This is a genomic window from Nonomuraea sp. NPDC051191 (genome assembly GCF_044455665.1).
GTDB lineage: Bacteria > Actinomycetota > Actinomycetes > Streptosporangiales > Streptosporangiaceae > Nonomuraea.
Genome location: NZ_JBITEZ010000027.1, coordinates 1 through 54,525, shown reverse-complemented (window position 1 = coordinate 54,525; position 54,525 = coordinate 1). Strand labels below are relative to the sequence as shown.

Sequence of the window (54,525 nt, the reverse complement as noted above, 5' to 3'; positions counted from 1 at the left end):
CCTGCGAACCGATCTCCGACTTTCCGGCGAGAACTCGGTGGTCATTATCCTGACCCGCATTCTCGATAAGCCTTCGGTTATCATCTGCAACCCCATCTCACCTGCCTGAACAAACCAAAGCGGTCATTCTTCCGCTAAATACGATCTTTCACTGTGGCCCTGCCGGACCTTGATCGAAAGGCTAAGGTGGACGGGCGGGAGTTCTCCCCCTTATGCGGTAACCCGCGTACTCGCCTTTTCATCTGCAAACCGGACCTATCCCACCGCTGCGCGGCAGACCGTCGGCGAGCGAAGGAGCCTTTCGGTGGACCATTCCAACCACACCACCCTTCTGCAGGCAGGCGGCCAGTCCGCCATCTCCGAGAGGATGCGAGACCTCCTTGCGCGCGCCGCCCAGGACCATGTCTATGAGCAGCGCACCCAGGGAGCCGTGCTCGACGAGATCCGCCAGCGGCTGGAAGGCATGGAGTGGCTGCTGCGCGAGGTGCGCGAACGCGAGCTCGGCGGTCTGAGCGGCACCCTCGAATCGGTCAGCGGGCGGCTCGACGACATCACCGCCAAGCCGCCGATGTGGGCGGAGGGCCTGGCCCAGCACGTCGAGGCCGTGCGCGACCACGTCGACGCCGTCGGGGAGAAGATCGGCCATGTCGACGCCCGGGTCGCGCCGGTGGCCGAGCTGCCGAGCCTGTGGGCGGATCTGGGCACCGTGGGCGAGGCCGTCGACGAGGCGCTCAAACGCCTGCAGACGGTGCTCGACACCACCGACGGCATCACGCAGGGCATGACCGACTTCGCCGCCAAGCTGACGCAGCTCAACTCCAGCATGGAGGCAGCGGCCAGCCGCTTCACCCGGCTCGACAAGTCGGTGGCCGACCTGTCGGGCCGTACCGAACGGGTCGAGGGCGTGGTCGGCGAGCTGGCCGAGAGCGTCGCGGCCACGTCGCAGCAGGTGGCGGTCAAGATCGACGCGGCCGAGCAGCGGCTGACCGGCCGGCTCGACGACACCGACCTGCACATCGCCGCCCGCCTCGACGAGGCCGACAAGCGCCTGGCGGGCCGGCTCGACGAGACCGACGAGCGCCTGACCCACCGCCTGAACGAGCGGCTCGACCGCGCCGACGAACGCCTGGCCGCCCAGCTCGACGAGGCCGACCAGCGGCTCACGGGCCGGCTGTCCGACGTCGAGCAGCGGCTCACCGCCCGCCTCGACGAGGCCGACCGACACCTCGCCGTCCAGCTCGGGGAGAGCGAGCTGCGGCTCAGCGGGCGGCTCGACGGCGTCGACTCCCGGCTCGACCGGGTCGAGGGCCGGCTCCTGGGGCTGGACACCCGGCTCACCGGGTTCGACGGGCGGCTGGAGTCGGCCGACGAGTGCCTGGCCGACATCGACACCAGGCTCGACGGCGTCGACGGCCGCATCAGCGGCGTCGACAAGCGCCTCACCTCGGTCGACGGCCAGCTCGGCGGCCTCGGCAAGCGCCTGGGCACCATCGACGGCCACCTGGTCCGCCACGACGACCGCTTCGACGCCCTCGACGGCCGCCTGGGCTCGCTCGACGAGCGCGCCTCGGGCACCGACCAGCGCCTCACCGAGACCGCCGTCCGCAGCGAGGGCCGCTTCAACAAGCTCGACAACCAGATGGAGTCGATCGACGAGCGGCTGGTCGAGGCCGAGGAGCACCTCATCACCCGCTTCGACACCCTCGACGGGCAGTTCAGCGGCCTCGACAGCCGGTTCAACGGCCTCGACACCCACCTCAACGGCCTGGCCGCCCGCGCCGATCAGGCCGGCGAGCACCTGGAGTCGGTCGACGACCGCATCCAGGCCATGAACCAGCAGGTCAGCCAGCTACCGGCCGCCCTGGCCATCCCCGAGCGGGTCGGCGAGCTGATCCAGTCGCAGGCCGGCGCGCAGGCCGACCGCCTGTCGGCCGCCGCCGACACGCTGACCGAGCTGGTGCGTTCCAGGCCCGACCGCGACGAGCTGAGCGAGACGGTCAGCGGCATCGTGCAGCCCGCCACCGACGACCTCACCAAGCGGCTGGCCGCGCTGGAGGAGACCATGCTGGTGCTGGCCGAGGCCCTGCTCCGGCCCACCAGGACGAAAGACTGACGCCGCCCCGGCGGTGTGGCACACCCGCGCCGCACCGCCGGCCTTCCCGGCCCGCCAGGGCTCAGACGTGGACCGTCGTGATCGGCAGCGACGAGTCCGCCGGGATCTCCAGGGTCGAGGGCGTGACCCCCGCCGCCACCAGGTCGGACCCCAGAGCGGCGACCATGGCCCCGTTGTCGGTGCACAGCCCCGGCCGGGGCACCCTCAGCCGCACGCCCGCCGCGTCGCAGCGCTCCTGGGCCAGCGCCCGCAGCCGCGAGTTGGCCGCCACGCCGCCGCCGATCAGCAGGTCGTGCACGTCGTACTTCTTGCACGCCTGCAACGCCTTGCGGGTCAGCACGTCGACCACCGCCTCCTGGAAGGACGCGGCCACGTCGGGCACGTGGATCGACTGCCCGGACGCCTCGCGCGCCTCCACCCAGCGGGCGACGGCGGTCTTGAGCCCGGAGAAGGAGAAGTCGAGCGTGCCGTCGTCGATCTTGCCTCGCGGGAAGGTCACGGCGGTGCCCGAGCCCTCGCGGGCGGCCCTGTCGATGTGCGGGCCGCCGGGGAAGGGCAGCCCGAGCACCCGGGCCACCTTGTCGAACGCCTCGCCGGCCGCGTCGTCGACGGTCGAGCCGAGCGAGATGACGTCTTCGGCCACGTCGGGCACCAGCAGCAGCGAGGAGTGACCGCCCGAGACCAGCATGGCGATGCACGGCTTGGGCAGCGGCCCGTGTTCGAGCTGGTCGACGGCCACGTGGGCGGCCAGGTGGTTGACGCCGTAGAGCGGGACGCCCAGGCCCAGCGCGTACGACTTGGCGGCGGCCACGCCCACCAGCAGCGCACCGGCCAGGCCCGGCCCGGCGGTGACGGCGATGGCGTCGATGTCGGAGAACTTGAGCCCGGCCTCGGCCAGCGCCGCCTCAACGGTCGGCGTCATGGCCTCCAGGTGCGCGCGGGAGGCGACCTCGGGCACCACGCCGCCGTACCTGGCGTGCTCGTCCATGCTGGAGGCGATGGTGTTGGCGAGGAGCGTGTGGCCTCTGACGATGCCGATGCCGGTCTCGTCGCACGACGTCTCGATGCCCAGGACCAGGGGTGCGTCAGCCATCCAGCTTCCTTCTCATCATGATCGCGTCGGTGCCGTCGTCGTAGTAGCGGCGGCGGGTGCCGATCTCCTCGAACTCGAAATGCCGGTAGACGGCCTGGGCGCGCGGGTTGTCGGCGCGCACCTCCAGGAAGATCTCGCGCGCTCCCCTGCGCCGCGCCTCGGCCAGCAGCTCGGTCAGCATCGCGCTGCCGATGCCGGTGCCCTGGTGCTTCTCCAGCACGGCGATGGTCTGCACGTCGGCCTGGTCGGCCGCGACCGCGATGCCGCTGTAGGCGACGATCTCGTCGTCGGCCAGGGCCACCAGGTAGTGGCGCGACCGCGGCATGTCGGCCAGCTCGCCGCGCATCATGCCCTCGCTCCACGCGTCGAGCGGGAACATGGCCCGCTCGATCGCCATGACCGCCGGCAGGTCGGCCTCGGTCATCGGCCGGAGTCTCACGCCGTCACCCTCTTGGGCGCGCCCGGCACCACGGCGTCGGGCCTGCGCAGGTAGATGGGCCGCGGCGGGTCGAGCGGCACGCCCGCGGCCAGCCGTTCGGCGGCCAGCGCGGCCAGCGCCCCCGCGAAGGGGTAGGGCGGGGCGTCATGGCCGCCCAGGACGTCGGGGTAGAGCGCGGCGCCGGCGCCCACCACCGGCAGGCCCTCGACGGGCACGTCGGCGGGCCGGTCGACGAACGGGCCGTCGATCCGGGTGCGCATGTCCTGGTAGCGCGCCCAGAACACCTCCTTGCGCCGGGCGTCGGTGGCGGCCAGGAACGGCTCGCCGAGCCCGCTGCCGTAGGCGACCGCGTCGAGGGTGCAGATGCCGTACGCGGGGACGGCGAGCGTCGTCGCGAGCCCCTGCGCGGTCATCAGACCGACGCGCAGGCCCGTGTAGGGCCCGGGGCCGCTGCCCGCGACGATGGCCGTCACGTCACGCAGGGCGGCGCCGGACTCGGTCAGCACGCGTTCGATGGTGGGGACGAGCAGCTCGCCGTGGCGGCGGGCGTCGATCGTCGTGGACTCGGCGAGCACCCGCTCACCGTCGTGGAGGGCGGCGGTGACGGCGGGCGTCGCGGTATCAAAGGCCAGGACCAGCACGACTGTTTAGCCTACCCGCCGGACGGGTCACACCCAGCCGGTACGCCGTTTCAGCCAGTCGAGGGCGACCACTCCCTGCGCCCGCTGGAACGCCCTGAGCGTGGGCAGCCCCGGCGGATCCGGCTGCCGGCCCTGCCGGACGAAGTAGCCGGTGATGGCCGCGATGACCGCGGTGACCGCCGGGTCGGGGTCGTCGAACAGCTCGTGCGGGGCGGGACCGCCCTGCATGCCGACCGACGGCAGCATGGCCACCTGGTCGTACCAGGGCGCGGCCAGGCAGGCCCACGGCCAGTCGACCACGTAGACGCGGTCGGGCGTGAGCAAGACGTTGTCGGCCCGCACGTCGGCGTGGACCAGGGTGTCGCCGGCCGCCGCCGTCGCCCAGCCGGACTCCAGCTCGGCCAGCTCGGCCAGGTGGCGCGCCGCCCATGGGTCGAGCCCGGCGGCGTCCTCGGCCAGGAGGGTGCGCCAGCCCCGGAAGGACTTGTCCATGACCTCCCCGATCGCGGGCGCCTCGATCGGCGACGGGGTGAGCGCGGCGGCCATCTCCTTCACGGCCGTGAGCACCCGGTCGAGCTCGTCGCGCCGCCAGGGCATCGCGGGGTGCACGGCCTCGACGTCCTCGAAGACCAGCGCCACCCAGCCCTCCAGCTCGAACGCCATCAGCAGTTTCGGCGCGGGGACGGACTCGGGCAGCGCGGCGGCGTTCCTGAGCTCGGAGCGGTAGATGCGCACGCTGTCGGGGTTGGGCTCGGGGCCGACGGCCTTGACGAACACGCGCCGTCCGTCGCTCGTCCGCAGGCGCACGGCGGCCGCCGGGGAGAAGCCGCCCTCCTGGGTGACGGCCTCCACGACCTGGTCGCCGAGGAAGCCCTCGACCGCCTCGCGCACCAGCGGGTGGACCTCTTCCCAGGGCACACGGGAGCCGGACGCCGGCGGGTTGTTGTCTGTGCTCATACCTCCATGATCAAGCCTTGGAGGCGTAGACGATGATGTTGTCGACGTATTCGCCCTTGGCGGAGTCGAACTTGCCGCCGCAGGTCACCAGCTTGAGCCCGTCGTCGACGTACACGCGGCGGGCCGGGAAGCTGTCCTTGGAGACCTGCTCGATGGCGTCCACCTTGAAGCTGACGACCTTGCCGTCGCTGCGTTCCACCTTGACGGTCTCGCCCTTGCGCAACTGCCTGAGCTTGTAGAACACGGCGGGGGCGGTCTTGGTGTCGACGTGGCCGATGATCACCGAGGCGCCCTTCTCGCCGGGCACCGCGCTGCCGCTGTACCAGCCGGCCACCTTCGGCTTCTCGTACGGCGGCAGCTCGACCTCGCCGTCCTTGCTCAGCCCGAGCTTCATCAGCGGGGCCTCAAGGTCGAGCGAGGGGATGTCGATGCTCTTGGGCACCACGCTCGCCGCGGGAGTGGAGGAGTTCTGCATGCTCTTGCCGAAGGCGACCAGCAGCAGGCCCGTGACGGCGCCCGCGAGCACCACCCGACCCGGACGTGCCATCCGTCACGCCCGGCTGCGCCGCTTGGCCACCACGACCGCGCCTCCGACGAGGACCAGGGCGACCAGCGCGCCGGCCGGGCCCAGCGGGATCGAGGACTCGTCGTCGACGTCGCGGCCGAAGGTGCCGCCGCCGCCGGCCCTGGGTGCCTTGGTCGGCACGCCGGTCGGCTCGGCCTCGGCCCTGACCACCTTGATCGTGGCCTTGCCGACGTCGTTGGTGCCGTCGCACTTGACGTCGACGGTGTAGGAGCCGCGCTTGACCGTGCCCGAGACCGTCGCCTCACCCCGGACCCAGGGCGAGCCGTTGGCCGGGGTGCCGGTCGCGGTCGGCGAGGCCGATCCGGCCGGCACGGGGTTGAGCGGGACGCCGTTGATGAACGCCTTCGAGGTCGCGGTGCCGGTGTGGGCCGGACCGCCGGAGGGCACCGGGCAGTTGGCCAGGATCCACACCTTGGACGTCTCGCCCGCGGTGACCCGGTCGGGGTTGAGCTGGACCGCGATGCTCGGCCGTTTGGCGGCCGGCGTGGCCGTCGCCGTGGTCGTCGCCGTGGTCGTCGCCGTCGTCGTCGCCGTCGTGGTGGCGGTGGTGGACGTGGTGGCTGTGGCCGTCGGTGTGGCTGTCGGTGTGGTCTCGGCCGAGGCCGCACACCCGGTCAGCCCGACCACCATGATGGCACCCGCGTACGCGACTCGCCTGACCCTGAGCACCGCCGCACCCCACTTTGCCGTCTTGCACCCAGCATCCACCAAAAAAGTGGATGTCGCCCCTCCTGATACCCAGAAATTCTGGGCAAATCCCTGACCAACGATCATGATTTATGTCTTCGGACAGGTACGTCAAGGGTGCCAGCTTTGCCAGGAATTGACGGACGTTTTAGCCTTAGGCCGGATCAGACGGCGTGTCGGCCCACCGGTCGCCCACCCCGCGCAGGGTCACCAGGCGGGCGTCGTCGCCGGTCTCGCGGTCGATGTGGATCTCCAGCCGGTCTTCGGCCAGCCCCTCGACCAGGCCCTCGCCCCACTCGACCACGGTGACCGACTCCTCCAGCGAGGCGTCGAGGTCGAGGTCGTCGACCTCCAGGTCGCCGCCCAGCCGGTAGGCGTCGGCGTGCACCAGGGGCGGGCCCTGCCGCAGCGACGGGTGCACCCTGGCGATCACGAAGGTGGGCGAGGTGATCGGCCCGCGTACCTTGAGACCTTCGGCGATGCCCTGGACCAGCGTGGTCTTGCCCGCGCCGAGCGGGCCGGACAGCACGATCAGGTCTCCGGGCCGCAGGTGGGCCGCCAGGCGGGCGCCGTAGGCCCGCATGTCCTCCGCTGTCGCCAGTCGCACTACAACTCCACTCGCTTGATCAGGTCGCGCAGCGCGTCGTTGACGATCCCCGGGCGTTCCAGCTGGATCAGGTGGGAGGTGTCGGGGATCTCGGTGACCTGCGCCTTGGGCAGCGCCGCCGCGATGGCCCTGCTGTGGTCGGGCGGGGTCAGCCAGTCGCGCTCACCGTAGACGATGGCGGTCGGGACCGGGTCGAGGACGTGCAGCGCGGACAGCTTGTCGTGGTTCATCAGGGCCGGGTAGAAGGCGGCGAACACCTCGGTGGGGGTCTGCCTGATCATCGACTCGGCGAAGTCGACCACGGTCGGGCTCACGTTCGCGGAGTCGCCGAAGCCCATGTAGCGGGTGATCAGGAAGGCGATGTCGCTGCCCGCGTGCCGGGTCTTGTCGACCAGCGAGCCCTTCCTGCCGAGCAGCGACACCGTGGACGGCGCCACCTTGTGCACGGCCTTGGACACCATCGCCGGCAGCCCCAGCGTCAGCTCGGCCAGCTTGCCCGCCGAGGTCGCGATGAGCGCGGCCGCCCGGATCTTCCCGCCGAACAGCTCAGGGTGGCTGTCGGCCAGCGCCATGATCGTCATGCCGCCCATCGAGTGGCCGACCACCACGCACGGGCCGGGCACGAACTCCTCGATCACCTCGGCGAGGTCCTGGCCCAGCCGGTCGATCGTGCTGTCGTCGGCCGTGCCGCGCTGCGAACGGCCGTGGGAGCGGATGTCCCACAACACCAGACGGTAGTTCTCGCGCAGGTCCTTGCGCTGGTAATGCCACGATTCGAGGTTGAGGCAGTAGCCGTGGCACATCACGATCGTCAGCGGCGCGTCCTCGGGGCCGTCGATCTCGACGTGCAGCGCCACCCCGTCGGAGGTGACGAGCGTGCGCTCCCTGCCGCGCAGCTCGCCGAACGGCTCGCTGGCCTCCTCGTCGTGCCGCAGCCTGATCCGGCCGACCGCGTAGCGCTTGGCCAGCGCCGCCGCCGCGACACCGGCCGACGCCGCTCCGACGATCGCGCCGGCGATCCCGACCCTGCGCCGCCGTGTTGTCGTCGTCGTCATGTCCCCGATCCTTCTCCGCTCATGGCCGCTCCGGAGTGCTCGTCGTCACATGCTGGTGGACCCGTGGCACCCGGGAACCGATCCTGGTCACGATCTCATGCGTGATCGTGCCGAGGGTATCCGCCCATTCCTGGGCGGTCGGCTCGCCCCCGTCGCCGGGACCGAACAGCACGACCTCGTCGCCCGGCGACAAGGGGTCGTCGCCGACGTCGATCACGAACTGGTCCATGCACACCCGGCCCGCCACCGTCCGGCGGCGCCCGCCCGCCAGCACCTCGGCTCTTCCCGTCGCGTGCCGGAGTATGCCGTCGGCGTAGCCGAGCGGCACGAGGCCGAGGGTGGTCTCGCGGTCGGTGACATAGAGGTGGCCGTAGGAGACCCCCGATTCCTCCGGGACCCGCTTGACGAGCGCGATCCTGGCCGTCAGGGTCATGGCCGGACGCAGCCCGAAGTCGCCCAGCTCCGGCACGGGGCTCAGGCCGTACATGGCGATGCCCGGCCTGACCAGGTCGAAGCGGGCGGCGGGCAGGGTCAGGACGGCGGCCGAGTTGGACAGGTGCCTGATCACCGACGACCCGGCGGCCCCCGCCTGCTCGGCCAGCTTCAGCGCGCTCTCGTACGCCTCCACCTGCTGACCGACCGACGGATGGCCGGGGACGTCGGCGCAGGCGAAGTGGGACCACAGGCCGACGATCTCGACGACGCCCTCGGCCCGCAGCTCCAGCGCCCTGCTCAGCAGGCCCGGCCAGGTGGCCAGGGGCGCGCCGCCCCTGCACATGCCGGTGTCGGCCTCCAGGTGGACCTTGGCCGGGCGGCCCGCGAGGCGGGCGGCGGCGGCGATCTCGCCGAGCACGCCCTCGTGGGCCGCCGACAGCTCGATGTCCTCCGCGACGGCCCGGTCGAGGGGCTCGCCGGGGGTGATCAGCCAGGCCAGGACGGGCGCGGTGACGCCGCCTTCGCGCAGCGCCAGCGCCTCGGCGACGAACGCCGTGCCCAGCCTGGACGCGCCGCCCTCAAGGACGGCCCTGGCCGAGGGCACCAGCCCGTGGCCGTAGGCGTCGGCCTTGACGGCCCCCATCAGCTCGGCGCCGCCCGCCCGCTCCTTCAGCAGGGCCACGTTGTGCCTGATCGCGGACAGGTCGACCCGCGCCTCGGCGGGGGTGGCCATCGAGGAGTACATCTCTCCAGTGTGTCAGCTCGGACGGGTGGTCGAGCGCGGTTCGCGCCGCTCAGGGGCGGGGTTCGCCGTGGACGGAGCGGATCGCCTCCGGGACGGCCGCCGCCACCCCGGCGGCGGTGAGCGGGGCGCCGCGGGCGGCCAGCCGTCCGGCCAGCCCGTGCACGTACGCGCCGACGGAGCCCGCGTCGTAACAGCACAGCCCCTGGGCCAGCAGCGCGCCCGCCACGCCCGACAGCACGTCGCCGGTGCCCCCGGTGGCCAGCCAGGACGTGCCGGTCTCGTTGACGCGGACCGGCCTGGCCTCCTCGGCCACCACCGTGGTCGAGCCCTTGAGCAGCACGGTCACGCCCAGCTCGGCGGCGGCCCGGCGGGCGTGCTCCAGCCGGGCGGCCTCGATGTCCTCGCGGCTCACGCCGATCAGCCGCGACAGCTCGCCCGCGTGCGGCGTGATCAGCACGGGCGCCCGCCTGCGCAGCAACGACCGGTCGCGGGCCACCAGCGTGAGCCCGTCGGCGTCGATCAGCACGGGGACGTCGGAGGCCAGCACGCGGGCGGCCAGCTCGTGCGCCCAGTCGCCGGTGCCGAGCCCCGGGCCGAGCAGCCACGCCTGGACGCGGCCGACGTCCTCGATGGACGGCCGGTCGAGCGGGGTGATCACCGCTTCCGGCCAGTGCGCGCGCACCTGCTGGACCGGCTCGTGGGTGCCCGCGTAGCGGACCATGCCCGCGCCCGCCCGCAGCGCGCCACCCACGGCCAGCACGGCCGCGCCGGTGTACAGGTCGCTGCCCGCGGCCACCCCGAGCACGCCTCTGCGGTATTTGTCGGACTCGTTGCCGGGCCTGGGCAGCAGGTCCTCCACGTCCGCGCGGGTCGGCGCCGCCACGTCCGGATCGGGCAGGAAGGGGCCCAGCCCGATGTCGACCAGCTCGACCCTGCCCGTGTGCGCGGCCCCGGGATCGACCAGCAGGCCCGTCTTGTACGCCCCCATCGTCACCGTGACCCGCGCCCGCACCGCCGCGCCCGCGACCTGCCCGGTGCTCGCCTCGACGCCGCTCGGCACGTCGACCGCGACGATGGTGCCGTGGGCCGCGTTCGCCTCCTCGGCCAGCCGGGCGTACGGCTCGCGCAGCGCGCCCGTGGCGCCGATGCCGACCAGCCCGTCCACGATCAGGTCGGCGTCCGCGACGGCGTCCTGGCCGGCGACGCGGCCTCCGGCGCGCAGGAAGGCGCGCAGGCCGGCCTCGTGCGTCCTTGAGCCGGCCAGGACCGCCGCCACCCGGGCTCCCCGGCGGGCCAGGCGTTCGCCGGCGTAGAGGGCGTCGCCGCCGTTGTCGCCGCTGCCGACCAGGAGCACGACGCGGGCGCCGTACACCCGGCCCAGCAGGTCGGCGCAGGCGGCGGCCAGGCCGTGGGCGGCCCGCTGCATGAGGGCGCCCTCGGGCAGGCGCGCCATCAGCGTGCGCTCGGCGCCCCGGATCTGGTCGGCGGTGTAGGCGGTCTTCATGGCCTCACCCCGTTCGGCTGCCCGGCCGCCATGTGCCGCCTTCCCCCGCTCCGGTCGCTTCGCTCCCGCCGCTCCTCCACGGGACGGCACTGCCTCGCGCGCATGATCCGAAGTTATCCCTCCGCGATCACGTAGGCCACGGCGACGCCCCCGTCATGGCTGAGCGACAGGTGCCAGCGCTTGACCCCGAGGCCGTACGCCACGTCGGCGACCTTGCCCGACACGTGCAGCTCCGGCTTGCCCAGCTCGTCGCAGCGCACCTCGGCCTCCAGGTGACCGAGCCCCCTGGGCGCGCCGAGCGCCTTGGCCACCGCCTCCTTGGCGGCGAACCTGGCGGCCAGCGAATGCGTCGGCAGGGGCCGCTCGATGTCGGTGAACAGCCGCTCACGCAGCTGCGGTGTACGTTCGAGAGCCGCCTCGAAGCGGGCGATGTCGACGATGTCCACTCCGATACCCAGGATCATCGTCCCAGGCTACTCAGAACAGGCCGCGTTCCCACGGCCCCCAGATGGCGAACGAGCGCCCCCGCTTGGCCTGGACGTTCACGAAGAGCGTCAGCCCGCCCGGCCCGAACGTCGAGCCGGCGAACTCGGCGCCCGGATCGTCCGGGATCGGGTGGAGGCGGCAGAAGTCGAAGATCTCGCCCGTCCTGGTGAGGCCGCGCAGGTAGTTGTCGCCGTCGCCGTCCTCGCAGAGCACCAGCGTGCCGCGCCGGCTGACGGTCACGTTGTCGGGCAGGTCGAGCACCGACGAGCGCGGCGACTCGTGGACGAGCCTGAGCCGCCCGCTCCACGTCTCGTACGCCCACACCTGCCCCCGCCCGTCGCCGAACCCGGAAGGCGGCGGGTCACCCGGCGCGGTCGCCCCGCCCTGGGTGGAGACGAAGTACACGACGCCCTGGTGGAACACCGCGCCCTCCAGCCTGGCGAAGATCGCCGCGCCCTCCGCGCGCCCCTGCCGCCCCACCGCCTGGACCGCCTCCTCGTACGGCGGCCTGCCGGTGAAGCGCGGGTCGGGGTCGTCGATGTCCACCCAGCGCGTGGCGTAGGAGGCCCCCGCCCGCTGCCCGCGCGACAGGTCGGCGCGCTTCACCCCGTCGACGGCGAGCATCTGGAGCCTGCCGCCGTCGAGCAGCCGGCCCTCCCGCATCGGGTGCCTGGGCGGCAGGTAACGGTAGAAGCCGGAGGGGAAGGAGAAGTTGTCCTCGGTGAGGTAGACGGCGCCGGTGGAGGGGTCGAAGGCGGCCGACTCGTGCGGGAAGCGGCCGGCCGACCTGATCGGTCGCGCGCTCGCGACCCCGTCGACCGGCACCTCGAACAGGTAGCCGTGCCGGCGCGTGAGCCTGCTGTTGTCGCCGCCGGACGGGTCGTTGCCCACGTCGGGGCCGTTGACCGTCTCCTCGCAGCTCACCCAGGCCCGCCAGGGCATCGGGCCGCCGGAGCAGTTCATCATGGTGCCGTTGAGCGAGGGGCCGCTCCTGAGCACCTCGCCGTGGCCGGTGACATGCAGGGTCGAGGTGCCGCCGCCCGCCATGGGGTCGTAGGCGGCGTCCTTGTCGCCGAACGCGCCGACCGGGCCGGCGACCTCGTGGTTGCGTACGAGGATCGTGCCGCCCTTGGGACCGGCGAAGGCCGCCATGCCGTCGTGCCGGCCGGGGACCGTGGTCCCGTCGGAGAACGTCTCGCCCGCGGCGCTGAACGAGCGGTAGCGGAAACCGTCGGGGAGGTGCAGGCGTACCTTGCCGTCGCGCAGGTCGGCGACCGGCTTCAGCGGCCCGTAGCCGGCCGCGGGACGGACGCCGCCGCGGGCCCCGGCGCAGGCGACCCCGGCGAAGGGCCCGGCGACGGCGACCACGCCGGCGAGGAAGCGGCGACGATCCACAAGACCTCCCGGAGGATACGTCCGGAACGGTAGCCGCCTGCCGGTTCCGGCATGCCCGGATCGTCAGAACCGCTCTTCCTTCCCGGAATCATGCTTTGGTAATCCCACGTTTTTATCCACAGGCTGTGGACGACCGCCGCGCCGCACCCGCCCATGATCGCATTTGTCCCCCATCGCTACGCTGCCTAGGTGAACAACGGCTACGTGGAACTGAGCAGGGAGCAGTGGAGCGAGCTCCGCAAGAACACGCCCTTGACTCTCACCGCAGACGAGCTGGAGGACCTTCGCGGCGTCGATGACCCCATCGACCTGACCGAGGTCACCGACATCTACCTCCCCCTGACCCGGCTGCTGAACCTGCACTTCACCGGGTCCAAGCAGCGCAGCAGCGTGCTGAGCGCCTTCCTCGGGGACGCGGGGACGCGCCTCCCGTACATCCTGGGCATCGCCGGCAGCGTCGCGGTCGGCAAGTCGACCACGGCGCGGCTCCTGCACACCCTGCTGGCCCGCTGGCCCGAGCACCCGCACGTGGAGTTGATCACCACCGACAGCTTCCTCTACCCCAACGCGGTGCTGGAGGCCAAGGGCATCATGCAGCGCAAGGGCTTCCCGGAGAGCTACGACCGGCGCGCGCTGGTCAGGTTCGTGGCGGAGGTCAAGGCGGGCGCCCCCGAGGTGTACGCGCCCGTCTACAGCCATCTGGAGTACGACATCGTCCCCGGCGCCCGCCAGGTCGTGAAAAATCCAGACATCTTGATCATCGAGGGCCTGAACGTCCTCCAGCCCGCCCCGCCCACGTCCCTGGCCGTCAACGACTACTTCGACTTCTCCATCTACGTGGACGCCAAGGTCGAGGACATCCGCACCTGGTACGTCGAACGCTTCCACAAGCTGCGCCGCACCGCCTTCGAGGACCCCAAGTCCTACTTCAAGTACATCGCCGAGCTCACCTACGAGCAGGCCACGGAGTTCGCGGTCAACGTGTGGCGCGACATCAACGAGCGCAACCTGGTCGAGAACATCGCCCCCACCAGGGGCCGGGCCGATCTCGTCCTGAAGAAGGGCGCCGACCACGCGGTCAGGCGGGTACGGCTTCGCCGGACCTGAACACCTCGTCGAAGACGTAGGCGGCGAACCGGCCCGCGCACTCCTGGTCGTCAATGTCGGCGAACCAGCAGTCCTCACCATGATCGTGGCATCTGAAGCGAATCATGTGAGGCAGCCTCGCGTACGCCGGTCAACGCGACGTCAATGTCCGATGGACAACAATGGCGGAGTGCTGCATCTGCGACTGATCATCCCTCCCGACCGCACCGACGAGGCCGTCGAGCTGCTTCAGGAGTGCACGGGCGTCACCAACATCGTCGTCCTGCCGGGCGCCGCCCGCGAGCCGGCGGGCGACGTCGTCCTCTGCGACTCCGCCCGCGAGGCGGCCAACGAGGTGATCAGCCGGCTCAAGTGGCTGGAGGACGTCGGCTCGATCGCCATCGAGCAGGTGGACCTGTCGCTGTCCAGGGCGGCCACGGCGGCGGTCGAGGAGGCTCCCGGCGATCCCGACGACGCGGTGGTGTGGGAGGAGCTGGCCCACAAGGTCTCCAGCGAGTCCCGCATCACCTGGGCCTACCTGGCCTTCCTGGCCATCGCGACGCAGCTCGCGGGCATCGGCGTGCTGCAGAACTCGCCCATCCTGATCGTCGGCGCGATGGTGCTCGGCCCGGAGTTCGGCGCGATCGCCGCCATCTGCTTCGGCCTGCTGGGCCGGCGCGGACGTCTGATCACCACCGCCCTCCGGACGCTGGTCATCGGCTTCACGGCCGCCATCGCCGTCACCTTCGCCTGCGCGCTCGTCTCCAAGTGGTTCGGCTGGATCGACATCGGCAACCTGAAGGCGAACGCCGAGGTGCAGTTCATCGTCAAGCCCGACAAATGGTCGTTCATCGTGGCGCTGCTGGCGGGGGCGGCGGGCGTCCTGTCGGTGACGGCGGGCAAGTCCTCGGCGCTGATCGGCGTGTTCATCTCGGTCACCACGGTCCCGGCGGCCGGCTACCTCGCCGTCGCGCTGGGGCTCGGCGACTGGGCCGAGGTCGCGGGGTCGGTCTCGCAGCTCGCGGTGAACATCCTCGGCATGATCATCTCGGGCACGGCCACGCTCATGGTCCAGCGGAAATTCTGGCCTCAAGTAGGACAGCGTTCATCCGTGTGAACGAGGCCACGCCCACCTCGCGACGGGTAGGGTCCGCCACATGCACATCCTCGCCACCGAGGGGCTGACCAAACGCTTCCCCACCGTCACCGCGGTCGACGGGCTCACGGTGACCGTGGGATCCGGCGTCACCGGTCTGGTGGGGGCGAACGGCGCGGGCAAGTCGACACTGATCAAGATGCTGCTCGGCCTGCTGCCGCCCAGCCAGGGCGCCGCGCGGGTGCTCGACCTCGACGTGACCGCGCAGGGCGCCGAGATCCGCCGGCTCGTCGGCTACATGCCCGAGCACGAATGCCTCCCTCCCGACGTCTCCGCGACCGAGCTGGTCGTCCACCTCGCCAGGATCTCCGGGCTGCCGCGTACGGCCGCCCGCGAGCGCGCCGCCGACGTGCTGCGCCACGTGGGCCTGGCCGAAGAGCGCTACCGCCCGATCGGCGGCTATTCCACCGGCATGAAGCAACGGGTCAAACTGGCCCAGGCCCTCGTGCACGACCCCAAGCTCGTCTTCCTCGACGAGCCCACCAACGGGCTCGACCCGCGCGGCCGCGACGAGATGCTGACGCTGATCAGGCGCATCGGCACCGAGTTCGGCATCAGCGTGCTGGTCACCTCCCACCTGCTGGGCGAGCTGGAACGCGTCTGCGACCACGTCATCGTCATCGACGGCGGCCGCCTGCTGCGCTCGTCGGCGATCTCGGAGTTCACCCAGGCCACCCAGACGGTCACGGTCGAGGTCGAGGACGGCCTGGAGCCGCTGGCCCGGCGGCTGACCGAGACCGGCCAGACCGTCTCCCAGCAGGGCCGCCTGCTGGTGGTCAAGGTGCTCGGCCCCGAGACCTACGACGCCATCCGCGACGCCGCCGTCGACCTCGACCTGTGCCTCATCCGCCTCGAACAGGGACGCCACCGCATCGAGGACGTCTTCAGGGAGGAGACGGCCAGTGTCTGAGATCTACGACATCGGCTACCGGCACTACGACGGCCCCCGCATGGGCGGCGCGTACGCCACCCGCGCGCTCACCGTCCACAGCCTGCGCGGCATCTTCGGCCTCGGCCGTCCGGCGCGCAGCAAGATCGTGCCGTTCGCGCTGGTCGTCATCATGCTGCTGCCCATGGTGGTGTCGATCGCGCTCATGGCGCTGGCCCAGCAGCGCGGCATCCCCTACAGCGGATTCGCGGTCCTCCTGCAGGCCGTGGTGGCCATCTTCCTGGCCTCCCAGGCCCCCACGGTCGTCGCCCCCGATCTGCGCCACCGCGTGCTGCCCCTGTACCTGTCCCGGCCGATCTCGGTCTTCCAGTACGTCGCCGCCAAGGTGATCGCGATGACCGCCGCGCTCTTCCTGCTGGTCGGCGGGCCGCTGACGCTGCTGTGGATCGGCGAGCTGGTCGTCGACCTGCCCGGGCCGCCCGCCACCGGCGAGTACCTCGGCGCGCTGCTCATGGCGCTGGTGCTGGCGCTGCTGCTGTCGGCGTTCGGTCTGGCCCTCGCCTCGTTCACGCCGCGGCGCGGGCTGGGGGTGGCCTCGGTGATCACGGTCTACCTGCTGAGCTCGGCGTCGGTGCCGCTGCTCTACGGGACGATGATCAGCACCGGGAACGAGTCGGGGGCCGCCTGGGCCTGGTTGATGAACCCGTTCTGGCTGGTCGACTCCGTGCAGTCGTGGCTGTTCGGCACCCCGTCCCACGCCGATGGCCCCTACCCCAGCGGTCCCGCCTCGGCGGCGATCCTGGTGGTGCTGATCGGCGTCGGCCTGGCCGCTCTCGCGCTGCGCTACAGGAAGGCGGCCTCGCGATGAGGATCGAGCTCTCCCAGGTGTCCCGCTGGTACGGCAACGTGGTGGCGGTCAACGACGTGACCATGACGATCGGCCCCGGCGTCACCGGCCTGCTCGGGCCCAACGGCGCCGGCAAGTCGACGTTGCTGCACATGATGGCCGGGTTCCTGGCGCCGTCCGGCGGCTCGGTCACGCTGGACGGCACCCAGGTCTGGAAGAACCACCACATCTACCGAAATATCGGCCTGGTCCCGGAACGCGAGGGTGTGTACGGCTTCCTCACCGGCTGGCAGTTCGTCCTGTCCGCCGCCCGCCTGCACGGCCTCCCCGACCCCGTCGAGGCCGCCCGCAAGGCCCTGGCCACGGTCGAGATGGAGGAGCCGAAGGACCGCCGGGTGGAGACGTACTCCAAGGGCATGCGCCAGCGGGTCAAGGTGGCCGCCGCCCTCGTCCACGACCCGGCCGTGCTGCTGCTCGACGAGCCGTTCAACGGCATGGACCCGCGCCAGCGCCTGCACCTGATGGACCTCATCCGCGCCATGGGCACCGCGGGCAAGACAATCCTGTTCAGCTCGCACATCCTGGAGGAGGTCGAGCGGGTCGCCCAGCACATCGAGGTCCTGGTGTCCGGTCGGCACGCGGCCTCGGGCAACTTCCGCGAGATCAGGCGCCTGATGACCGACCGGCCCCACCTGTTCGTCATCCGGTCCAGCGACGACCGGAAGCTCGCCGCGGCCCTGATCCGCGACGAGTCGGCCGGCGGCATCACGCTCCGCCCGGACGGCCTGGAGGTCCAGGCGACCGAGTTGCGGCGATTCGCCCGGCTGCTCCCACGCGTCGCCCGCGACGAGGGTGTGCGCCTGCACCAGGTCTCCCCCGCCGACGAGGACCTGGAGAGCGTCTTCGCCTACCTGATCAACAGGAGCACCTGAATGAACACCGTGGTCGCGGGCATCACGTACCGCTCACTGCTCGGGCGTCGCCGCATCATCCTGCTCCTGCTGCTCCCGCTGGCCCTGATCGCCCTGGCCGTGCTGCTGCGTGTGGCGACCGGCACCGACCAGAAACTGGCCGTGGACCTGATGCAGAAGTTCGCCGTCCAGGCGATGCTGCCGCTGCTGGGAGTCATCGCGGGCACCGGCGTCATCGCGCCGGAGATCGACGACGGCACCGTCATCCACCTGATGTCCAAGCCCATCTCCAGGCCCGTGATCGCGCTGACCAAGTTCGGGGTGGCGGCCTCGCTCATGGCCGTGTTCGGGGCCCTGCCGACGTACGTGGCGGCCTGGATCCTGGTGGGCGGCGAGGACGGCATCGCGACCGGTTTCGCCCTCGGCGCCCTGGTCGCCGGCATCGCCTACGCCGCGCTCTTCCTGCTCCTCGGGGTCGTGACCAAGCACGCGGTCACGATCGGCGTCATCTACGCCCTCGTCTGGGAGGTCACCGTGGTCACCCTGATGCCAGGGGCGGGCAAGTTCTCGGTCCAGGAGTGGGCCAGGACCATCGCCGACCAGATCTCCGACTCGCCGTTCCTGCAGTCGACCGTCACGATGGGCTTCGCCGTCCCGGCGCTCGTCATCGTGACCGTGGGCGCGGTCTTCTGGGCCGGCCGCAGGCTGCGGGTGTTCGCCCTCACCGGCGACGAGTAGCGGCCCGGCGGGTACGGCGCGACGCCGTACCCGCCCAGGCGCGCGTCAGGAGGCGCAGGCCGTACGGACCACGTCGGCCAGGCGACCGGCCACCTGGTTGGCGTGCTCCTCGGAGGCGGCCTCCACCATCACCCGGATCATGGGCTCGGTGCCGCTCGGCCGGATCAGGACCCGGCCGGTCTCCCCCAGCTCCGCCTCGGCCTCGGCCACGGCGGCGATGAGCTCGGGCACCGACGCCTTGCCCTTGTCGACGTCCTTGACGTTGATCAGGATCTGCGGCAGCGGGGTCATCACCGAGGCCAGCTCCTTCAGCGGGACGCCCGACTTGGCCACCACGCCCAGCAGGTGCAGCGAGGTGAGCAGGCCGTCGCCCGTGGTGGCGTGGTCGAGCAGGATGACGTGGCCGGACTGCTCGCCGCCCAGGTTGAACCCCTCGGACTTCATGCGTTCGAGGACGTAACGGTCGCCGACCGCGGTCTCGATCACGGTGATGCCGGTCTCGCGCATCGCCAGCTTGAAGCCCAGGTTGGACATGACGGTCGCGACCACGGTGTCCTTGGCCAGCTGGCCGTCGCCGTGCATGGCGGCGGCGAGCACCGCCATGATCTGGTCGCCGTCGACGACCGTGCCCGTGTGGTCGACCGCCAGGCAGCGGTCGGCGTCGCCGTCGTAGGCCACGCCCAGGTCGGCGCCCCTGGACACGACCACCTGCTGGAGCTTGTCCAGGTGGGTGGAGCCGTGCCCGGCGTTGATGTTGAGCCCGTCGGGCCTGGCGCCGATGGCCTCGACCCGGGCGCCCGCACGCACCAGCGCCTCAGGCGCGACCATGTGGGCGGCGCCGTGCGCGCAGTCGACCACGATGTGCAGGCCGTCGAGCGCGGCGGTCATCGTGGTCAGGACGTGCGAGATGTAGCGGTCGGCCTCGCCGTACGCGTCGCGTACGCGCCCGACCCCCGAACCGACGGGGAAGGACCAGTTCTCACCGAGCCGGCGCTCGATCTCGTCCTCGACCACGTCGGACAGCTTGAAGCCGCCCCTGGCCAGGAACTTGATCCCGTTGTCCGGCGCCGCGTTGTGCGAGGCGGACAGCATGACGCCGAGGTCGGCGCCGAGAGCGGCGGTGAGATGGGCGACGGCCGGGGTGGGCAGCACGCCGAGGCGCAGCACATCCACTCCAGACGCCGCGAGGCCGGCGACCACTGCGGCCTCCAGGAACTCCCCGGAGGCTCGCGGGTCCCGGCCCACGACGGCCACGGGACGACGCCCCGTGGCCGCGAACGCGCCCGCATCACCGAGTACGTGGGCGGCCGCCACGGACAGATCCATGGCCAGCTCGGCCGTGAGGTCGCGACCAGCGACCCCACGTACCCCGTCGGTGCCGAAAAGGCGCGCCAATTTAGCGCTTGCTGTACTGCGGAGCCTTGCGGGCCTTCTTGAGGCCGTACTTCTTCCGCTCCGTGGCGCGGGCGTCACGGGTGAGGAAGCCGGCCTTCTTCAGCGGCGGCCGGTTGACGTCGACGTCCAGGATCGCCAGGGCGCGGGACAGGCCCATGCGCAGCGCGCCGGCCTGGCCGGTGACGCCGCCGCCGTCGATGCGCGCGATGACGTCGAACGCCTCTTCGGCACCGAGCACCACGAAGGGCTCGTTGACGATCTGCTGGTGGACCTTGTTGGGGAAGTAGACGTCCAGCGAACGACCGTTGATCGTCCACTTGCCGGTGCCGGGGACGATGCGCACGCGGGCGATCGCCTCCTTGCGGCGACCGGTGCCGTACGAGTTACCCGTGGTGACGGGCTTGCGCACGGGCGCGTCAGCGCTGGCAGCGGACTCGGTGGTGTACTCGGACGGGAAGTCCTCGCCGGAGAATTCCTCCAGCTCGGTCTCGACGACCGTCTCGACACCGGTGGGCTCAGCCACGGTTCTCCTCTAACTCTTTCGAACTACTACTGGGCGATCTGGGTGATCTGGAACTGCACCGGCTGCTGGGCCTGGTGCGGGTGGTCGGTACCCGCGTAGACCTTCAGCTTCTTGGCCATCTTCCGGCCGAGGGAGTTCTTCGGCAGCATGCCCTTGACGGCCTTCTCGACGGCCTTCTCCGGCCGCTTGTCCATGAGCTCGCCATAGGTGACGGAACGCAGACCGCCCGGGTAGCCCGAGTGACGGTACGCCTTCTTCTGCTCACGCTTGTTACCGCTCAGCGCGATCTTGTCGGCGTTGATGACGATGACGAAGTCACCGGTGTCGACGTGGTTCGCGAAGATCGGCTTGTGCTTGCCGCGGAGCAGGTTCGCGACGTGGCTGGCCAGCCGGCCCAGCACGACATCGGTCGCGTCGATGACGTACCACTGACGCTGGACGTCGGCGGGCTTCGGTGAGTACGTGCGCACGGTCGTAGCCTTCTTTTGCTCGCGTCTTCGGCGCTGTCGGATGCGACAGCTACATGGGTCGGTCGGTGCGGGCACACGGCAGCCCGGACCTTCCGTCTCCCGAGCCCGATGGGCTTGATGATGGGAGATGACGCCGGACGCGCCGCGCATCGGTCACGCTGGACCTATGCACACAACGAACGATTAGGTTACCCGCCTGAAGGCGCGCAGGTCAAAAGACCGGTAACCCTGCACGAGTCTACCCGACGACAGAACGGTTCCATTTCGTTTCCCTGGCATCCCTTCTTTCCCGGTACCCGACATCTCTATCGTTAGCTGCGGTATGTGGCGGAACTCTCACACCCGGCAAACCCAGCGGGGCGCGCGGCGCCGGAACAGCCTGGGCGTGCTGACCTGCCTGATGGCCGCGTTGTTCACGGGCGTGCTGCTCGGCCGGCTGTCCGACGACGTCGAGCCCACCGCGCACATCTACCTCAACGAGACCGCCCCGCCCGCCGCGGCCACCGCGCGCCCCGCCCCCACCACGGCGCAGAAGGCCCGGCCCGAGCTGGACCGCATCCCGCGGCAGGCCACCACGGTCAGGACCCCGCGCGGCAGATCCACCCCCAAGCCCACGAAGACCCCGGAAGGGCAGATCGCGGGCTTCGACGCCAAGGGCGACCCCACCCAGGTGTTCACCGGCGGCGGCGACGACCAGGCCAAGGTGATCCCCGGCATGGCCGCCCGGGTCATCACGCTCACCAACGCCGCCCGCGCCGAGCACGGCTGCGGCCCGCTGCGCGTGGACGGCAGGCTCGCACGCTCGGCGCGCCAGCACTCGCTGGAGATGGCGCGTACCGGGCAGCTCGCCCACAACTCCCCCGACGGCGCCTCCCCCTGGGACCGCATGGACCGCGCCGGCTACCACTGGGGCGCCGCCGAGAACATCGGCAACGGTTACAGCACTGCCGAGCAGGCCGTACGCGGCTGGCTGGATAGCCGCGACCACCGCAGGAACATCCTGGACTGCACTCTCAAGGCCATCGGCGTCGGCGTCGCCTCCGGACCGGACGGCCCATGGTGGACCCAGGACTTCGGGACCCGATGACGAACATCACGGTAATGTCTCCGCATGGTTTCCAACGGCAATGAGGAACGTGGCATGGACAGCGGTCCCCGCCGTTCGCGTAGAGACCGCGCCGCCGGGGCCGAGACCACTCAGCAGTCACCGCAGGCCCCGCCGTACGCGCAGTCCTCGTTCGGGCAGTCTCCGTTCACACCGGCCCAACAGCAGCAGCCGCCGACCGGGCAGCCCGGACAGCCGCCGCTGAACGGGCCGACGCCGCCGGCCGGGCAGTCCGCCCAGTCGCCGGACTCCGGGCAGCCGACGCAGGCGCAGCAGAGCAGGGTCGGCTGGAGCCCCTACGACGAGGGCCGGCGCTCACGCGCCCCGCTGTGGTTCGCGATCGGCGGCGTCCTGCTGCTGGGCCTGCTCGGCGGCGGCCTGGCGATGATGTGGAACGCCGGCAGCCCCAGCACGGCCGAGGCCGGCGCGCCCACCCGTACCTCCGCGCCGCTCCCGTCGGCCCCGCCCGGCAAGTACGGCTTCGCGGCCGACCGCAAGACCGACCCCGACCCGATCACGGTCAAGGAGATCTTCGGGTCGGCGAAGAAGTTCACCGTCTCGGGGCGCGGCTACGAGATGACGGTCACCAGCAAGGACAAGAAGTGCACCGACGGCGCCCTGGGCGACAAGCTCCAGAAGGCCCTCAAGTCCGGCAAGTGCACCCAGTTCCTGCGGGCCAGCTTCCGTGACAAGGCCGGCAAGGTGATCGGCACGATCGGCGTGGCCAACCTCAAGACGAGCGGCACCGCCACCAAGGTGGCCAAGGTCGGCGACGCGAGCAACTACGTCAAGCCGCTGGCCGGCAAGGACAGCGTCACCAAGATGCTCGGCTCGGGCAGCGGCGGCGCCAAGATCTCGACCCACGGCCACTACGCGATCATGGTGTGGTTCCAGAACAAGGACGGCAGCAAGCCGGACAAGAAGGGATCGAAGCGTATCTTCGAGGCCATCAAGGACCTCACCGACGCGACGGTCTTCAAGGCTCTGGACAGCCGGTCGATGACGGGGAGCGCGCTCAGCTGAACCGGCATCACGGTCGATAACCCCTCAAAGGGGACGGCGGTTCCCGTTGGGAACCCCCATACCGACATAACGATCTCGCTACTCTCGCTAGGCTCGCCCTATGCGTGGCCAGGAACCCGGGTCTGAGCACGATCGCAGGGAAGCCGACCGTACGACCGCATCACCGATGCCACCGCCGAGTTTCGGCCGCATCGGGGGCGGCGTTCCGTCGGCTATCACCCCGTCCGACGAGCCGACCGGCGACGAGACGCGGGTTCCGCGTGGCACCCCACCGGAGCCCGCCGAGTCGTCCGCCGGCGTACAACCGTGGGAGGTGGCCGGCGACGACTCGGCCCCCTACGACTGGTTCGCCGACGACGCCCCCGACCCCGCCCCCTCTTCCGCCCCCACCAAGCCCCCCTACGGAACCGGCGCCCCCTCCGGCCCCGTCACGGGCGGCCCGTCCGGCACACCGGGGCCCACCGCCTCCGGTCCCGACGAAGAGACCATCACCGCCTCCCGCCGCCCCCCACACAGAGGGGACGCCCCCACCTGGGCCCCCGGAACTCCAGCCACGCCTACCCCTGGCTCCAACGCCCCCGGCACGTTCGCCGACGCCCCCGGTACGTTCACCGGTGCGCCCACCGCGGCGTCCGGCCCCCTTGGCGCCCCCGCCGGCATCTCCGACCCCGCCGGTGCCCCCGCCGGTGCCCCTGACTGGGCCATCGACGCCCCCACGAGACCCGCCTGGGCTCCCCACATTCCCGAGGACCCCACAGGGCCGCCCCGATCGTCCGACCGACCCGGCTGGACCCCGGGCACCTCCCACGAGACCGGCTGGCCCCCCGGCGCCTCCCCTGAGTCCGGCTGGACCCCTGAGCAGCCGCCCACAGCCCCGGGGCGCGCACCTGGAGCGCCCAGCCAACCCGCGTGGGTCCCCCCCGACCAACCTGGGCGAACTCCCGCCACCCCCGGCCAGGCCGCACGGGCCCCCGGAACCCCGCACGACACCGGACGAACCGACGGAGCTCCAGGCCAACCCGCATGGGCACCCGCCCCTCCCGAGGAGACCGGCCGAGGGCCCGGAACCCCAGACCAGGCAGCATGGGGCCCCAGGGCGTCCAACGAGACCGGCCGAAGCGCCGGGCCCTCCGACACGCCCGGCCGGAACGCCGGGCCCGCCGACGCGCCCGCCTGGCCTCCCCCCGCCTCCGACGCGCCTGCGTGGCCTCCTCGCACGTCCGACACGCCCGAGTGGGCTCCCAGCGCGTCCGACGAAGCCGCCTGGACGCCCAGAAACGCCGCCGAAGCCACCTGGGGTCCCCAGCCTGAGGACGACGCCTCCTGGTCCGCCGCCCCCGCGCAGTGGGCCGCCACCCCGGAGGAGGACCCTCCCGGCTGGCCCGCCAAGCCGGTCGTGCCCGGCGCGCCGCCGTGGGAGCCGCCACCGGCGTTCACGGCCGCCGCCGCGGGCCTGCAGGTGTGGCCCGCCCCGGTCGCCGACCCGGACGTCATGCCCCCCTGGCCCGCCGCCACGGGCGAACTGGTGGCCGAGCCGGACAACGACGACCCGGCCACGGGCGAACCCACCGCCCGCTTCCCCACCACCCCGACCGGCCACCCCGCGGACCCGACGGCAGCCGACCAGCACCCCAACCGACCCCCCACCCCACCAACCGGCACGCCCGGTGGCCACACGCCACTATCCGGCACACCCAGTGGCCACACCCCGCCGACCGGTACACCGACCGCCCACCCCGTCGATGCACCGACCAGCCCGTCGGCCGCCGGGGCCGACACCATCGGCACCGCCGCCACCGGCGCGCCCGGCGACCGGCACGCCGCCGAGCCCGCGTTCCCCCGCGACCCCGACGCCACACTGCCCGGCCGCAACCCCGCGCCCCACACAAACCCGGCACCCCACAAACCCGACACCCCGCCGTACAGCCCGGACGCCACGCCGTACAGCCCGGACCCGGCGCCGTACGCGCCGGACCCCGCGTCGTACGGCGGTTCCGACGCAGAACCGTTCGGCGGCGGGGGCGCAGGGTCGTACGACCCCGATGCCACCCGCCCCGGCGGGATTCCCAAAGCGGCCCACTACTTCGACCCCGAGGCCGCCAAGCGCGAGGCCGCGGCCGCCGTCCAGCAGCACGCCGCGCCCGCCCCTCCCCACGGGGACGACCCGACGGCCCAGGACACCCCGCCGCAGGGCATGCGCGCGTCCGACCCCCGCGAGGAACCCACGGGCCCCATGCGGACGGCCCACTACGTCGAGCCCCACCCCACCAACCCGACGGGACGCCCCCCGGAGCCCGGCGACGTGCCCGTATGGCCCCCCGCGACCCCCGTGCCCCCCGCCGAGGAGAGGCTCCCGGAGGAGGTCCACACGGAGGACGGCCGCGAGGAGGCGAACCACCGCACGTCCGGCCACACCCCGACGACGCGCCCAGAAGGCGCACGCCCGGCGGACCCCCACCCCGAGCCCAGGCACCCAGCCGAATCGGCCTCAGCGGACCGGCCCGCCGACGACGAGCGTCCATCAGACCAGCGCCCGGACGAGACACCCGCCACGGACCAACTCCCCGACCTGCCCTTCAACCAGGACCTGTGGAGCAAGAGGCCCAGCACCGCCCTGGACCTCCCCACCCCGCCCGCCGGCACCCCCACCTTCCCACCCGGCGCGTTCAGGCAACCCCCGTTCCAGATCCCGCCCCCGCCGCCCCCCGCCCGGGGCAAGAGCAAGCGGGCCCTGCTCGTCACCCTCGGCGCCCTGGCCCTGGCAGGCGTCGCGACCGGCGGCTTCTTCGCCTACCGCGCCCTGAACACCGCCCCGCCGGCCGCCACGACCGCGGGTCCCCGCCCCACCCCGCCCACGTTGCCGCCCAGCACGGAGCTGTCCAGCAGCCCGCCCGCCGACGTCCCGGGCTCGTCGATGCTGAACTCGGAGGAGACGGACCCGAAGAAGATGTCCCTGACGGAGGCGTTCCCGAAGAAGAAGGTCTCGGCGGCCGGCGTGACGTTCACCAGGGTCAAGACCGACACGGAGACGAGCTGCGACAAGGCGGCGACCGGCGCGTTCGCCGACGCGCTGAGCGAGCGGAAGTGCAGCCGGATCATCCGCGCCACCTACGTCGACAGCAAGCGCCGCTGGGCCGTGACCACCGGCATCGCGGTGCTGCCGACCAAGGAGGACGCCACCCTGACCGACCAGGCCAAGAACCTCTCGCGCAACATCTGGTTCCGCGCGCTGCCCGGCGCGAAGGGAAGCGGGGGCGAGCGGGTGTCCATCGCCGGCGGCTACGCGGCCGGCCTGGTGTGGGGCAGGTACATCGTCTTCAGCTACGCCACCCACGTCGACGGCCACACCCCGGACGCCAAGGACAAGACGCTGGCCAAGGTCAGCGGGGCGTTCAGGGACCAGACCTCACTCGTCCTGGAGCGCCGCGTCACCAAGGGCTGAGAGCGTGCGGACCCGCCGCGTGGCGGCTGCCCGCGCGGCGAGTTCGTCCGCCGCCGGGTAGCCCACCTCCTCCAGGCACAGCCCGTGGGCGGGCGCGACGTGCACCCCGGAGTCCCGTACGGCCCGCGTCAGCACCTGGCCGGGCCACTCCACCGGCCGGCGCCCGTCGCCGGCGGCCAGCAGGGAGCCGACCAGCGCGCGGACCATCGAGTGGCAGAACGCGTCCGCCACGACGGCGGCCACCAGCACGCCGTCCGCCTCGCGCGTCCACTCCAGGCGTTGCAGCTCCCTGATCGTCGTGGCGCCCTCGCGCTTCTTGCAGAACGCCGCGAAGTCGTGCTCGCCCACCAGCCGCCGGGCGGCCTCGTTCATGGCGTCGAGGTCCAGCGGACGGCTGTGCCAGACCACCTCGTGCCGTCGCAGCGGATCGGCCCCGCCGGCCGTGTCGCACACCCGGTACGCGTACCGCCGGAACATTGCGGAGAACCGGGCGTCAAAGCCCTCAGGAGCCACCGAGACCCGATGAACGCGTACATCCAAGGGCAGAATCCCACCCAGCCGCCGGACGAGCGCAGAGAGCCGCTCATCGAGCTCCAGGGGCCCGCGGTTGCCGTCGAGCTCGGCCAACGATGCGACCGGCACGTCCACGTGCGCCACCTGCCCGCGCGCGTGCACGCCCGCGTCAGTGCGCCCCGCCACGGTCAGCGCGGCGGGCTCGGCCAGGCGCAGGATCCTGGTGAGCACCAGCTCGATCTCACCCTGGACGGTACGGCGACCGGGCTGCCTGGCCCATCCGGAGAAGTCGGTCCCGTCGTATGCCAGATCCAGGCGGAGCCGTAGCACGATCGTCCCTTTCACGTTCACGGAAAAGGGCCCGGACCCCCGCGAGGGGGATCCGGGCCCGATTCAACCAGCCTGAGAGATCAGGCCTCGTCCTTCTTCGCCTCGGCCTCGGCGGCCGGGGTCTCCTCAGCGGCAGCCGGGGTCTCCTCGGCGGCGGCCTCAGGAGCCTTGGGGGCCTCGGTCTCGGCGACCTCGGTCTCCTCGGCGGCCGGAGCCGGAGCGGCAGCGGCGGCCGGCGCCTCGGCGCGGCGGGTGGTGACACCGTTCAGCGGCTCGGACACCAGCTCGATGACGGCCATCGGAGCGTTGTCGCCCTTACGCGCGCCGATCTTGGTGATCCGGGTGTAACCACCCGGACGCTCGGCGAACGTCACCGCGATCTCGGTGAACAGGTGGTGAACCACGCCCTTGTCCCTGACCACGGTCAGGACCTGGCGACGGTTGTGGATGTCGCCCTTCTTCGCCTTGGTGATCAGGCGCTCCGCCAGCGGACGAAGGCGCTTGGCCTTGGTCACCGTCGTGCGGATCTTGCCGTGGCGGAACAGGTCCGTGGCGAGGTTCGCCAGGATCAGCCGCTCGTGCGCCGGGCTGCCGCCAAGACGTGCACCCTTGGTGGGCTTGGGCATTGCTTTCTCCTCTTGGGTTAACCCGCCCCGGCCGTACCAGGTACCGGAGTCGGGCCGGCCGCAATCATGGCGACTGGGCCGTTACGTTCGTCACGCGCCGAGCGGTCGGACCACTCGGCGCGTGCGGGGCACGTGCGGAGACGGGGTCTCCGCACGAAGCTCAGTACTGCTCGGTCTCGACGTACGCGCTGTCGTCGTCGTCGTAGCCGCCGCCGGCCACCGCGCTCGGGTCGAACCCGGGCGGGGAGTCCTTGAGCGCCAGCGACATCTCGTGCAGCTTCTGCTTGACCTCTTCGATCGACTTGGCCCCGAAGTTCCTTATGTCGAGAAGGTCCTGCTCGCTGCGGGCGACGAGCTCACCCACGGTGTGGATGCCCTCGCGCTTGAGGCAGTTGTAGGAGCGAACGGTCAGGTTCAGCTCCTCGATCGGCAGCGCCAGGTCGGCGGCCAGGGCGGCGTCGGTCGGCGACGGGCCGATGTCGATGCCCTCGGCCTCGACGTTGAGCTCACGGGCCAGGCCGAAGAGCTCGACGAGGGTCTTGCCGGCCGAGGCCACCGCGTCGCGGGGCTTCATGGCGGGCTTGGTCTCGACGTCGAGGATGAGACGGTCGAAGTCGGTGCGCTGCTCGACTCGGGTCGCCTCGACCTTGTAGGTGACCTTGAGCACCGGGGAGTAGATCGAGTCGATCGGGATGCGCCCGATCTCCTGGCCCGGCTGCTTGTTCTGGGCGGCGGAGACGTAGCCGCGACCGCGCTCGACGGTCAGCTCCATCTCCAGCTTCGCCTTGCCGTTGAGCGTGGCGATGCGCAGCTCGGGGTTGTGCACCTCGACACCGGCCGGCGGCGCGATGTCGGCGGCGGTGACCTCACCGGGGCCCTGCTTGCGCAGGTACATCACGACCGGCTCGTCATGCTCGGAGGAGACGACCAGCTCCTTGAGGTTCAGGATGATGTCGGTGACGTCTTCCTTGACCCCGGGAACGGTCGAGAACTCGTGCAGCACGCCCTCGATGCGGATGCTCGTCACGGCCGCGCCCGGGATGGACGACAGCAGCGTGCGGCGCAGCGAGTTGCCGATGGTGTAGCCGAAGCCCGGCTCCAGCGGCTCGATGACGAACCGGGACCGGGTCTCGTCGATCGACTCTTCGAGAAGAGTCGGACGCTGAGCGATCAGCATGGTGTGGGTTCTCCCCTTGTCGTGTGGCGCCCGCTATATGACGCCACTCCGATAAACAGTCTAGTTCGGGCACGGAAATCCGCACCCGAACTAGGACGTCAGTGACTACTTGGAGTAGTACTCGACGATGAGCTGCTCTTGGACCTGGGTGTCGATCTGCTGGCGAACCGGCAGCTGGTGGACCAGGACGCGGAGCTTCTCCGGCACGACGCCGAGCCACGCGGGAACCGTGCGCTCGCCCGCGGTCGCCCGAGCGACCTCGTACGGCAGCAGGTTGCGCTTGGTCTCGCGGACCTCGATGATGTCGTGCTCGCGAACGCGGTACGACGGGATGTCGACCTTCTTGCCGTTCACCAGGATGTGGCCGTGGCGCACCTGCTGGCGGGCGGCGTCACGCGACTGGGCGAAGCCGGCGCGGTAGACGACGTTGTCGAGACGGCTCTCCAGGATCTGGAGCAGCACCTCACCCGACTTGCCGCTCTTGCCCGCGGCCTCCTCGTAGTAGTTGCGGAACTGCTTCTCGAGGACGCCGTAGATACGACGGGTCTTCTGCTTCTCGCGAAGCTGAAGCTGGTACTCGGACTCCTTGGGGCGTCCGCGGCCGTGCTCACCCGGCGGGTAAGGACGGATCTCGATGGGGCACTTGGCGGACTCGCACTTGCTGCCCTTGAGGAAGAGCTTGGTCTTCTCGCGACGGCAGAGCTTGCAGTCCGCGCCCGTGTAACGAGCCATTTCTCAATATCTCCTGGGGAAATTCAGACGCGGCGGCGCTTCGGCGGACGGCAGCCGTTGTGCGGGACCGGCGTGACGTCCTGGATCGAACCCACCTCGAGGCCGGTGGCCTGGAGGGAGCGGATCGCGGTCTCGCGGCCGGAGCCGGGACCCTTGACGAACACGTCGACCTTGCGCATGCCGTGCTCCATGGCGCGGCGGGCGGCGTTCTCGGCGGCCATCTGGGCGGCGAACGGGGTGGACTTACGGGAGCCCTTGAAACCCACGTGGCCGGCGCTGGCCCAGGAGATCACGTTCCCGTTCGGGTCGGTGATCGAGACGATCGTGTTGTTGAACGTGCTCTTGATGTGGGCGTGCCCGTGAGCGACGTTCTTCTTTTCCTTGCGGCGCACCTTCTTCGGTGCACCCTGACGGCTCTTAGGAGGCATTGTTTGCCATTACTCCTGAGATCTTCGGTCCGCGGCTGTGGACTACTTCTTACCGGGCTTCTTCTTACCGGCGACGGTCTTCTTCTTGCCCTTACGGGTACGCGCGTTGGTCTGCGTGCGCTGACCGTGGACCGGAAGGCCCTTGCGGTGCCGGATGCCCTGGTAGCAACCGATTTCGATCTTGCGACGGATGTCGGCCTGGACCTCGCGGCGCAGGTCACCCTCGATCTTGAAGTTCGCCTCGATGTAGTCACGCATCGGGACGAGCTCGGTGTCGGAGAGCTGGTGCACGCGGAGGTCGCCGCTGACACCGGTCGCCTGGAGGATCTCCTGGGCGCGGGTGCGGCCGATTCCGTAGATGTAGGTGAGAGCGATCTCCAGCCGCTTCTCGCGGGGGAGGTCGACGCCAACCAGGCGAGCCATGGTCGGGCATTCTCCTTCTTTTGAGCGGAGGTCTTGCGCCGCACTACCCCTCCCCATGCCCGGGGTGAGGGCCCCGGCCTCCGACCGGGGGTCTCCTGAGAGGTACGGATCGCTCCGCCTGCTCAGGTGTGAGACGCGATTACTGTCGCAGGCTCCTCATGCGTCGAGCCCGCTCCCTGAAATTCGGGGCGGACTCGGAGAAACCTTGCGTACGACTAACCCTGACGCTGCTTGTGGCGCAGGTTGTCGCAGATCACCATGACGCGACCGTGCCGGCGGATCACCTTGCACTTGTCGCAGATCTTCTTGACGCTCGGCTTTACCTTCATTGTCCTTCGTGTTCCTCAGACGTCTTACTTGTATCGGTAGACGATCCGCCCGCGACTCAGGTCGTAGGGGCTCAGTTCAACGACTACCCGGTCGTCAGGAAGAATCCGGATGTAGTGCATCCGCATCCGTCCGCTGATGTGGGCCAGGACCTTATGGCCGTTGTCGAGCTGCACCCGGAACATGGCGTTCGGGAGCGACTCAACCACAGTGCCCTCGATCTCGATGGCGCCGTCTTTCTTGGCCAAAATCCCTCGCGTTTCACTGATCGGTCGTCTGAGGCTACGGTTCACTAAGCAGCCGCGACCTCACGCTTCGAAGAGAGCGGCGATCGGCAAAGACCGCCGACGCGTGATAGTCATAGTGAGCCGACTAAGGAGTGTACGACACCTGAGCCAAAAACGCGAAACGCGTGCCAGGTGTCCTGACACAACCACGTAAGAGTCTACCCCACGGCTCCTACTCCTAAGACCGTACGACGGAAGGCCCGCCGGAGAGGGCGGGCCTTCCGCGAGGCGTTCCTAATAGATGCGGTGCCGGTCACCGCAGTACCGGACCGAGCCGCCCCAGCAGGTCCAGGTGTAGATCTTCTTGATGTCCCGGCCGGACCAGGTCTCGTCGTGGTTCCCGTCCCACTTCTTGAAGAACTGGTGCCAGCTCCCGTTCGCGTAGTACCGGAACCACACGTAGCCGAACTTCGGCGTGGACTCCCTGCCGTACCAGTGGGTGTAGACCCTGCCGTGCGACCGGTACGTGCTCCCGTGGGTGGACGCCTTGTGGTTGCCGGCGTAGAACGTGCCCCACCCGCCGGACGAGGCCGCCTGCGCGGCGGGGGCGACGGCGAGACCGGTGACGGCGATCGAGCCGGCGAGGGCGGCGGCTGCGAGGACCTTGCGCATCTGATTCCTCCGTGAATCGTGTTCCTGACACGGCTCACGCTAGGAACGACCGCCCTCACGCACTGCGGAGGAATACACACAGTGCATTACGGCACAAACGGCTCCGGACTAGTCGCGCTTCTGCCCGTTCCCGAAGATCGTGCTCATCAGCAGGATCGCGCCCCACGGGCCCATCACCCACAGCGGCCACGGGTAGATCATGTGGCCGGTCGAGATGCCCACGATCAGCCAGATCACCCAGTTGACGGCGCTGGCCGCGGCCCAGGCGCCCCAGGCCGCCCGCATGCCCGGATGGAGGTTGCCACGCGTCGCGGGCACGGCCTCGGGCTTGGCGGGCCGGTGGCGCAGGTCGACATCGGGCAGGTCGGCCGTCAGCTTGGCCAGGTCGCCGTAGGTCTTGCTCTTGTAGAGCTCTTCAAGCCGCTCGTTGAACTCGTCCATCGTGATGCGGCCCTGCGCGGTGTGCTCGCGGAGGATGGCGGCGACCCGATCGCGGTCGACGTCCGAGGCACGCATCTCGGGGCTGTTCGCCATTCCCACCACTCCCGGGGTCAGAGCTGAAGGTGACGCAGGCGCTCTTCGCCGCCGTCCAGGGCGGTAAGCACCCAAGGTCCATTATGTGTCACCGCGACGCTGTGTTCGAAGTGTGCCGACGCCTTCCCGTCGATCGTCACCACCGTCCAGTCGTCGGACAGCACGCGCGTGCGCTCGGTGCCCAGGTTCACCATGGGCTCGATGGCCAGGCACATGCCTTCCTCCAGCAGCGGGCCACGGCCCGGCTTGCCCTGGTTGGCGATCCACGGGTCCATGTGCATCTCGGTGCCGATGCCGTGGCCGCCGTACTCCGGAGGGATGCCGAAGCGGCCCTGAGACTTCACGTAGCGCTCGACCTCGTAGCCTATGTCGGACAGGTGGCGGCCGATCTTCAGCGCGGCGATGCCGCGCCACATGGCCTCCTCGGTGACCCGCATCAGCTCGGTCAGCTTCGGGTCGACCTCGCCGACCGGCACCGTGACGGCGGAGTCGCCGTGCCAGCCCTCCAGGATCGCGCCGCAGTCGATGGAGATGACGTCGCCCTCGCGCAGCTTGCGGGCGTCCGTGGGGATGCCGTGCACCACCTCGTCGTTGACCGACGCGCAGATCGTCGCCGGGAAACCCTGGTAACCCTTGAACGACGGGATCGCGCCTTCGTCCCGGATCGCCTTCTCGGCGATGGAGTCGAGGTCGAGCGGCGTCATGCCCGGCTCGACGGAACGCCTCAGCAGATCGAGCGTCCGTCCGACCACCAGGCCGGCGGCCCGCATCTTCTCCAGCTGCTCGGGCGACTTGATCTGGATTCCGTGTCGGTTTCTCTTGAACATTGTTCGGCACCCCCCGGGGGTTCTAACGGGCCTCGTGGGAGCCCTAATTCCCCCACAATAGCCGCACACAAAAAAGGAAGGTGGCACGGATATCCGTGCCACCTTCGCAGGAGATCGTGTCCGGCGTCATCCCAGGAACGGGCGGATCGCCTCCATTGCCCGCTGAGTCACCTCTTCGACCGGCCCGGTCGCGTCTACGCCCACGAGGATGTCCTCGTCGACGTAGTACGAGACCAGCGGCGCGGTCTGCTCCTGGTAGACCTCCAGGCGGTGCCTGACGGTCTCTTCCTTGTCGTCGTCACGCTGGAACAGCGCGCCGCCGCAGGCGTCGCACTTGTCGTCCTTCTTGTCGTCGAACTCCACGTGCCAGATGCGGCCGCACTGACTGCACGTACGCCGCCCCGCCAGCCGCCGGACGACCTCGTCGTCGTCCACGACCAGCTCCAGCACCAGGTCGAGCTCCAGACCCCAGTCCTTGAGCATGTCGCGCAGGATCTCCGCCTGCGCGACGTTCCTCGGGAAGCCGTCGAGCAGGAACCCGTCCTGCGCGTCGTCCTCGGACAGTCGGTCGCGGACCATGGCGATGGTGACCTCGTCGGGCACGAGATCGCCACGGTCCATGTAGGTTTTGGCCAGCTTGCCAAGGTCCGTGCCGCCGGAGACGTTGGCACGGAAGATGTCACCTGTCGAGATCTTCGGGATGGACAGGTTCGATGCGATGTACTGGGCCTGAGTCCCCTTACCCGCTCCGGGGGGCCCGACGAGAACGAGACGCACTACCGCAGGAAACCTTCGTAGTTACGCTGCTGCAGCTGGCTCTCGATCTGCTTCACCGTGTCCAGGCCGACACCAACCATGATCAGAATGCTCGTCCCTCCGAACGGGAAGTTCTGGCTAGCCCCGGCCACCGCCAGCGCGACGATCGGGATCATGGAGATCAGACCCAGATAGAGCGCGCCAGGCGCGGTCAGACGGGTGAGCACGAAGTTCAGGTATTCAGCCGTCGGACGGCCGGGACGGATGCCCGGAATGAACCCACCGTACTTCTTCATGTTGTCGGCGACTTCAGCGGGGTTGAACGTAATCGACACGTAGAAGTACGTGAAGAAGACGATCAGCAGGAAGAACGTGGCCATGTAGACCGGGTGGTCGCCTCTGACCAGGTACTGGGAGATCCACTGGACGACCGCGTTGTTCGAGGTCGGGAAGAGCGAGGTCAGCAGCTGCGGCAGGTAGAGCAGCGACGAGGCGAAGATGACCGGGATGATGCCGGCCTGGTTGACCTTGAGCGGGATGTACGTCGAGGTGCCGCCGTACATCCTGCGGCCCACCATGCGCTTGGCGTACTGGACCGGGATGCGGCGCTGCGCCTGCTCGACGAAGACCACAGCCGCGATCATGAAGACACCGACGACCATGACCACCGAGAAGGTGAACTTGTTCGCGCGGAAGATGTTGGACAGCTCGGACGGGAAGACCGCGACGACCTGCGTGAAGATCAGGATGGACATGCCGTTGCCGACGCCGCGGTCGGTGATGAGCTCACCCAGCCACATGATCACCGACGTGCCGGCCGTCATGATGATGACCATCGTGACGATGCCGAAGATGTTGTCGGGGTCGAGCAGGACGTCCTGCTGGCAGTTCGGGAACAGCTGACCGGAACGCGCGAGCGCGATGAAAGCGGTCGACTGGAGGATGCCGAGGCCGATGGTCAGATAACGCGTATACTGCGTGATCTTGGCCTGACCCGCCTGGCCTTCTTTCTTGAGAGCCTCAAGACGTGGAATCACCACGACGAGCAGCTGGAGAATGATGCTCGCGGTGATATACGGCATAATGCCCAGCGCGAACACCGACAGCTTCAGGAGCGCACCACCACTGAAGAGCTGCACCATCCCATAGATGTTGCCGGTGGCTCCGTTACGGGCCTGATCGAAACAGGCCGCGAGGTTCTGGACGTGAACTCCCGGAGTCGGAAGAACCGAGCCGAGACGGAACAGCGCGATGATGCCCAGGGTGAAGAGCAACTTCTTGCGCAGGTCCGGTGTCCGGAACGCCCGGGTAAACGCGGTCAGCACGGTCCCTCCTGCGCGCCTTTATGGCGATGTGAGTATGCGGTGGTGCGGGGATCTGCCATGTCAAGTCTCAGTCAAACGAGCCGGACAGAATCCTGCCGCCTCGCCGAACTCTAACGCACTAAGGGCGTGGGGGCCCATTGTCGGAACCCCCACGCCTCGTCATAGCGGAGCTACAGCTCGGTAACGGAACCACCGGCGGCGGCGATCTTCTCCTTCGCGGCGGACGAGAAGGCGTGAGCCGTAACGTTCACAGCGACGGAGATCTCGCCGGTGCCGAGCACCTTCACGAGCTGGTTCTTGCGAACGGCGCCCTTGGCCACCAGGGCCTCGACGGTGACGTCGCCACCCTCGGGGAACAGCTCGCCGAGCTTGTCCAGGTTGACGACCTGGTAGGTCGTCTTGAACATCGCGTTGGAGAAGCCCTTGAGCTTCGGCAGACGCCTCTGCAGCGGCACCTGGCCACCCTCGAAGCCGAGGGGAACCGTGGTACGGGCGTGGCTGCCCTTGGTGCCGCGACCGGCCGTCTTGCCCTTGGACGCCTCGCCGCGACCCTTGCGGATCTTGGCCTTGTTGGCACCCGGAGCAGGACGCAGGTCGTGAATCTTGAGCGGAGCCTTGTCAGTCATGACTAGTCGACCTCTTCCACCTCGACGAGGTGCGTCACCACGGACACCATCCCGCGAATCTCGGGACGGTCCTCCTTGACGACGACATCGCCGATTCGCTTCAGGCCAAGCGAACGCAGCGAGTCACGCTGGTTCTGCTTGCCACCGATCTTCGAGCGAACCTGAGTGATCTTCAGGCGTGCCATGACTAGCTCACCGCCTTCGCGGCCGCGGCCTCGGCGATGCCCTCGCGCTGAGCCTTGAGCATGCGGGCCGGGGCGACGTCCTCGATCGGCAGACCACGGCGGGCGGCGATCTCCTCGGGACGCGAAAGGCCCTTCAGAGCCGCCACCGTGGCGTGCACGATGTTGATCGGGTTGTCCGAGCCGAGCGACTTGGACAGCACGTCATGGATGCCGGCGCACTCCAGGACCGCGCGCACCGGGCCACCGGCGATGACGCCGGTACCGGCCGAGGCCGGACGCAGGAAGACGACACCGGCCGCCTCCTCGCCCTGCACGGTGTGCGGGATGGTGCCCTGGATCCGAGGCACCTTGAAGAAGTGCTTCTTCGCCTCTTCGACGCCCTTGGCGATGGCCGCGGGGACTTCCTTGGCCTTGCCGTAACCGACGCCGACCAGGCCGTTGCCGTCACCGACGATGACGAGGGCGGTGAAGCTGAAGCGACGACCACCCTTCACGACCTTGGCCACTCGGTTGATCTTCACTACGCGCTCGATGTACGAGACGCCCTTGTCGGCGGCGCCACCGCGGCGATCGTCACGACGGTCCCGCCGCTCGCCACCGGTGCCGCCACCGCGACGCGGAGCTGCAGCCATCAGTGGTTCCTCTTCTCAGTTGCCATCAGAATTCCAACCCGCCTTCGCGGGCGCTGTCCGCCAGAGCCGCGATGCGACCGGCGTAGCGGTTGCCACCGCGGTCGAAGACGACCTTGGTGATCCCGGCTTCCTTGGCCCGCTGAGCGAGGAGCTCGCCGACCTTCTTGGCCTTCTCCGTCTTGTCGGCCTCAAGGGTGCGCAGCGAGGCGTCCATGGTGGACGCGCTGACCAGCGTGTGGCCGACGGAGTCGTCCACGATCTGGACGAACATGTGACGGGTCGAACGGTTGACGACCAGGCGCGGACGCTCGGCCGTACCGACGACGAACTTGCGGACGCGGCGGTGACGGCGAGCCCGCGAGACGGTGCGGGCAGCCGTGTGCTTGCTGAACGCAGTCTTCGGAGCCATGCCTACTTACCAGCCTTTCCGACCTTGCGGCGGATCTGTTCGCCCTGGTAACGCACGCCCTTGCCCTTGTACGGGTCAGGCTTGCGCAACTTGCGGATGTTGGCCGCGACCTCGCCGACCTTCTGCTTGTCGATGCCGTCCACGTGGAACAGGGTCGGCTTCTCGACGCGGAAGGTGACACCCTCGGGGGCGTCGACGATGACCGGGTGGCTGAAGCCCAGCGAGAACTCCAGCTGCGTCGGGCCCTTGGCCTGAACGCGGTAACCGACGCCGACGATCTCAAGGGCCTTGGTGTACCCCTGGGTGACGCCCTGCACCATGTTGGCGATCAGCGTCCGGGACAGGCCGTGCAGCGCACGGACCTTGTTCTCGTCGTTGGGCCGGGAGACGGCGATGGCGCCGTCGTCGTCACGACCGACCGAAATCGGGTCCGCGACCGTGTGAGAAAGCGTGCCCTTCGGGCCCTTGACCTGGACATCCTGGCCGGTGATCGTGATGTCTACGCCACTGGGCACAGGGATGGGCAGCCGTCCGATTCTCGACATGCTGTGTTCCTCCCCTCTACCAGACGTAGGCGAGGACTTCGCCGCCCACGCCACGCTTGCCGGCCTGCTTGTCAGTCATGAGACCGGCGGACGTCGAGATGATCGCGACGCCCAGCCCGCCCAGGACTCGAGGCAGGTTGTCCTTCTTTGCATAAACCCGCAGACCGGGCTTGGAAACCCGGCGCAGGCCCGCGAGCGAACGCTCACGGGTGGGCCCGAACTTGAGCTCCACCACGAGGTTCTTTCCAACCTTGGCGTCTTCGACGGCCCAGGACTGGATGTAACCCTCCTGCTGGAGGATCTCGGCGATGTGCGCCTTGATCTTCGAATACGGCATCGACACGCTCTCGTGGTACGCCGAGTTCGCGTTACGCAGACGCGTCAACATGTCTGCGATCGGGTCGGTCATCGTCATGGCCAGTGGCCTTCCTCGCCGCGGTTTCCAGTCGGCCAAGCAGCGCTCTGCCGGTGGACCTTCGGCGCGGTCATGGACGCGGAGCGTCCTGTCTTCTTCTGAACATGGGTCCCAGGGGACGACGCGGGGCCGTCCCCCAGGGTATCTACCAGCTCGACTTGGTGATGCCGGGCAGCTCGCCCCGGTGCGCCATCTCGCGGAAGCACACGCGGCACAGGCCGAACTTGCGGTACACGGCGCGCGGACGACCGCAACGCGAGCACCGGGTGTAGGCCCTGACCTCGAACTTCTGCTTGCGCCCCGCCTTGGCGATCAGCGACTTCTTCGCCATTGGATCAGGCCTCCTTGAACGGGAAGCCGAGGAGCTTCAGCAGCGCCCGGCCCTGGTCGTCGTTCGTCGCGGTGGTCACGACCGTGATGTCCATGCCCCGCGGACGGTCGACCTTGTCCTGGTCGACCTCGTGGAACATGACCTGCTCGGTCAGACCGAACGTGTAGTTGCCGTTGCCGTCGAACTGCTTCGGCGACAGGCCGCGGAAGTCCCGGATACGGGGCAGCGCGAGCGCCAGCAGGCGGTCGAGGAACTCCCACATGCGGTCGCCGCGCAGCGTGACGTGCGCGCCGATCGGCATGCCCTCACGCAGCTTGAACTGCGCGATGGACTTGCGCGCCCGGACGACGGCCGGCTTCTGGCCGGTGATCACGGTGAGGTCGCGTACGGCGCCTTCGATGAGCTTGGAGTCGCGAGCCGCCTCACCGACACCCATGTTGACCTTGATCTTGGTCAGGGCCGGGATCTGCATGACGTTCTCGATGCCGAACTGCTCGCGAAGCTGGGCCGCGATCTCCTCGCGGTACTTCGTCTTGAGTCGTGGCGTCGGGCGCTCGGTCTCAGTGGTCGTGGCGGTCATCAGCTGTCCTCACCCGTCTCCTCGGCCTTGTCGGCCTTCTTGTCGGCGGGCTTCTCGTCCTTGAGCTTCTTCACGTTGGACACGTGGATGCGGCCCTCCATGGTCTGCACGCCGCCGGTCTTGGCGCCGCGCGGACCCTGGTGGGTCTCCTTGGTGTGCTTCTTGATCATGTTGACGCCCTCGATCACCACGCGGTCCTCGCGCGGGTACGTGGCGATGACGTGACCCTTGACACCCTTGTCCTTGCCGGCGATGACCTGAACCAGGTCACCCTTCTTCACATGCAGCTTCGGCATTACAGCACCTCCGGGGCGAGCGAGATGATGCGCATGAACTTCTTGTCGCGCAGCTCGCGGCCGACCGGGCCGAAGATACGAGTGCCACGAGGGTCACCGCTGTCCTTGATGATGACGGCGGCGTTCTCGTCGAAGCGGATGTAGGAGCCGTCGGGCCGGCGGCGCTCCTTGACCGTGCGGACGACGACGGCCTTGACCACGTCGCCCTTCTTGACGCCCGTGCTGCCCGGCAGCGCGTCCTTGACAGTGGCGACGATGATGTCGCCGATACCGGCGTAGCGTCGGCCCGAGCCACCGAGAACACGGATGCAAAGGATCTCCTTTGCACCAGTGTTGTCGGCGACCTTGAGCCGCGACTCCTGCTGGATCACGTTGAACTCCTGTTAGTCGCGCCGGTTCTCATTTCTGAGCCTGGCGGAACCTGTCGTTGTCTTGTTCCCACGGCCACAGTCCACGCAGGGGCCGCACCGCAGGCGACGCGAGGCCCTGGAGGACCTCGCGTCCTTGGACGCCGTCATGGGGGCCCTGAGGCCCCCACGAGGCGCGGTATATCCGAGAAGGCCTACTTGGCCTTCTCGAGGATCTCCACGACCCTCCACCGCTTGGTGGCGGAGAGGGGGCGGGTCTCCATGAGCAGCACGCGGTCGCCGACGCCACAGGCGTTGGCCTCGTCGTGCGCCTTGTACTTGGTCGTACGGCGGATGACCTTGCCGTACAGACGGTGCTTGACGCGGTCCTCGACGGCGACGACGACGGTCTTGTCCATCTTGTCGCTGACGACCAGGCCCTCACGGACCTTGCGGAAGTTCCGCGAGTCGTTCGTCTCGGTGGTCTCGGTGGTCTCGGTCTCAGCCATCGCTCGTCTCCTTCTCGACCGTGACGATGCCGAGCTCACGCTCGCGCATCACGGTGTAGATACGGGCGATCTCGCGGCGGACGGCGCGCAGCCGCCCGTGGCTCTCCAACTGACCGGTCGCTGCCTGGAAGCGGAGGTTGAACAGCTCCTCCTTGGCCTCCTTGAGCTTCTGGACCAGAGTGTCCTGGTCCTCCACTCGCAGCTCGCCGGCGGTCAGGCCCTTAGCCATCACGCCTCACCCACTTCACGCTTAACGATCTTGCACTTCATCGGCAGCTTGTGGATCGCCCTGGTGAGGGCCTCACGCGCGACCGACTCCGCCACGCCGGACAGCTCGAACATCACGCGTCCGGGCTTGACGTTGGCGATCCACCACTCCGGCGAACCCTTACCGGAACCCATGCGGGTCTCGGCGGGCTTCTTGGTGAGGGGACGGTCGGGGTAGATGTTGATCCACACCTTGCCGCCACGGCGGATGTGACGGGTCATGGCGATACGAGCGGACTCGATCTGGCGGTTGGTCACGTAGGAGTGCTCAACAGCCTGAATGCCGAACTCGCCGAACACGACCCTGGTGCCGCCCTTGGCGGCTCCGCTGCGGTCAGGCCGGTGCTGCTTGCGGTGCTTGACCCTGCGCGGGATCAGCATGGTCAGCTCCCTTCAGCACCCGGCTGCGCAGCCGGGCCGGTCTCAGGGGCAGCCTGCGAAGCTGCCTCGGTACGGGGGGCGCGGTCGCCACGGCCACCGCCACCACGACGCGGACGGTCACCGCCGCCACGACGCGGACGGTCGCCGCCGCCACCGCGACGGTCGTCACGCTCGCGACGCTGGCCGGCACGAGCGCCGGCGGCGGCCGCCTCACGCTCGGCGCGGCTGGTCGGAGCCTCGCCCTTGTAGATCCAGACCTTCACGCCGATACGGCCGAAGGTGGTACGGGCCTCGTAGAAGCCGTAGTCGATGTCCGCGCGAAGGGTGTGCAGCGGCACGCGACCCTCACGGTAGAACTCCGACCGCGACATCTCGGCGCCGCCCAGACGACCGGCGCACTGGACACGGATGCCCTTGGCGCCGGACTTCATGGCCGACTGCATCGCCTTGCGCATGGCGCGGCGGAACGAGACGCGGCTGGACAGCTGCTCGGCGACGCCCTGGGCGACGAGCTGGGCGTCGATCTCCGGGTTCTTGACCTCGAGGATGTTGAGCTGGACCTGCTTCTTGGTCAGCTTCTCGAGGTCGCCACGGATACGGTCCGCCTCGGCGCCGCGGCGGCCGATCACGATGCCGGGACGCGCGGTGTGGATGTCCACCTGAACGCGGTCCGTCGTGCGCTCGATCTCGACCTTGGAGATGCCGGCCCGCTCCATGCCCTTCTGCAGCATGCGACGGATCGCCACGTCCTCGGCGACGTACGACTTGTACAGCTTGTCGGCGTACCACCGGCTCTTGAAGTCGGTCGTGATGCCGAGGCGGAACCCGTGCGGGTTAACCTTCTGGCCCACTATCGGGTCCTTCCCTTCGGCTCGCGGGATTCCACGATCACGGTGATGTGGCTCGTCCGCTTGTTGATCCGATAGGCGCGACCCTGTGCACGCGGGCGGAACCGCTTCAGCGTCGGGCCCTCGTCGACCCAGGCGCGGCTCACGACGAGCGTGCTGGGGTCGAGGTTGAAGTTGTGCTCGGCGTTCGCCATGGCGCTGCTGAGCACCTTGTAGATCGGCTCGCTCGCCGACTGGGGAGCGAACTGCAGCACGGCCTGCGCCTCCGAAGCGGGCAGCCCGCGAATAAGGTCCACCACGCGGCGGGCCTTGAGGGGCGTGACACGGACGAACCGCGCCTGAGCCCTGGCTTCCATCGCTTACTCCTCTAAATGCTTCTGAAGGCGTCTATCGCCGGCTGCGCCGGTCTTCCTTGACGTGGCTGCGGAACGTCCGCGTCGGGGCGAACTCTCCGAGCTTGTGGCCGATCATCGACTCGGTGACGAACACCGGGACGTGCTTGCGGCCGTCGTGCACGGCGATCGTGTGCCCGAGCATGTCGGGAACGATCATGGAGCGCCGCGACCACGTCTTGATGACGTTCTTGGTGCCCTTCTCGTTCTGGGCGTCCACCTTCTTCTGAAGGTGGTCGTCCACGAAGGGACCCTTCTTAAGGCTACGTGGCATTTCGGCTGCTCCTACCGCTTCTTCCTCTTGCTCCGACGACGGATGATCAGCCGGTCGCTGGACTTGTTGGCCTGGCGGGTGCGGCCCTCGGGCTTGCCCTTGGGGTTCACCGGGTGGCGACCGCCGGAGGTCTTGCCCTCGCCACCACCGTGCGGGTGGTCAACGGGGTTCATGGCGACACCACGGACGGTCGGGCGCTTGCCCTTCCACCGCATACGGCCGGCCTTGCCCCAGTTGATGTTGGCCTGCTCGGCGTTGCCGACCTGGCCCACAGACGCCCGGCAGCGCACGTCGACCATGCGCATTTCACCGGACGGCATACGCAGGGTGGCGTACTGGCCTTCCTTGGCGAGCAGCTGGATCTGGGCGCCCGCGGAACGACCGAGCTTCGCGCCGCCGCCCGGACGGAGCTCCACCGCGTGGATGAAGGTACCGGTCGGGATGTTGCGCAGCGGCAGGCAGTTGCCCGGCTTGATGTCGGCAGCGGGGCCGTTCTCGATTCGGTCGCCCTGCTTGAGGCCGGTCGGCGCGATGATGTAGCGCTTCTCACCGTCGGCGTAGTGGAGCAGAGCGATGTTGGCGGTGCGGTTGGGGTCGTACTCGATGTGAGCGACCTTCGCCGGGATGCCGTCCTTGTCATGCCTACGGAAGTCGATGATCCGGTAGGCGCGCTTGTGTCCGCCGCCCTGGTGGCGCGCGGTCACCCGGCCGTGTACGTTTCGGCCGCCCTTGCTGTGAAGGGGCGCAAGCAGCGACTTCTCGGGCGTGCTGCGGGTGATCTCGGAGAAGTCCGAGACACTCGACCCGCGGCGACCCGGAGTCGTCGGCTTGTACTTACGGATGCCCATCTTTTTCGTTCATCCTTCGTCGGTTACATGGGCGAGCCCGCCGCACCGAAATGCGACGGTCTCGTCCCTCGCAGACCTTTCGGTCCGCTTCCTATCTATGGCGCTGCTAGCCGATCTGACCGAAGATGTCGATCCGATCGCCCTCGACCAGGCTCACGATGGCGCGCTTGGTGTCGGGACGCTTGCCGAAACCGGTGCGGGTGCGCTTGCGCTTGCCCTGCCGGTTGATGGTGTTCACGCTGGTGACCTTGACCCCGAAGATCTGCTCAACGGCGATCTTGACCTGGGTCTTGTTCGCGGTCTTCTTCACCAGGAACGTGTACTTGTTGTTCTCATCGATCAGGCCGTAGCTCTTCTCAGAGACGACCGGCTTGATGATGATGTCGCGCGGGTCGGCGATCTTCTCCATCAGGCGTCTTCCTTCCCGCCCTGGCTCAGCCGCGCGACGACCTGGTCGTACGCCTCCTGGGTGAAGACCACGTCGTCGTGCACGAGCACGTCGTAGGTGTTGAGCTGCCCGGCGTCCAGCAGGTGGACCTCGGGAGCGTTACGCAGGCTCATCCAGGTCAGCTCGTCGGCCTCGTCGACGACGACGAGCACGCGGGGAGCCTGGGTGATCTTGCGCAGGGCCTCAAGGGCAGCCTTGGTCTTGGGGGTCTCCCCCGCGATCAGCGTGCTGACCACGTGGACGCGACCGCCACCGGCCCTGTCGGACAGCGCACCGCGCAGGGCGGCGGCCTTCATCTTCTTGGGCGTGCGCTGCGAGTAGTCACGCGGCACGGGCCCGTGGACGGTGCCACCGCCGGCGAACTGCGGCGCGCGGGTCGAGCCCTGACGGGCGCGGCCGGTGCCCTTCTGGCGGTACGGCTTCTTGCCGCCACCGCGGACCTCACCACGGGTCTTGGCCTTGTGGGTGCCCTGCCGGCGAGCGGCGAGCTGGGCCACGACCACCTGGTGGATCAGCGGAACGTTGACCGTCGTGCCGAAGACGTCTTCGGGCAGTTCGACGGTGCCGGCCTTGGCGCCGCTGGCGTCGAGGACGTCAATAGTGGTGCTCACTTGGCAGCCCCCTTCTTGGCAGCGGTGCGAACGAGGACCAGGCTGCCGTTAGCGCCGGGGATCGCACCCTTGATCAGGATGAGGCCCTTCTCGGCGTCCACGGAGTGAACCTTGAGGCTCTGCACAGTGGTGCGGACGTTACCCATCCGACCGGCCATGCGCAGGCCCTTGAATACGCGGCCCGGGGTGGCGCAGCCACCGATGGAACCCGGCGAGCGGTGCTTGCGCTGCGTACCGTGCGACGCGCCCAGACCGGCGAAGCCGTGCCGCTTCATGACACCGGCGAAGCCCTTGCCCTTGCTCTTGCCCGTCACGTCGACGAACTGGCCGGCCTCGAAGGTGTCGGCCAGCAGCTCCTGGCCCAGGGTGTAGTCGCTCGCGTCGTCGGTGCGGATCTCCGCGAAGTAACGGCGCGGGGTGATGTCGTGCTTACGCAGGTAGTCGCCGAGCGGCTTGTTGACCTTCCGGGGGTCGACCTGTCCGAAGCCGAGCTGAACGGCGGAGTAGCCGTCCTTGTCTGCGGTGCGGACCCGGGTCACCACGCACGGACCGGCCTCGACCACGGTCACCGGAACCATCCGGTTGTCCGCGTCGAAGACCTGGGTCATGCCGAGCTTCTTGCCCAGGACGCCCTTGATCGTCTTAGCCATGTCAGTGCGTTCCCTCAGAGCTTGATCGAAATGTCGACACCCGCGGGGAGGTCGAGCCGCATGAGCGAGTCAACCGTCTTGGGGGTCGGGTCGATGATGTCAATCAGCCGCTTGTGCGTGCGCATCTCGAAGTGCTCGCGGCTGTCCTTGTACTTGTGCGGCGAGCGGATGACGCAGTACACGTTCTTCTCGGTCGGCAGCGGCACCGGGCCCGCGACCTTCGCGCCAGTCCGCGTCACCGTCTCGACGATCTTCTTGGCCGAGCTGTCGATGACCTCGTGGTCATAGGCCTTAAGCCGGATGCGGATCTTCTGTCCCGCCATAGTGGCCTCGGTGTCCTTCGCTGTCGTCTGAAAAAGTATCGTGCGGCCTTGTGCCGCTGTGTTGGTGCAGGTCTGACCCTGCGTAACCCCACGAGACAGACACTGTTGATCTGTCTTTTCTTCCGTGATCCGGCAGTTACTTCGGTCACTATGGCCGAAGCGACTGCTGGATCACGGCGCTTTACGCGAGGCCCTTGACGTGGTGCGGCGGTCGGCCCTGATGTGGGGCCGACCGCCGCCCCGACGGTCGAGCTACTTAAGGATCTTCACGACCCGGCCGGCGCCGACGGTGCGGCCACCCTCACGGATCGCGAACTTGAGGCCTTCCTCCATGGCGATGGGCTGGATCAGCTCAACGCGCATTTCGGTGTTGTCGCCCGGCATGACCATCTCGGTGCCCTCGGGGAGGTTCACAACACCGGTCACGTCAGTCGTACGGAAGTAGAACTGCGGGCGGTAGTTGTTGAAGAACGGCGTGTGGCGGCCGCCCTCGTCCTTGGACAGGATGTAGACCTGGCCGGTGAACTCGGTGTGCGGGGTCGTCGTGCCCGGCTTGATGATGCACTGGCCGCGCTCGACGTCGTCGCGCTTGATGCCGCGGAGCAGCAGGGCGGCGTTGTCGCCGGCGTGACCCTCGTCGAGCATCTTGTTGAACATCTCGATGCTGGTGACGGTGGTGGTCGTCTTCTCCGGCTTGATGCCGATGATGTCGACCTGCTCGTTGACCTTGACGATGCCGCGCTCGATACGACCGGTGACGACGGTGCCGCGACCGGTGATCGAGAAGACGTCCTCGACGGGCATGAGGAACGGCTTCTCCGTGTCACGGGGAGGCTCGGGGACGTTCTCGTCCACCGCGTTCATCAGCTCGATGATGCTGTCGGCCCACTTCTCGTCACCCTCAAGAGCCTTGAGAGCCGAGACGCGGACGACGGGCAGGTCGTCGCCGGGGAACTCCTGCGCGGACAGGAGCTCACGGACCTCCAGCTCGACGAGCTCGAGGATCTCCTCGTCGTCGACCATGTCGGACTTGTTCAGCGCCACGACGATGTAGGGGACGCCGACCTGGCGGGCCAGGAGGACGTGCTCCTTCGTCTGCGGCATCGGGCCGTCGGTGGCGGCGACCACGAGGATCGCGCCGTCCATCTGAGCGGCACCGGTGATCATGTTCTTCACGTAGTCGGCGTGACCGGGGCAGTCAACGTGAGCGTAGTGACGCTTCTCGGTCTGGTACTCGACGTGCGCGATGGAGATCGTAATACCGCGAGCCTTCTCCTCGGGCGCCTTGTCGATCTTGTCGAACGGAGTCGCCTTGTTGAGCTCGGGGTAACGGTCGTGAAGCACCTTGGTGATCGCCGCGGTCAGCGTGGTCTTGCCGTGGTCGATGTGTCCAATGGTGCCGATGTTCATGTGCGGCTTAGTCCGCTCGAACTTGGCCTTGCCCACTGGTTCTCTCCTTGAGAATCTGACTGACTTTCGTCTACACACTCGGGCCCGGGAGATCCCAGACCCCTAGGCGGCGGGGTGGCTCGCACCACCCCGCCAGGGACCGGGAAGTTATTCGCCCCGGGCCTTCGCGACGATCTCCTTGGCGATGCCCGGGGGCACCTCCGCGTAGGAGTCGAACTGCATGCTGTAGCTCGCGCGCCCCTGCGTCTTGCTACGCAGGTCACCCACGTAGCCGAACATCTCAGACAGCGGCACGAGCGCCTGGACGACTCGGGCGCCGGCCCGCTCGTCCATCGCCTGGATCTGCCCGCGGCGACCGTTGAGGTCACCGATGACGTCACCCATGTAGTCCTCGGGCGTGGTGACCTCGACGGCCATCATCGGCTCGAGAAGAACGGCGTCCGCCTTGCGCGCGGCCTCCTTGAAGGCCATCGAGCCGGCGATCTTGAACGCCATTTCCGAGGAGTCGACGTCGTGGGCGGCACCGTCGGTCAGCGTAACCTTCACGCCCACCATCGGGTAACCGGCCAGCACGCCGAACTCGGCGGCCTCCTGGGCACCGGCGTCGACCGAGGGGATGTACTCCCTCGGGACGCGGCCACCCGAGACCTTGTTCTGGAACTCGTAACCGTCGTTGCCCTCGCCCAGCGGCTCCAGGTCGATGATCACCCGCGCGAACTGACCGGAACCACCGGTCTGCTTCTTGTGGGTGTAGTCGACCTTCTCCACCTTGCGGCGGATGGTCTCGCGGTAGGCCACCTGCGGGCGGCCCACGTTGGCCTCGACCTTGAACTCACGACGCATACGGTCGACGAGGATCTCCAGGTGAAGCTCGCCCATGCCCCAGATGACCGTCTGACCGGTCTCCTCGTCACGACGGACCTGGAAGGACGGGTCCTCCTCGGCCAGCCGCTGGATGGCGGTGGACAGCTTCTCCTGGTCGCCCTTGGTCTTGGGCTCGATGGCGACGTTGATGACCGGAGCCGGGAACGTCATCGACTCGAGCACGACCGGGTTGGCCGGGTCGGCAAGGGTGTCGCCGGTCGTGGTGTCCTTCAGACCCATGACGGCGACGATCTGACCGGCGATCGCCTGCGGGCGCTCTTCGCGCTTGTTGGCGTGCATCTGGTAGATCTTGCCGATCCGCTCCTTCTTGCCCTTCACCGAGTTCACGACCTGTGAACCGGTGTCGAGCGTGCCGGAGTAGATGCGGATGTAGGTGAGCTTGCCCAGGTGCGGGTCGCTGGCGATCTTGAAGGCCAGCGCGGAGAACGGCTCGGTCGGGTCCGCGTGACGCTCGATCACCTTCTCCTCGTTGCCGACCGCGTAACCCTTGAACGCCGGGATGTCGGTCGGGGCGGGGAGGTAGGCGACGATCGCGTCGAGCAGGGGCTGAACGCCCTTGTTCTTGAACGCGGTGCCGCAGAGCACCGGGTTGATGGAGCTGGTCAGCGTGGCGCGGCGGATGGCCGCGACCAGCTGCTCCTCGGTGGGCTCGGTGCCCTCCAGGAAGAGCTCCATCAGCTCGTCGTCGTTCTCGGCGACCGTCTCGATGAGGCGGTCACGCCACTCGCGGGCGGCGTCGGCGTGGTCGGCCGGGACGTCGACGGTGTCGTACATCTCGCCCTTGGCCGCGTCGGCGCTCCAGATGAGCCCCTTCATCTTGATGAGGTCGATGACGCCCTTGAAGTCGGCCTCGACACCCCACGGAAGCTGAATCACAGCGGGGGTCGCGCCCAGGCGGCTGACCATCATCTCGACGCAGCGGTGGAACTCCGCGCCGACACGGTCCATCTTGTTCACGAAGCAGATGCGCGGGACTTCGTAGCGGTCGGCCTGCCGCCACACCGTCTCCGACTGCGGCTCGACACCGGCGACACCGTCGAACACGGCGACGGCACCGTCGAGGACGCGGAGCGAGCGCTCCACTTCGATGGTGAAGTCGACGTGACCCGGAGTGTCGATGATGTTGATGGTGTGACCGATCCACTCACAGGTCGTCGCGGCAGACGTGATCGTGATGCCGCGCTCCTGCTCCTGCTCCATCCAGTCCATGGTGGCAGCGCCCTCATGGACTTCACCGATCTTGTAGTTGATACCGGTGTAGAACAGGATGCGCTCGGTCGTGGTGGTCTTGCCCGCGTCGATGTGGGCCATGATCCCGATGTTGCGGACCTTGGCCAGGTCAAGAGCGGTCGTAGCGGCCACTTTAACTCGCGTCCTCGTCGTCTCGTCGAACCCGCCGGGTTACCAGCGGTAGTGGGCGAAGGCCTTGTTGGACTCGGCCATCTTGTGGGTGTCCTCGCGCTTCTTGACACTCGCCCCGAGGCCGTTGCTGGCGTCGAGGAGCTCGTTCATGAGGCGCTCGGTCATGGTCTTCTCGCGGCGGGCGCGGGAGTACTGCACCAGCCAGCGCAGGGCCAGGGTGGTGCTGCGCGCGGCGCGCACCTCGACCGGCACCTGGTACGTCGCGCCACCGACACGGCGGCTGCGAACCTCGAGGGTCGGCTTGACGTTGTCAAGCGCGCGCTTGAGGGTGACGACCGGGTCGTTGCCCGTCTTCTCCCTGCAGCCTTCGAGGGCGCCGTACACGATCGACTGCGCGATGGAGCGCTTGCCGTCCAGGAGCACCTTGTTGATCAGGGCGGTCACCAGCGGCGAGCTGTAAACCGGGTCAGACATGAGCTGACGACGGCCAGGAGAACCCTTACGAGGCATTGTTAGCTCTTCTCCTTCTTCGCGCCGTAGCGGCTGCGGGCCTGCTTGCGGTTGCGGACACCCTGGGTGTCGAGCGAACCGCGGATGATCTTGTAGCGAACACCAGGCAGGTCCTTCACACGACCGCCACGCACGAGCACGATGGAGTGCTCCTGCAGGTTGTGGCCCACACCGGGGATGTAAGCCGTGACCTCGATGCCGTTCGTGAGCCGAACGCGAGCCACCTTGCGCAGTGCCGAGTTGGGCTTCTTCGGGGTCGTGGTGTAAACGCGCTGGCACACACCGCGCCGCTGCGGACTCCCCTTGAGGGCAGGAGTCTTGGTCTTGGAGACCTTGTCCTGCCGGCCCTTGCGGACCAACTGCTGAATAGTGGGCACTGCCACTCCGTTTCGTGCCTTGGCCGGTGTTACGTCATTGGGTCTTGCTTTTCGCAGGTTCTGCCGGTGTCATGACCTGCTGGTTTTCCTCGTCTCGGCGCCCCCGCGGTCGGGCGTGTCGCGCTATTCACACAGACACAGCCACGGAGACTTGCGAGCCTGAGAGTCCAGCCGACGCTCTCCCTATGGATATGAGCGCACAGCCGAAAGCCCGCTAGAGACGGGCACGATGCTCAAGACTACCCAGGCCCAGCCGACACGTCAAAACGGCACGGCAACGCCTGTCGGCCTCGCCGCTCCGTGCCACCGTGGCCTGTCTCATCCAGCCCATCCGAAGCGCCGCGGCAATGATACCGGCACTGAGGGCCGACGTGTGCCAATTCGCCAGGGAGCCCCGCAACCGGCCCACAGACCGCCACAGCGGCGGGCCCTCTCCCCCGGACCGCCCCCGACGCCCAGAGCGCCTGTGACCGCCTACGGCAGCGCGTACGGCCGGAAAAGCGCCGCGCCCGGGCCTCTCGGAAGAGACCCGGGCGCGGCGCTTGCGAAACAACTGCTATCGGTTGTACTGACCGAAGTCGTACTCCTCCAGCGGGACGGCCTCGCCGCTGCCCGTGCCGAAGGTGTAGTCGGCCGCCGAGCCGTCGTAACCGCCGACGGTGTACATGGCCGCCTTGGCCTCCTCGGTCGGCTCGACCCGGATGTTGCGGTACTGGGGCATGCCCGTACCGGCCGGGATGAGCTTACCGATGATGACGTTCTCCTTCAGGCCCAGCAGCGAGTCGGACTTGGCGTGGATCGCCGCGTCCGTCAGCACCCTGGTCGTCTCCTGGAAGGAGGCCGCCGACAGCCACGACTCGGTGGCCAGCGACGCCTTCGTGATGCCCATGAGCACCGGACGGCCCGCGGCCGGCGAGCCGCTCTCGGCCACCGTCTCGCGGTTCATCTGCTCGAAGCGCGGACGCTCCACGAGCTCGCCGGGCAGCAGGTCGGTGTCACCGGACTCCAGCACGTTCACGCGCTTGAGCATCTGCCGCACGATGATCTCGATGTGCTTGTCGTGGATCGACACACCCTGCGACCGGTAGACCTGCTGGACCTCGGCCACCAGGTGCAGCTGCACGGCCCGCGGGCCGAGGATGCGCAGCACCTCGTTGGGGTTGACCGCACCGGCGATCAACTGGTGGCCGACCGTCACGCGCTGACCGTCCTGGACGAGCAGGCGCGAACGCATCGAGACCGGGTAGGCGATCTCCTCCGACCCGTCGTCGGGGGTGATGACGATCTTCCTGGTCTTGTCGGTCTCGTCGATCCGGGCCCGGCCCTCGGCCTCGGAGATCGGGGCGACACCCTTGGGGATGCGCGCCTCGAACAGCTCCGTGACACGGGGCAGACCGTGGGTGATGTCGGCGCCGGCCACACCACCGGTGTGGAACGTACGCATCGTCAGCTGCGTGCCGGGCTCACCGATCGACTGGGCGGCGATGATGCCGACCGCCTCGCCGACGTCCACGAGCTTGCCGGTGGCCAGCGAGCGGCCGTAGCAGGTCGCGCAGACACCGATCTTGGCCTCGCAGACGAGCGCGCTGCGGGTGCGGACGGTCTCGACACCGGCCTCGACCAGCTTCGTCACGTGGATGTCGTTGATGTCGACACCCGCCGGGACGATGACCTTGCCGTCGACCTCGACGTCCTCGGCCATGATGCGGCCGTGCACGTTGGACTCGGCGTTCTCCGCCTTGACCAGGTTGCCCGACGCGTCGCGCTCGCCGACGTGCAGCGGGACCGCGCGGTCGGTGCCACAGTCGATCTCGCGGACGATGACGTCCTGGGCGACGTCCACCAGACGACGGGTCAGGTAACCCGAGTCGGCGGTACGCAGGGCGGTGTCGGCCAGACCCTTCCGCTGACCGTGGGTGGAGATGAAGTACTCCAGCACCGACAGGCCCTCACGGAAGGAGGCCTTGATCGGACGCGGGATCGTCTCACCCTTGGTGTTGGACACCAGGCCACGGATGCCGGCGATCTGCCGGACCTGCATCTTGTTACCACGGGCGCCCGAGTTGACCATCATCCAGACCGGGTTGGTCGCCGGGAAGGCGTTGACCATGTCGGTCTCGACGTCGGCCGTGGCGTGGGTCCAGATCTCGATGAGCTCCTGGCGGCGCTCCTCGTCGGTGATCAGACCACGCTCGTACTCGCGCTGGACCTTGTCGGCCCGGCGCTCGTAGTTCTCCATGATGTCGGTCTTGTTCGGCGGCGCGACGACGTCCTCGATCGAGATCGTGACGCCGGAGCGGGTCGCCCAGCGGAAGCCCGCGTCCTTGAGCGCGTCGAGCGAGTTGGCGACCTCGACCTTGGGGTAGGTGTCGGCCAGCTCGTTCACGATCGTGGACAGCTGCTTCTTGCCCACCTGGAAGTTGACGAACGGGTAGCTCTCGGGGAGCGTCTGGTTGAACAGGCACCGCCCGAACGTCGTCTCCAGCCGGATCGAGTCACCCTGCTCCCAGCCCTCGGGAGCGACCCAGTCGCGCGGAGGCAGGACGTCCTTGACCCGGATCTGGATCTTCGCCTGGATCTCCAGCTCGCGACGGTCGAAGGCCATCTGCGCCTCGGCGATCGAGCCGAACACGCGGCCCTCGCCGGTCGCGCCTTCCTTCTGGGTGGTCAGCCAGTAGAGGCCGATGACCATGTCCTGGGTGGGCATCGTCACGGGCTTGCCGTCGGCCGGCTTGAGGATGTTGTTGGTCGAGAGCATCAGGATGCGTGCCTCGGCCTGGGCCTCAGCCGACAGCGGCAGGTGCACGGCCATCTGGTCGCCGTCGAAGTCCGCGTTGAAGGCGGTGCAGACGAGCGGGTGGATCTGGATGGCCTTGCCCTCGACCAGCTGCGGCTCGAACGCCTGGATGCCCAGACGGTGGAGCGTCGGAGCGCGGTTGAGCAGCACCGGGTGCTCGGTGATGACCTCTTCGAGCACGTCCCACACGACGGGGCGGGCGCGCTCGACCATCCGCTTGGCCGACTTGATGTTCTGCGCGTGGTTGAGGTCCACGAGCCTCTTCATCACGAACGGCTTGAACAGCTCCAGCGCCATCTGCTTGGGCAGACCGCACTGGTGCAGCTTGAGCTGCGGGCCGACGACGATGACCGAACGGCCGGAGTAGTCGACTCGCTTGCCCAGCAGGTTCTGGCGGAAACGACCCTGCTTGCCCTTCAGCATGTCGCTGAGGGACTTCAGCGGCCGGTTGCCGGGGCCGGTCACCGGGCGACCGCGACGGCCGTTGTCGAACAGCGCGTCGACGGCCTCCTGGAGCATCCGCTTCTCGTTGTTCACGATGATCTCGGGCGCGCCGAGGTCGAGCAGACGCTTGAGGCGGTTGTTCCGGTTGATGACCCGGCGGTACAGGTCGTTGAGGTCGGAGGTCGCGAACCGGCCACCGTCGAGCTGCACCATCGGGCGCAGGTCCGGCGGGATGACCGGGATGCAGTCGAGCACCATGCCGCGCGGCGAGTTGGTCGTGTTCAGGAACGCCGACACGACCTTGAGCCGCTTGAGGGCGCGGGCCTTCTTCTGGCCCTTGCCGCTGCGGATGGTCTCGCGCAGGTTCTCGGCCTCGGCGTCGAGGTCGAAGCTGATCAGACGGTCCTGGATCGCCTGCGCGCCCATGCCGCCCTTGAAGTAGCGGCCGAAGCGGTCGCGCATCTCGCGGTAGAGCAGCTCGTCGCCCTCAAGGTCCTGGACCTTGAGGTTCTTGAAGCGGCTCCAGACCTCGTCGAGCCGGTCCAGCTCGCGCTGGGCGCGGTCGCGGAGCTGGCGCATCTCGCGCTCGGCGCCCTCGCGGACCTTGCGCCGCTGGTCGCCCTTGGCGCCGGCGGCCTCCAGCTCGCCCAGGTCGGACTCGAGCTTCTTCTGCCTGGACTCGACGTCGGCGTCACGGCGCTGCTCGATGTGCTGCCGCTCGACGGAGATCTTCGCCTCCAGCGAGGGCAGGTCACGCTCACGCATGTCGGTGTCGACGTGCGTGATCATGTAAGCCGCGAAGTAGATGACCTTCTCCAGGTCCTTCGGGGCCAGGTCGAGCAGGTAGCCGAGGCGCGACGGCACGCCCTTGAAGTACCAGATGTGCGTGACGGGCGCGGCCAGCTCGATGTGGCCCATCCGCTCACGGCGCACCTTGGCCCGGGTCACCTCGACGCCACAGCGCTCACAGATGATGCCCTTGAACCGGACGCGCTTGTACTTGCCGCAGTAGCACTCCCAGTCGCGGGTCGGACCGAAGATCTTCTCGCAGAAGAGTCCGTCCTTTTCCGGCTTGAGAGTCCGGTAGTTGATGGTCTCGGGCTTCTTGACCTCGCCGTGCGACCACTGACGGATGTCGTCGGCGGTCGCAAGACCGATCCTGAGCTCGTCGAAGAAGTTGACGTCTAGCATTGTGTGCGATCTCCCCCTCAGACTTCTTCCACGCTGCTCGGCTCACGCCGGGACAGATCGATACCGAGTTCCTCCGCCGCGCGGAAGACGTCCTCGTCGGTGTCGCGCATCTCGATGGACATGCCGTCGCTGGAGAGCACCTCGACGTTCAGGCACAGCGACTGCATTTCCTTGATGAGGACCTTGAAGGACTCCGGGATACCCGGCTCGGGGATGTTCTCGCCCTTGACGATCGCCTCGTAGACCTTCACCCGGCCCAGCACGTCGTCGGACTTGATGGTCAGCAGCTCCTGCAGGGCGTAGGCGGCGCCATAGGCCTCCAGCGCCCACACCTCCATCTCACCGAAGCGCTGGCCGCCGAACTGGGCCTTACCGCCCAGCGGCTGCTGCGTGATCATGGAGTACGG

General features: G+C 68.9%; 66 protein-coding genes and 1 pseudogene (1 of these 67 only partly in view). 11 read left to right on the top strand and 56 right to left on the bottom strand.

Annotation, left to right across the window (positions count from 1 at the left end; all coding sequences use genetic code 11):
- Together ACIA8R_RS48500 and ACIA8R_RS48495 are read left to right on the top strand one after the other, a co-directional pair.
- Positions 1 to 109, top strand: partial view of a methyltransferase domain-containing protein gene (locus tag ACIA8R_RS48500; RefSeq protein WP_397044684.1) — the 3' end only. Its footprint begins 1,073 nt before the window's first position; only the last 109 of its 1,182 coding nucleotides appear in the window; its start codon lies off the left edge, out of view; the stop codon is at positions 107 to 109.
- A gap of 195 nt (positions 110 to 304) precedes the next feature.
- Positions 305 to 2,113, top strand: coding sequence for a hypothetical protein (locus tag ACIA8R_RS48495; protein WP_357705880.1), 1,809 nt, complete (start codon positions 305 to 307; stop codon positions 2,111 to 2,113).
- A gap of 61 nt (positions 2,114 to 2,174) precedes the next feature.
- Here ACIA8R_RS48495 and tsaD read toward each other — a convergent pair whose 3' ends face one another.
- The 12 genes from tsaD to ACIA8R_RS48435 form a co-directional block, all read right to left on the bottom strand.
- Positions 2,175 to 3,206, bottom strand: coding sequence for a tRNA (adenosine(37)-N6)-threonylcarbamoyltransferase complex transferase subunit TsaD (gene tsaD / locus ACIA8R_RS48490; protein ID WP_352318676.1), 1,032 nt, complete (start codon positions 3,204 to 3,206; stop codon positions 2,175 to 2,177).
- On the bottom strand, positions 3,199 to 3,630 hold the full coding sequence (gene rimI / locus ACIA8R_RS48485; RefSeq protein WP_357705917.1) for a ribosomal protein S18-alanine N-acetyltransferase: 432 nt from the start codon (positions 3,628 to 3,630) through the stop codon (positions 3,199 to 3,201). The genes tsaD and rimI overlap by 8 nt, the downstream gene beginning before the upstream one ends.
- An 11-nt stretch (positions 3,631 to 3,641) precedes the next feature.
- Positions 3,642 to 4,286 carry a tRNA (adenosine(37)-N6)-threonylcarbamoyltransferase complex dimerization subunit type 1 TsaB gene (gene tsaB, locus ACIA8R_RS48480; RefSeq protein ID WP_397044682.1) on the bottom strand — a complete coding sequence of 215 codons (645 nt, stop codon included), beginning with the start codon at positions 4,284 to 4,286 and terminating at the stop codon, positions 3,642 to 3,644.
- A 27-nt stretch (positions 4,287 to 4,313) separates the two neighbouring features.
- Positions 4,314 to 5,243, bottom strand: coding sequence for an aminoglycoside phosphotransferase family protein (locus tag ACIA8R_RS48475; protein ID WP_397044680.1), 930 nt, complete (start codon positions 5,241 to 5,243; stop codon positions 4,314 to 4,316).
- 10 nt (positions 5,244 to 5,253) lie between these two features.
- On the bottom strand, positions 5,254 to 5,790 hold the full coding sequence (locus ACIA8R_RS48470) for a class F sortase (protein ID WP_357705883.1): 537 nt from the start codon (positions 5,788 to 5,790) through the stop codon (positions 5,254 to 5,256).
- Between the two features lie 3 nt (positions 5,791 to 5,793).
- Positions 5,794 to 6,498 carry a hypothetical protein gene (locus tag ACIA8R_RS48465; RefSeq protein ID WP_397044678.1) on the bottom strand — a complete coding sequence of 235 codons (705 nt, stop codon included), beginning with the start codon at positions 6,496 to 6,498 and terminating at the stop codon, positions 5,794 to 5,796.
- A gap of 172 nt (positions 6,499 to 6,670) precedes the next feature.
- Entirely contained in the window at positions 6,671 to 7,123 is a 453-nt protein-coding gene (gene tsaE / locus ACIA8R_RS48460) for a tRNA (adenosine(37)-N6)-threonylcarbamoyltransferase complex ATPase subunit type 1 TsaE (RefSeq protein ID WP_352362852.1), read from the bottom strand.
- The gene (locus ACIA8R_RS48455) at positions 7,123 to 8,178 is read right to left on the bottom strand and encodes an alpha/beta hydrolase (RefSeq protein ID WP_357705885.1); all 1,056 of its coding nucleotides are present in this window, start codon (positions 8,176 to 8,178) and stop codon (positions 7,123 to 7,125) included. Before ACIA8R_RS48455 ends, tsaE begins: the two co-directional genes overlap by 1 nt.
- A 19-nt stretch (positions 8,179 to 8,197) precedes the next feature.
- The gene (gene alr, locus ACIA8R_RS48450) at positions 8,198 to 9,346 is read right to left on the bottom strand and encodes an alanine racemase (RefSeq protein ID WP_397044745.1); all 1,149 of its coding nucleotides are present in this window, start codon (positions 9,344 to 9,346) and stop codon (positions 8,198 to 8,200) included.
- 61 nt (positions 9,347 to 9,407) lie between these two features.
- Positions 9,408 to 10,862 carry an NAD(P)H-hydrate dehydratase gene (locus ACIA8R_RS48445; protein WP_397044675.1) on the bottom strand — a complete coding sequence of 485 codons (1,455 nt, stop codon included), beginning with the start codon at positions 10,860 to 10,862 and terminating at the stop codon, positions 9,408 to 9,410.
- A 113-nt stretch (positions 10,863 to 10,975) separates the two neighbouring features.
- On the bottom strand, positions 10,976 to 11,326 hold the full coding sequence (locus tag ACIA8R_RS48440; protein ID WP_357705887.1) for a holo-ACP synthase: 351 nt from the start codon (positions 11,324 to 11,326) through the stop codon (positions 10,976 to 10,978).
- A gap of 13 nt (positions 11,327 to 11,339) precedes the next feature.
- Positions 11,340 to 12,743, bottom strand: coding sequence for a PhoX family protein (locus tag ACIA8R_RS48435; protein WP_397044673.1), 1,404 nt, complete (start codon positions 12,741 to 12,743; stop codon positions 11,340 to 11,342).
- Positions 12,744 to 12,947: 204 nt separating this feature from the next.
- On the opposite strand from ACIA8R_RS48435, the gene coaA reads away from it, so the two are divergent.
- The gene (coaA, locus tag ACIA8R_RS48430; protein ID WP_357705919.1) at positions 12,948 to 13,850 is read left to right on the top strand and encodes a type I pantothenate kinase; all 903 of its coding nucleotides are present in this window, start codon (positions 12,948 to 12,950) and stop codon (positions 13,848 to 13,850) included.
- Here coaA and ACIA8R_RS48425 read toward each other — a convergent pair.
- Positions 13,822 to 13,956 carry a hypothetical protein gene (locus ACIA8R_RS48425; protein ID WP_357705889.1) on the bottom strand — a complete coding sequence of 45 codons (135 nt, stop codon included), beginning with the start codon at positions 13,954 to 13,956 and terminating at the stop codon, positions 13,822 to 13,824. The two genes, coaA and ACIA8R_RS48425, sit on opposite strands and share 29 nt — an antisense overlap.
- A gap of 63 nt (positions 13,957 to 14,019) precedes the next feature.
- On the opposite strand from ACIA8R_RS48425, the gene ACIA8R_RS48420 reads away from it, so the two are divergent.
- From ACIA8R_RS48420 to ACIA8R_RS48400, 5 genes are read left to right on the top strand one after another with little or no spacing between them, the layout of a single operon-like run.
- Positions 14,020 to 14,946 carry a DUF389 domain-containing protein gene (locus ACIA8R_RS48420; protein ID WP_397044671.1) on the top strand — a complete coding sequence of 309 codons (927 nt, stop codon included), beginning with the start codon at positions 14,020 to 14,022 and terminating at the stop codon, positions 14,944 to 14,946.
- Between the two features lie 40 nt (positions 14,947 to 14,986).
- Entirely contained in the window at positions 14,987 to 15,895 is a 909-nt protein-coding gene (locus ACIA8R_RS48415; protein WP_357705891.1) for an ABC transporter ATP-binding protein, read from the top strand.
- On the top strand, positions 15,888 to 16,742 hold the full coding sequence (locus ACIA8R_RS48410; protein ID WP_357705892.1) for an ABC transporter permease: 855 nt from the start codon (positions 15,888 to 15,890) through the stop codon (positions 16,740 to 16,742). Before ACIA8R_RS48415 ends, ACIA8R_RS48410 begins: the two co-directional genes overlap by 8 nt.
- Complete coding sequence (locus ACIA8R_RS48405; protein ID WP_364085775.1) at positions 16,739 to 17,653, top strand: ABC transporter ATP-binding protein; 915 nt, start codon at positions 16,739 to 16,741, stop codon at positions 17,651 to 17,653. Before ACIA8R_RS48410 ends, ACIA8R_RS48405 begins: the two co-directional genes overlap by 4 nt.
- A complete protein-coding gene (locus tag ACIA8R_RS48400) occupies positions 17,654 to 18,370 on the top strand; it encodes an ABC transporter permease (protein WP_364085770.1) in 717 nt (238 codons plus the stop codon). It begins immediately after the preceding gene.
- A 45-nt stretch (positions 18,371 to 18,415) separates the two neighbouring features.
- On the opposite strand, the gene glmM is transcribed toward ACIA8R_RS48400, so the two are convergent.
- From glmM to rplM, 3 genes are read right to left on the bottom strand one after another with little or no spacing between them, the layout of a single operon-like run.
- Positions 18,416 to 19,765, bottom strand: coding sequence for a phosphoglucosamine mutase (gene glmM, locus ACIA8R_RS48395; RefSeq protein WP_357705895.1), 1,350 nt, complete (start codon positions 19,763 to 19,765; stop codon positions 18,416 to 18,418).
- 1 nt (position 19,766) lies between these two features.
- Positions 19,767 to 20,288 (bottom strand): 30S ribosomal protein S9, encoded by a 522-nt coding sequence (rpsI, locus tag ACIA8R_RS48390; protein ID WP_125644639.1) that lies wholly within the window; start codon positions 20,286 to 20,288, stop codon positions 19,767 to 19,769.
- Positions 20,289 to 20,314: 26 nt separating this feature from the next.
- Positions 20,315 to 20,758: a 50S ribosomal protein L13 gene (gene rplM / locus ACIA8R_RS48385; RefSeq protein ID WP_125644641.1), complete on the bottom strand. Its 444-nt coding sequence runs from the start codon at positions 20,756 to 20,758 to the stop codon at positions 20,315 to 20,317.
- A gap of 322 nt (positions 20,759 to 21,080) precedes the next feature.
- Between rplM and ACIA8R_RS48380 the strand changes: the two genes are divergently transcribed.
- From ACIA8R_RS48380 to ACIA8R_RS48370, 3 genes are all read left to right on the top strand, one after another.
- Positions 21,081 to 21,845, top strand: a complete 765-nt coding sequence (locus tag ACIA8R_RS48380; protein ID WP_364085765.1) for a CAP domain-containing protein — start codon at positions 21,081 to 21,083, stop codon at positions 21,843 to 21,845.
- Between the two features lie 54 nt (positions 21,846 to 21,899).
- Positions 21,900 to 22,886 (top strand): hypothetical protein, encoded by a 987-nt coding sequence (locus tag ACIA8R_RS48375; protein ID WP_397044667.1) that lies wholly within the window; start codon positions 21,900 to 21,902, stop codon positions 22,884 to 22,886.
- Positions 22,887 to 24,282: 1,396 nt separating this feature from the next.
- On the top strand, positions 24,283 to 26,328 hold the full coding sequence (locus tag ACIA8R_RS48370) for a hypothetical protein (RefSeq protein WP_397044665.1): 2,046 nt from the start codon (positions 24,283 to 24,285) through the stop codon (positions 26,326 to 26,328).
- On the opposite strand, the gene truA is transcribed toward ACIA8R_RS48370, so the two are convergent.
- The 40 genes and pseudogenes from truA to ACIA8R_RS48170 form a co-directional block, all read right to left on the bottom strand.
- A complete protein-coding gene (gene truA, locus ACIA8R_RS48365) occupies positions 26,293 to 27,171 on the bottom strand; it encodes a tRNA pseudouridine(38-40) synthase TruA (RefSeq protein ID WP_397044663.1) in 879 nt (292 codons plus the stop codon). The genes ACIA8R_RS48370 and truA overlap by 36 nt on opposite strands.
- A gap of 80 nt (positions 27,172 to 27,251) precedes the next feature.
- Positions 27,252 to 27,797 (bottom strand): 50S ribosomal protein L17, encoded by a 546-nt coding sequence (gene rplQ, locus ACIA8R_RS48360; protein WP_397044661.1) that lies wholly within the window; start codon positions 27,795 to 27,797, stop codon positions 27,252 to 27,254.
- A 160-nt stretch (positions 27,798 to 27,957) separates the two neighbouring features.
- A complete protein-coding gene (locus ACIA8R_RS48355; protein WP_043623495.1) occupies positions 27,958 to 28,974 on the bottom strand; it encodes a DNA-directed RNA polymerase subunit alpha in 1,017 nt (338 codons plus the stop codon).
- 105 nt (positions 28,975 to 29,079) lie between these two features.
- The gene (rpsD, locus tag ACIA8R_RS48350) at positions 29,080 to 29,706 is read right to left on the bottom strand and encodes a 30S ribosomal protein S4 (protein ID WP_352327498.1); all 627 of its coding nucleotides are present in this window, start codon (positions 29,704 to 29,706) and stop codon (positions 29,080 to 29,082) included.
- A 23-nt stretch (positions 29,707 to 29,729) separates the two neighbouring features.
- The gene (rpsK, locus tag ACIA8R_RS48345; protein WP_020542285.1) at positions 29,730 to 30,134 is read right to left on the bottom strand and encodes a 30S ribosomal protein S11; all 405 of its coding nucleotides are present in this window, start codon (positions 30,132 to 30,134) and stop codon (positions 29,730 to 29,732) included.
- Positions 30,135 to 30,176: 42 nt separating this feature from the next.
- On the bottom strand, positions 30,177 to 30,557 hold the full coding sequence (gene rpsM, locus ACIA8R_RS48340) for a 30S ribosomal protein S13 (RefSeq protein ID WP_125644650.1): 381 nt from the start codon (positions 30,555 to 30,557) through the stop codon (positions 30,177 to 30,179).
- Positions 30,558 to 30,772: 215 nt separating this feature from the next.
- Complete coding sequence (gene rpmJ / locus ACIA8R_RS48335) at positions 30,773 to 30,886, bottom strand: 50S ribosomal protein L36 (RefSeq protein ID WP_003956441.1); 114 nt, start codon at positions 30,884 to 30,886, stop codon at positions 30,773 to 30,775.
- A 24-nt stretch (positions 30,887 to 30,910) separates the two neighbouring features.
- Positions 30,911 to 31,132 (bottom strand): translation initiation factor IF-1, encoded by a 222-nt coding sequence (gene infA, locus ACIA8R_RS48330; protein WP_012887858.1) that lies wholly within the window; start codon positions 31,130 to 31,132, stop codon positions 30,911 to 30,913.
- A gap of 273 nt (positions 31,133 to 31,405) precedes the next feature.
- A complete protein-coding gene (locus tag ACIA8R_RS48325) occupies positions 31,406 to 31,783 on the bottom strand; it encodes a hypothetical protein (RefSeq protein ID WP_357705901.1) in 378 nt (125 codons plus the stop codon).
- Between the two features lie 108 nt (positions 31,784 to 31,891).
- Positions 31,892 to 32,317 carry a DUF1707 domain-containing protein gene (locus tag ACIA8R_RS48320; protein ID WP_364085733.1) on the bottom strand — a complete coding sequence of 142 codons (426 nt, stop codon included), beginning with the start codon at positions 32,315 to 32,317 and terminating at the stop codon, positions 31,892 to 31,894.
- A 17-nt stretch (positions 32,318 to 32,334) separates the two neighbouring features.
- On the bottom strand, positions 32,335 to 33,144 hold the full coding sequence (gene map / locus ACIA8R_RS48315; protein ID WP_357705903.1) for a type I methionyl aminopeptidase: 810 nt from the start codon (positions 33,142 to 33,144) through the stop codon (positions 32,335 to 32,337).
- 126 nt (positions 33,145 to 33,270) lie between these two features.
- Positions 33,271 to 33,921 (bottom strand): adenylate kinase, encoded by a 651-nt coding sequence (locus ACIA8R_RS48310; protein ID WP_357705904.1) that lies wholly within the window; start codon positions 33,919 to 33,921, stop codon positions 33,271 to 33,273.
- On the bottom strand, positions 33,921 to 35,225 hold the full coding sequence (gene secY, locus ACIA8R_RS48305; RefSeq protein WP_357705905.1) for a preprotein translocase subunit SecY: 1,305 nt from the start codon (positions 35,223 to 35,225) through the stop codon (positions 33,921 to 33,923). Before secY ends, ACIA8R_RS48310 begins: the two co-directional genes overlap by 1 nt.
- A gap of 170 nt (positions 35,226 to 35,395) precedes the next feature.
- The gene (gene rplO / locus ACIA8R_RS48300) at positions 35,396 to 35,851 is read right to left on the bottom strand and encodes a 50S ribosomal protein L15 (RefSeq protein ID WP_364085718.1); all 456 of its coding nucleotides are present in this window, start codon (positions 35,849 to 35,851) and stop codon (positions 35,396 to 35,398) included.
- 2 nt (positions 35,852 to 35,853) lie between these two features.
- On the bottom strand, positions 35,854 to 36,036 hold the full coding sequence (gene rpmD, locus ACIA8R_RS48295; RefSeq protein ID WP_080043226.1) for a 50S ribosomal protein L30: 183 nt from the start codon (positions 36,034 to 36,036) through the stop codon (positions 35,854 to 35,856).
- Between the two features lie 2 nt (positions 36,037 to 36,038).
- Positions 36,039 to 36,668, bottom strand: coding sequence for a 30S ribosomal protein S5 (gene rpsE, locus ACIA8R_RS48290; RefSeq protein ID WP_357705907.1), 630 nt, complete (start codon positions 36,666 to 36,668; stop codon positions 36,039 to 36,041).
- A 25-nt stretch (positions 36,669 to 36,693) separates the two neighbouring features.
- The gene (gene rplR / locus ACIA8R_RS48285; protein ID WP_125644663.1) at positions 36,694 to 37,077 is read right to left on the bottom strand and encodes a 50S ribosomal protein L18; all 384 of its coding nucleotides are present in this window, start codon (positions 37,075 to 37,077) and stop codon (positions 36,694 to 36,696) included.
- 2 nt (positions 37,078 to 37,079) lie between these two features.
- A complete protein-coding gene (gene rplF / locus ACIA8R_RS48280) occupies positions 37,080 to 37,622 on the bottom strand; it encodes a 50S ribosomal protein L6 (protein WP_125644665.1) in 543 nt (180 codons plus the stop codon).
- A gap of 16 nt (positions 37,623 to 37,638) precedes the next feature.
- A complete protein-coding gene (gene rpsH, locus ACIA8R_RS48275; RefSeq protein ID WP_125644666.1) occupies positions 37,639 to 38,037 on the bottom strand; it encodes a 30S ribosomal protein S8 in 399 nt (132 codons plus the stop codon).
- 145 nt (positions 38,038 to 38,182) lie between these two features.
- Positions 38,183 to 38,368: a type Z 30S ribosomal protein S14 gene (locus ACIA8R_RS48270; protein ID WP_020542298.1), complete on the bottom strand. Its 186-nt coding sequence runs from the start codon at positions 38,366 to 38,368 to the stop codon at positions 38,183 to 38,185.
- A 4-nt stretch (positions 38,369 to 38,372) separates the two neighbouring features.
- On the bottom strand, positions 38,373 to 38,948 hold the full coding sequence (rplE, locus tag ACIA8R_RS48265; RefSeq protein WP_357705909.1) for a 50S ribosomal protein L5: 576 nt from the start codon (positions 38,946 to 38,948) through the stop codon (positions 38,373 to 38,375).
- A complete protein-coding gene (gene rplX / locus ACIA8R_RS48260) occupies positions 38,948 to 39,235 on the bottom strand; it encodes a 50S ribosomal protein L24 (protein ID WP_357705920.1) in 288 nt (95 codons plus the stop codon). The genes rplE and rplX overlap by 1 nt, the downstream gene beginning before the upstream one ends.
- A gap of 8 nt (positions 39,236 to 39,243) precedes the next feature.
- Positions 39,244 to 39,615, bottom strand: coding sequence for a 50S ribosomal protein L14 (rplN, locus tag ACIA8R_RS48255; RefSeq protein ID WP_090769698.1), 372 nt, complete (start codon positions 39,613 to 39,615; stop codon positions 39,244 to 39,246).
- 191 nt (positions 39,616 to 39,806) lie between these two features.
- Positions 39,807 to 40,100: a 30S ribosomal protein S17 gene (rpsQ, locus tag ACIA8R_RS48250; protein WP_357705910.1), complete on the bottom strand. Its 294-nt coding sequence runs from the start codon at positions 40,098 to 40,100 to the stop codon at positions 39,807 to 39,809.
- Positions 40,093 to 40,329: a 50S ribosomal protein L29 gene (rpmC, locus tag ACIA8R_RS48245; protein ID WP_080047279.1), complete on the bottom strand. Its 237-nt coding sequence runs from the start codon at positions 40,327 to 40,329 to the stop codon at positions 40,093 to 40,095. Before rpmC ends, rpsQ begins: the two co-directional genes overlap by 8 nt.
- Positions 40,329 to 40,748, bottom strand: coding sequence for a 50S ribosomal protein L16 (gene rplP / locus ACIA8R_RS48240; protein WP_125644673.1), 420 nt, complete (start codon positions 40,746 to 40,748; stop codon positions 40,329 to 40,331). The genes rpmC and rplP overlap by 1 nt, the downstream gene beginning before the upstream one ends.
- A gap of 2 nt (positions 40,749 to 40,750) precedes the next feature.
- The gene (gene rpsC, locus ACIA8R_RS48235) at positions 40,751 to 41,599 is read right to left on the bottom strand and encodes a 30S ribosomal protein S3 (protein ID WP_355378612.1); all 849 of its coding nucleotides are present in this window, start codon (positions 41,597 to 41,599) and stop codon (positions 40,751 to 40,753) included.
- Positions 41,599 to 41,952, bottom strand: coding sequence for a 50S ribosomal protein L22 (gene rplV, locus ACIA8R_RS48230; RefSeq protein ID WP_080043235.1), 354 nt, complete (start codon positions 41,950 to 41,952; stop codon positions 41,599 to 41,601). Before rplV ends, rpsC begins: the two co-directional genes overlap by 1 nt.
- Positions 41,953 to 41,983: 31 nt before the next feature.
- Positions 41,984 to 42,262, bottom strand: coding sequence for a 30S ribosomal protein S19 (gene rpsS, locus ACIA8R_RS48225; protein WP_030451498.1), 279 nt, complete (start codon positions 42,260 to 42,262; stop codon positions 41,984 to 41,986).
- Positions 42,263 to 42,273: 11 nt separating this feature from the next.
- Positions 42,274 to 43,110 (bottom strand): 50S ribosomal protein L2, encoded by an 837-nt coding sequence (gene rplB, locus ACIA8R_RS48220; protein WP_125644676.1) that lies wholly within the window; start codon positions 43,108 to 43,110, stop codon positions 42,274 to 42,276.
- A gap of 106 nt (positions 43,111 to 43,216) precedes the next feature.
- On the bottom strand, positions 43,217 to 43,519 hold the full coding sequence (gene rplW, locus ACIA8R_RS48215) for a 50S ribosomal protein L23 (RefSeq protein ID WP_111180891.1): 303 nt from the start codon (positions 43,517 to 43,519) through the stop codon (positions 43,217 to 43,219).
- A complete protein-coding gene (rplD, locus tag ACIA8R_RS48210) occupies positions 43,519 to 44,169 on the bottom strand; it encodes a 50S ribosomal protein L4 (protein ID WP_357705911.1) in 651 nt (216 codons plus the stop codon). Before rplD ends, rplW begins: the two co-directional genes overlap by 1 nt.
- A complete protein-coding gene (gene rplC, locus ACIA8R_RS48205; protein WP_357705912.1) occupies positions 44,166 to 44,819 on the bottom strand; it encodes a 50S ribosomal protein L3 in 654 nt (217 codons plus the stop codon). The genes rplD and rplC overlap by 4 nt, the downstream gene beginning before the upstream one ends.
- A 14-nt stretch (positions 44,820 to 44,833) precedes the next feature.
- The gene (gene rpsJ / locus ACIA8R_RS48200) at positions 44,834 to 45,142 is read right to left on the bottom strand and encodes a 30S ribosomal protein S10 (RefSeq protein ID WP_012887830.1); all 309 of its coding nucleotides are present in this window, start codon (positions 45,140 to 45,142) and stop codon (positions 44,834 to 44,836) included.
- 252 nt (positions 45,143 to 45,394) lie between these two features.
- A complete protein-coding gene (tuf, locus tag ACIA8R_RS48195; RefSeq protein ID WP_125644684.1) occupies positions 45,395 to 46,588 on the bottom strand; it encodes an elongation factor Tu in 1,194 nt (397 codons plus the stop codon).
- A gap of 111 nt (positions 46,589 to 46,699) precedes the next feature.
- Positions 46,700 to 48,748 (bottom strand): elongation factor G, encoded by a 2,049-nt coding sequence (fusA, locus tag ACIA8R_RS48190; protein ID WP_397044743.1) that lies wholly within the window; start codon positions 48,746 to 48,748, stop codon positions 46,700 to 46,702.
- Positions 48,749 to 48,838: 90 nt separating this feature from the next.
- Positions 48,839 to 49,309 (bottom strand): 30S ribosomal protein S7, encoded by a 471-nt coding sequence (rpsG, locus tag ACIA8R_RS48185; RefSeq protein WP_043623423.1) that lies wholly within the window; start codon positions 49,307 to 49,309, stop codon positions 48,839 to 48,841.
- Between the two features lie 2 nt (positions 49,310 to 49,311).
- The gene (rpsL, locus tag ACIA8R_RS48180; protein WP_020542315.1) at positions 49,312 to 49,686 is read right to left on the bottom strand and encodes a 30S ribosomal protein S12; all 375 of its coding nucleotides are present in this window, start codon (positions 49,684 to 49,686) and stop codon (positions 49,312 to 49,314) included.
- Between the two features lie 556 nt (positions 49,687 to 50,242).
- Positions 50,243 to 54,118 carry a DNA-directed RNA polymerase subunit beta' gene (locus ACIA8R_RS48175; RefSeq protein WP_357705914.1) on the bottom strand — a complete coding sequence of 1,292 codons (3,876 nt, stop codon included), beginning with the start codon at positions 54,116 to 54,118 and terminating at the stop codon, positions 50,243 to 50,245.
- 17 nt (positions 54,119 to 54,135) lie between these two features.
- Positions 54,136 to 54,525: pseudogene (locus ACIA8R_RS48170) on the bottom strand (DNA-directed RNA polymerase subunit beta); the annotation flags it as partial.

Coding starts and splice junctions, on each gene's coding strand:
- tsaD (WP_352318676.1), bottom strand. CDS start 3,206: ATGGCTGACGCACCCCTGGTCCTGGGCATCGAGACGTCGTGCGACGAG.
- rimI (WP_357705917.1), bottom strand. CDS start 3,630: ATGACCGAGGCCGACCTGCCGGCGGTCATGGCGATCGAGCGGGCCATG.
- ACIA8R_RS48475 (WP_397044680.1), bottom strand. CDS start 5,243: ATGAGCACAGACAACAACCCGCCGGCGTCCGGCTCCCGTGTGCCCTGG.
- ACIA8R_RS48470 (WP_357705883.1), bottom strand. CDS start 5,790: ATGGCACGTCCGGGTCGGGTGGTGCTCGCGGGCGCCGTCACGGGCCTG.
- ACIA8R_RS48455 (WP_357705885.1), bottom strand. CDS start 8,178: ATGACGACGACGACAACACGGCGGCGCAGGGTCGGGATCGCCGGCGCG.
- alr (WP_397044745.1), bottom strand. CDS start 9,346: ATGGCCACCCCCGCCGAGGCGCGGGTCGACCTGTCCGCGATCAGGCAC.
- ACIA8R_RS48445 (WP_397044675.1), bottom strand. CDS start 10,862: ATGAAGACCGCCTACACCGCCGACCAGATCCGGGGCGCCGAGCGCACG.
- ACIA8R_RS48440 (WP_357705887.1), bottom strand. CDS start 11,326: ATGATCCTGGGTATCGGAGTGGACATCGTCGACATCGCCCGCTTCGAG.
- ACIA8R_RS48425 (WP_357705889.1), bottom strand. CDS start 13,956: ATGATTCGCTTCAGATGCCACGATCATGGTGAGGACTGCTGGTTCGCC.
- ACIA8R_RS48415 (WP_357705891.1), top strand. CDS start 14,987: ATGCACATCCTCGCCACCGAGGGGCTGACCAAACGCTTCCCCACCGTC.
- ACIA8R_RS48405 (WP_364085775.1), top strand. CDS start 16,739: ATGAGGATCGAGCTCTCCCAGGTGTCCCGCTGGTACGGCAACGTGGTG.
- ACIA8R_RS48400 (WP_364085770.1), top strand. CDS start 17,654: ATGAACACCGTGGTCGCGGGCATCACGTACCGCTCACTGCTCGGGCGT.
- ACIA8R_RS48380 (WP_364085765.1), top strand. CDS start 21,081: ATGTGGCGGAACTCTCACACCCGGCAAACCCAGCGGGGCGCGCGGCGC.
- ACIA8R_RS48375 (WP_397044667.1), top strand. CDS start 21,900: ATGGACAGCGGTCCCCGCCGTTCGCGTAGAGACCGCGCCGCCGGGGCC.
- rplQ (WP_397044661.1), bottom strand. CDS start 27,797: ATGCCCAAGCCCACCAAGGGTGCACGTCTTGGCGGCAGCCCGGCGCAC.
- ACIA8R_RS48355 (WP_043623495.1), bottom strand. CDS start 28,974: ATGCTGATCGCTCAGCGTCCGACTCTTCTCGAAGAGTCGATCGACGAG.
- rpsD (WP_352327498.1), bottom strand. CDS start 29,706: ATGGCTCGTTACACGGGCGCGGACTGCAAGCTCTGCCGTCGCGAGAAG.
- rpsK (WP_020542285.1), bottom strand. CDS start 30,134: ATGCCTCCTAAGAGCCGTCAGGGTGCACCGAAGAAGGTGCGCCGCAAG.
- rpsM (WP_125644650.1), bottom strand. CDS start 30,557: ATGGCTCGCCTGGTTGGCGTCGACCTCCCCCGCGAGAAGCGGCTGGAG.
- rpmJ (WP_003956441.1), bottom strand. CDS start 30,886: ATGAAGGTAAAGCCGAGCGTCAAGAAGATCTGCGACAAGTGCAAGGTG.
- ACIA8R_RS48325 (WP_357705901.1), bottom strand. CDS start 31,783: ATGCGCAAGGTCCTCGCAGCCGCCGCCCTCGCCGGCTCGATCGCCGTC.
- ACIA8R_RS48320 (WP_364085733.1), bottom strand. CDS start 32,317: ATGGCGAACAGCCCCGAGATGCGTGCCTCGGACGTCGACCGCGATCGG.
- map (WP_357705903.1), bottom strand. CDS start 33,144: ATGTTCAAGAGAAACCGACACGGAATCCAGATCAAGTCGCCCGAGCAG.
- rplO (WP_364085718.1), bottom strand. CDS start 35,851: ATGACTGACAAGGCTCCGCTCAAGATTCACGACCTGCGTCCTGCTCCG.
- rpmD (WP_080043226.1), bottom strand. CDS start 36,036: ATGGCACGCCTGAAGATCACTCAGGTTCGCTCGAAGATCGGTGGCAAG.
- rpsE (WP_357705907.1), bottom strand. CDS start 36,668: ATGGCTGCAGCTCCGCGTCGCGGTGGCGGCACCGGTGGCGAGCGGCGG.
- rplR (WP_125644663.1), bottom strand. CDS start 37,077: ATGGCTCCGAAGACTGCGTTCAGCAAGCACACGGCTGCCCGCACCGTC.
- rplF (WP_125644665.1), bottom strand. CDS start 37,622: ATGTCGAGAATCGGACGGCTGCCCATCCCTGTGCCCAGTGGCGTAGAC.
- rpsH (WP_125644666.1), bottom strand. CDS start 38,037: ATGACGATGACCGACCCGATCGCAGACATGTTGACGCGTCTGCGTAAC.
- ACIA8R_RS48270 (WP_020542298.1), bottom strand. CDS start 38,368: ATGGCGAAGAAGTCGCTGATCGCCAAGGCGGGGCGCAAGCAGAAGTTC.
- rplE (WP_357705909.1), bottom strand. CDS start 38,948: ATGACCGCCACGACCACTGAGACCGAGCGCCCGACGCCACGACTCAAG.
- rpsQ (WP_357705910.1), bottom strand. CDS start 40,100: ATGGCTGAGACCGAGACCACCGAGACCACCGAGACGAACGACTCGCGG.
- rpmC (WP_080047279.1), bottom strand. CDS start 40,329: ATGGCTAAGGGCCTGACCGCCGGCGAGCTGCGAGTGGAGGACCAGGAC.
- rplP (WP_125644673.1), bottom strand. CDS start 40,748: ATGCTGATCCCGCGCAGGGTCAAGCACCGCAAGCAGCACCGGCCTGAC.
- rplV (WP_080043235.1), bottom strand. CDS start 41,952: ATGGAAGCCAGGGCTCAGGCGCGGTTCGTCCGTGTCACGCCCCTCAAG.
- rpsS (WP_030451498.1), bottom strand. CDS start 42,262: ATGCCACGTAGCCTTAAGAAGGGTCCCTTCGTGGACGACCACCTTCAG.
- rplB (WP_125644676.1), bottom strand. CDS start 43,110: ATGGGCATCCGTAAGTACAAGCCGACGACTCCGGGTCGCCGCGGGTCG.
- rplW (WP_111180891.1), bottom strand. CDS start 43,519: ATGGAGAAGATCGCCGACCCGCGCGACATCATCATCAAGCCGGTCGTC.
- rplC (WP_357705912.1), bottom strand. CDS start 44,819: ATGGCTAAGACGATCAAGGGCGTCCTGGGCAAGAAGCTCGGCATGACC.
- rpsJ (WP_012887830.1), bottom strand. CDS start 45,142: ATGGCGGGACAGAAGATCCGCATCCGGCTTAAGGCCTATGACCACGAG.
- fusA (WP_397044743.1), bottom strand. CDS start 48,748: ATGGCCCACATCGACGCGGGCAAGACCACCACGACCGAGCGCATCCTG.
- rpsG (WP_043623423.1), bottom strand. CDS start 49,309: ATGCCTCGTAAGGGTTCTCCTGGCCGTCGTCAGCTCATGTCTGACCCG.
- ACIA8R_RS48175 (WP_357705914.1), bottom strand. CDS start 54,118: ATGCTAGACGTCAACTTCTTCGACGAGCTCAGGATCGGTCTTGCGACC.